This window comes from Pseudomonas sp. Ost2 (assembly GCF_018326065.1).
Lineage (GTDB): Bacteria > Pseudomonadota > Gammaproteobacteria > Pseudomonadales > Pseudomonadaceae > Aquipseudomonas > Aquipseudomonas gingeri.
Genome location: NZ_AP021904.1, coordinates 5,409,195 through 5,466,067 on the forward strand (window position 1 = coordinate 5,409,195; position 56,873 = coordinate 5,466,067).

General features: G+C 63.5%; 56 protein-coding genes (2 of these 56 cut by a window edge). 25 read left to right on the plus strand and 31 right to left on the minus strand.

Going from position 1 to position 56,873, the window contains the following annotated elements; translation table 11 throughout:
* The 14 genes from KI243_RS23695 to KI243_RS23760 all read right to left on the minus strand — a co-directional run.
* On the minus strand, positions 1-960 hold the 5' portion of the coding sequence (locus KI243_RS23695; protein ID WP_177130343.1) for a class I SAM-dependent methyltransferase. 111 nt of this gene lie to the left of the window's left edge; the window shows 960 of its 1,071 coding nt (coding positions 1-960); the start codon lies at positions 958-960; its stop codon lies beyond the left edge, outside the window.
* Positions 950-1,816 (minus strand): NAD(P)-dependent oxidoreductase, encoded by an 867-nt coding sequence (locus KI243_RS23700; RefSeq protein ID WP_244861769.1) that lies wholly within the window; start codon positions 1,814-1,816, stop codon positions 950-952. The genes KI243_RS23695 and KI243_RS23700 overlap by 11 nt, the downstream gene beginning before the upstream one ends.
* Positions 1,813-3,039 (minus strand): methyltransferase domain-containing protein, encoded by a 1,227-nt coding sequence (locus KI243_RS23705; protein ID WP_017124450.1) that lies wholly within the window; start codon positions 3,037-3,039, stop codon positions 1,813-1,815. The genes KI243_RS23700 and KI243_RS23705 overlap by 4 nt, the downstream gene beginning before the upstream one ends.
* Complete coding sequence (gene rfbC, locus KI243_RS23710; protein ID WP_017124451.1) at positions 3,036-3,596, minus strand: dTDP-4-dehydrorhamnose 3,5-epimerase; 561 nt, start codon at positions 3,594-3,596, stop codon at positions 3,036-3,038. Before rfbC ends, KI243_RS23705 begins: the two co-directional genes overlap by 4 nt.
* Positions 3,593-4,675, minus strand: a complete 1,083-nt coding sequence (rfbG, locus tag KI243_RS23715) for a CDP-glucose 4,6-dehydratase (protein WP_212809973.1) — start codon at positions 4,673-4,675, stop codon at positions 3,593-3,595. Before rfbG ends, rfbC begins: the two co-directional genes overlap by 4 nt.
* Positions 4,657-5,430, minus strand: a complete 774-nt coding sequence (gene rfbF, locus KI243_RS23720; protein ID WP_017124453.1) for a glucose-1-phosphate cytidylyltransferase — start codon at positions 5,428-5,430, stop codon at positions 4,657-4,659. The genes rfbG and rfbF overlap by 19 nt, the downstream gene beginning before the upstream one ends.
* A 199-nt stretch (positions 5,431-5,629) precedes the next feature.
* The gene (locus KI243_RS23725) at positions 5,630-9,226 is read right to left on the minus strand and encodes a glycosyltransferase (protein ID WP_017124454.1); all 3,597 of its coding nucleotides are present in this window, start codon (positions 9,224-9,226) and stop codon (positions 5,630-5,632) included.
* A gap of 120 nt (positions 9,227-9,346) precedes the next feature.
* Complete coding sequence (locus KI243_RS23730) at positions 9,347-10,924, minus strand: flagellar hook-associated protein 3 (protein ID WP_177130350.1); 1,578 nt, start codon at positions 10,922-10,924, stop codon at positions 9,347-9,349.
* A 13-nt stretch (positions 10,925-10,937) separates the two neighbouring features.
* The gene (gene flgK / locus KI243_RS23735) at positions 10,938-12,998 is read right to left on the minus strand and encodes a flagellar hook-associated protein FlgK (protein ID WP_017124456.1); all 2,061 of its coding nucleotides are present in this window, start codon (positions 12,996-12,998) and stop codon (positions 10,938-10,940) included.
* A gap of 10 nt (positions 12,999-13,008) precedes the next feature.
* Positions 13,009-14,277 (minus strand): flagellar assembly peptidoglycan hydrolase FlgJ, encoded by a 1,269-nt coding sequence (gene flgJ / locus KI243_RS23740; RefSeq protein ID WP_177088657.1) that lies wholly within the window; start codon positions 14,275-14,277, stop codon positions 13,009-13,011.
* Between the two features lie 13 nt (positions 14,278-14,290).
* Complete coding sequence (locus tag KI243_RS23745; RefSeq protein ID WP_042934662.1) at positions 14,291-15,400, minus strand: flagellar basal body P-ring protein FlgI; 1,110 nt, start codon at positions 15,398-15,400, stop codon at positions 14,291-14,293.
* Positions 15,401-15,412: 12 nt separating this feature from the next.
* The gene (flgH, locus tag KI243_RS23750; protein WP_042934630.1) at positions 15,413-16,108 is read right to left on the minus strand and encodes a flagellar basal body L-ring protein FlgH; all 696 of its coding nucleotides are present in this window, start codon (positions 16,106-16,108) and stop codon (positions 15,413-15,415) included.
* Between the two features lie 53 nt (positions 16,109-16,161).
* On the minus strand, positions 16,162-16,947 hold the full coding sequence (gene flgG / locus KI243_RS23755; RefSeq protein WP_042934631.1) for a flagellar basal-body rod protein FlgG: 786 nt from the start codon (positions 16,945-16,947) through the stop codon (positions 16,162-16,164).
* Between the two features lie 46 nt (positions 16,948-16,993).
* On the minus strand, positions 16,994-17,734 hold the full coding sequence (locus tag KI243_RS23760) for a flagellar basal body rod protein FlgF (RefSeq protein WP_042934632.1): 741 nt from the start codon (positions 17,732-17,734) through the stop codon (positions 16,994-16,996).
* Positions 17,735-18,061: 327 nt separating this feature from the next.
* Between KI243_RS23760 and KI243_RS23765 the strand changes: the two genes are divergently transcribed.
* Together KI243_RS23765 and KI243_RS23770 are read left to right on the plus strand one after the other, a co-directional pair.
* Positions 18,062-18,928, plus strand: a complete 867-nt coding sequence (locus KI243_RS23765; protein ID WP_177088525.1) for a hypothetical protein — start codon at positions 18,062-18,064, stop codon at positions 18,926-18,928.
* On the plus strand, positions 18,925-19,647 hold the full coding sequence (locus tag KI243_RS23770; protein ID WP_017124463.1) for a TylF/MycF/NovP-related O-methyltransferase: 723 nt from the start codon (positions 18,925-18,927) through the stop codon (positions 19,645-19,647). Before KI243_RS23765 ends, KI243_RS23770 begins: the two co-directional genes overlap by 4 nt.
* 87 nt (positions 19,648-19,734) lie before the next feature.
* Here the strand turns inward: KI243_RS23770 and KI243_RS23775 are convergent, their stop codons facing one another.
* Complete coding sequence (locus tag KI243_RS23775; protein ID WP_177119697.1) at positions 19,735-21,291, minus strand: sigma-54-dependent transcriptional regulator; 1,557 nt, start codon at positions 21,289-21,291, stop codon at positions 19,735-19,737.
* 300 nt (positions 21,292-21,591) lie between these two features.
* Between KI243_RS23775 and phhA the strand changes: the two genes are divergently transcribed.
* From phhA to KI243_RS23790, 3 genes are all read left to right on the plus strand, one after another.
* A complete protein-coding gene (gene phhA, locus KI243_RS23780) occupies positions 21,592-22,383 on the plus strand; it encodes a phenylalanine 4-monooxygenase (protein ID WP_017124465.1) in 792 nt (263 codons plus the stop codon).
* A 102-nt stretch (positions 22,384-22,485) separates the two neighbouring features.
* Entirely contained in the window at positions 22,486-22,842 is a 357-nt protein-coding gene (locus KI243_RS23785; protein ID WP_177060318.1) for a 4a-hydroxytetrahydrobiopterin dehydratase, read from the plus strand.
* Positions 22,839-24,038 carry an amino acid aminotransferase gene (locus KI243_RS23790; RefSeq protein WP_178991947.1) on the plus strand — a complete coding sequence of 400 codons (1,200 nt, stop codon included), beginning with the start codon at positions 22,839-22,841 and terminating at the stop codon, positions 24,036-24,038. Before KI243_RS23785 ends, KI243_RS23790 begins: the two co-directional genes overlap by 4 nt.
* 167 nt (positions 24,039-24,205) lie before the next feature.
* On the opposite strand, the gene KI243_RS23795 is transcribed toward KI243_RS23790, so the two are convergent.
* Together KI243_RS23795 and KI243_RS23800 are read right to left on the minus strand one after the other, a co-directional pair.
* Entirely contained in the window at positions 24,206-24,973 is a 768-nt protein-coding gene (locus KI243_RS23795; protein WP_212809974.1) for an anti-sigma factor, read from the minus strand.
* Positions 24,966-25,478, minus strand: coding sequence for a sigma-70 family RNA polymerase sigma factor (locus tag KI243_RS23800; RefSeq protein WP_017124469.1), 513 nt, complete (start codon positions 25,476-25,478; stop codon positions 24,966-24,968). The genes KI243_RS23795 and KI243_RS23800 overlap by 8 nt, the downstream gene beginning before the upstream one ends.
* Positions 25,479-25,626: 148 nt before the next feature.
* Between KI243_RS23800 and KI243_RS23805 the strand changes: the two genes are divergently transcribed.
* From KI243_RS23805 to KI243_RS23820, 5 genes are all read left to right on the plus strand, one after another.
* Positions 25,627-26,598: a metallophosphoesterase gene (locus KI243_RS23805; protein WP_177119695.1), complete on the plus strand. Its 972-nt coding sequence runs from the start codon at positions 25,627-25,629 to the stop codon at positions 26,596-26,598.
* Between the two features lie 13 nt (positions 26,599-26,611).
* Positions 26,612-26,926, plus strand: a complete 315-nt coding sequence (locus KI243_RS23810) for a cupredoxin family copper-binding protein (protein WP_042934633.1) — start codon at positions 26,612-26,614, stop codon at positions 26,924-26,926.
* 170 nt (positions 26,927-27,096) lie between these two features.
* On the plus strand, positions 27,097-27,228 hold the full coding sequence (locus tag KI243_RS33105; RefSeq protein WP_017124472.1) for a hypothetical protein: 132 nt from the start codon (positions 27,097-27,099) through the stop codon (positions 27,226-27,228).
* Positions 27,229-27,313: 85 nt separating this feature from the next.
* Entirely contained in the window at positions 27,314-27,496 is a 183-nt protein-coding gene (locus KI243_RS23815) for a hypothetical protein (RefSeq protein ID WP_017124473.1), read from the plus strand.
* Positions 27,497-27,599: 103 nt separating this feature from the next.
* A complete protein-coding gene (locus tag KI243_RS23820) occupies positions 27,600-28,805 on the plus strand; it encodes an MFS transporter (RefSeq protein ID WP_177119694.1) in 1,206 nt (401 codons plus the stop codon).
* A 130-nt stretch (positions 28,806-28,935) separates the two neighbouring features.
* Here KI243_RS23820 and arfB read toward each other — a convergent pair whose 3' ends face one another.
* From arfB to KI243_RS23855, 7 genes are all read right to left on the minus strand, one after another.
* Positions 28,936-29,349, minus strand: a complete 414-nt coding sequence (arfB, locus tag KI243_RS23825; RefSeq protein ID WP_017124475.1) for an alternative ribosome rescue aminoacyl-tRNA hydrolase ArfB — start codon at positions 29,347-29,349, stop codon at positions 28,936-28,938.
* 86 nt (positions 29,350-29,435) lie between these two features.
* Positions 29,436-30,857 (minus strand): amino acid permease, encoded by a 1,422-nt coding sequence (locus KI243_RS23830; protein ID WP_017124476.1) that lies wholly within the window; start codon positions 30,855-30,857, stop codon positions 29,436-29,438.
* A 690-nt stretch (positions 30,858-31,547) separates the two neighbouring features.
* A complete protein-coding gene (gene rluB / locus KI243_RS23835; RefSeq protein ID WP_103032648.1) occupies positions 31,548-32,756 on the minus strand; it encodes a 23S rRNA pseudouridine(2605) synthase RluB in 1,209 nt (402 codons plus the stop codon).
* Between the two features lie 155 nt (positions 32,757-32,911).
* Entirely contained in the window at positions 32,912-33,934 is a 1,023-nt protein-coding gene (scpB, locus tag KI243_RS23840; protein WP_017124478.1) for an SMC-Scp complex subunit ScpB, read from the minus strand.
* An 11-nt stretch (positions 33,935-33,945) separates the two neighbouring features.
* Positions 33,946-34,644, minus strand: a complete 699-nt coding sequence (locus KI243_RS23845; RefSeq protein ID WP_177060501.1) for a ScpA family protein — start codon at positions 34,642-34,644, stop codon at positions 33,946-33,948.
* A gap of 120 nt (positions 34,645-34,764) precedes the next feature.
* Entirely contained in the window at positions 34,765-35,394 is a 630-nt protein-coding gene (locus KI243_RS23850; protein WP_017124480.1) for an L-threonylcarbamoyladenylate synthase, read from the minus strand.
* Between the two features lie 13 nt (positions 35,395-35,407).
* Positions 35,408-36,274: a PHP domain-containing protein gene (locus tag KI243_RS23855; RefSeq protein WP_017124481.1), complete on the minus strand. Its 867-nt coding sequence runs from the start codon at positions 36,272-36,274 to the stop codon at positions 35,408-35,410.
* A gap of 84 nt (positions 36,275-36,358) precedes the next feature.
* Between KI243_RS23855 and KI243_RS23860 the strand changes: the two genes are divergently transcribed.
* The 6 genes from KI243_RS23860 (at position 36,359) to KI243_RS23885 (ending at position 40,497) form a co-directional block, all read left to right on the plus strand.
* Positions 36,359-36,955, plus strand: coding sequence for a septation protein A (locus KI243_RS23860; protein ID WP_177088537.1), 597 nt, complete (start codon positions 36,359-36,361; stop codon positions 36,953-36,955).
* Between the two features lies 1 nt (position 36,956).
* Positions 36,957-37,256 carry a YciI family protein gene (locus KI243_RS23865; protein WP_017124483.1) on the plus strand — a complete coding sequence of 100 codons (300 nt, stop codon included), beginning with the start codon at positions 36,957-36,959 and terminating at the stop codon, positions 37,254-37,256.
* Positions 37,257-37,366: 110 nt separating this feature from the next.
* Positions 37,367-37,774, plus strand: coding sequence for a translation initiation factor 2 (locus KI243_RS23870; RefSeq protein ID WP_017124484.1), 408 nt, complete (start codon positions 37,367-37,369; stop codon positions 37,772-37,774).
* Positions 37,775-37,808: 34 nt separating this feature from the next.
* Positions 37,809-38,486 (plus strand): response regulator transcription factor, encoded by a 678-nt coding sequence (locus KI243_RS23875; RefSeq protein ID WP_017124485.1) that lies wholly within the window; start codon positions 37,809-37,811, stop codon positions 38,484-38,486.
* Between the two features lie 177 nt (positions 38,487-38,663).
* Positions 38,664-39,092, plus strand: a complete 429-nt coding sequence (locus KI243_RS23880; protein ID WP_103032647.1) for an LTXXQ domain protein — start codon at positions 38,664-38,666, stop codon at positions 39,090-39,092.
* A gap of 70 nt (positions 39,093-39,162) precedes the next feature.
* Positions 39,163-40,497, plus strand: a complete 1,335-nt coding sequence (locus KI243_RS23885; RefSeq protein WP_212809975.1) for a HAMP domain-containing sensor histidine kinase — start codon at positions 39,163-39,165, stop codon at positions 40,495-40,497.
* 64 nt (positions 40,498-40,561) lie between these two features.
* Here the strand turns inward: KI243_RS23885 and KI243_RS23890 are convergent, their stop codons facing one another.
* Entirely contained in the window at positions 40,562-41,122 is a 561-nt protein-coding gene (locus KI243_RS23890) for an NAD(P)H nitroreductase (RefSeq protein WP_212809976.1), read from the minus strand.
* A 118-nt stretch (positions 41,123-41,240) separates the two neighbouring features.
* On the opposite strand from KI243_RS23890, the gene KI243_RS23895 reads away from it, so the two are divergent.
* The gene (locus KI243_RS23895) at positions 41,241-42,695 is read left to right on the plus strand and encodes a TrkH family potassium uptake protein (protein ID WP_177088544.1); all 1,455 of its coding nucleotides are present in this window, start codon (positions 41,241-41,243) and stop codon (positions 42,693-42,695) included.
* On the opposite strand, the gene KI243_RS23900 is transcribed toward KI243_RS23895, so the two are convergent.
* Positions 42,652-43,713, minus strand: coding sequence for an AraC family transcriptional regulator (locus KI243_RS23900; RefSeq protein ID WP_083875275.1), 1,062 nt, complete (start codon positions 43,711-43,713; stop codon positions 42,652-42,654). The genes KI243_RS23895 and KI243_RS23900 overlap by 44 nt on opposite strands.
* 159 nt (positions 43,714-43,872) lie before the next feature.
* Between KI243_RS23900 and KI243_RS23905 the strand changes: the two genes are divergently transcribed.
* Positions 43,873-44,184, plus strand: a complete 312-nt coding sequence (locus KI243_RS23905) for a DUF962 domain-containing protein (protein WP_017124489.1) — start codon at positions 43,873-43,875, stop codon at positions 44,182-44,184.
* A gap of 110 nt (positions 44,185-44,294) precedes the next feature.
* Positions 44,295-44,882 (plus strand): phosphohydrolase, encoded by a 588-nt coding sequence (locus tag KI243_RS23910; RefSeq protein WP_017124490.1) that lies wholly within the window; start codon positions 44,295-44,297, stop codon positions 44,880-44,882.
* Between the two features lie 7 nt (positions 44,883-44,889).
* Here KI243_RS23910 and KI243_RS23915 read toward each other — a convergent pair whose 3' ends face one another.
* Positions 44,890-45,711: a UDP-2,3-diacylglucosamine diphosphatase gene (locus KI243_RS23915; protein WP_017124491.1), complete on the minus strand. Its 822-nt coding sequence runs from the start codon at positions 45,709-45,711 to the stop codon at positions 44,890-44,892.
* Between the two features lie 146 nt (positions 45,712-45,857).
* Between KI243_RS23915 and KI243_RS23920 the strand changes: the two genes are divergently transcribed.
* The 3 genes from KI243_RS23920 to KI243_RS23930 all read left to right on the plus strand — a co-directional run bounded on the left by KI243_RS23920 (position 45,858) and on the right by KI243_RS23930 (position 48,025).
* Positions 45,858-46,616 (plus strand): AraC family transcriptional regulator, encoded by a 759-nt coding sequence (locus KI243_RS23920; protein WP_017124492.1) that lies wholly within the window; start codon positions 45,858-45,860, stop codon positions 46,614-46,616.
* 78 nt (positions 46,617-46,694) lie between these two features.
* Positions 46,695-47,585, plus strand: coding sequence for a DMT family transporter (locus KI243_RS23925; RefSeq protein WP_017124493.1), 891 nt, complete (start codon positions 46,695-46,697; stop codon positions 47,583-47,585).
* Between the two features lie 146 nt (positions 47,586-47,731).
* On the plus strand, positions 47,732-48,025 hold the full coding sequence (locus KI243_RS23930) for a hypothetical protein (RefSeq protein ID WP_017124494.1): 294 nt from the start codon (positions 47,732-47,734) through the stop codon (positions 48,023-48,025).
* 68 nt (positions 48,026-48,093) lie between these two features.
* Here the strand turns inward: KI243_RS23930 and KI243_RS23935 are convergent, their stop codons facing one another.
* The gene (locus tag KI243_RS23935) at positions 48,094-48,378 is read right to left on the minus strand and encodes a SelT/SelW/SelH family protein (protein ID WP_017124495.1); all 285 of its coding nucleotides are present in this window, start codon (positions 48,376-48,378) and stop codon (positions 48,094-48,096) included.
* A 72-nt stretch (positions 48,379-48,450) separates the two neighbouring features.
* Here KI243_RS23935 and KI243_RS23940 point away from each other — a divergent pair, with 72 nt between their 5' ends.
* Positions 48,451-50,640, plus strand: a complete 2,190-nt coding sequence (locus KI243_RS23940; RefSeq protein ID WP_177109448.1) for a patatin-like phospholipase family protein — start codon at positions 48,451-48,453, stop codon at positions 50,638-50,640.
* Between the two features lie 66 nt (positions 50,641-50,706).
* Here KI243_RS23940 and KI243_RS23945 read toward each other — a convergent pair whose 3' ends face one another.
* The 3 genes from KI243_RS23945 to recQ form a co-directional block, all read right to left on the minus strand.
* Positions 50,707-52,911 carry a FimV/HubP family polar landmark protein gene (locus tag KI243_RS23945; RefSeq protein WP_212809977.1) on the minus strand — a complete coding sequence of 735 codons (2,205 nt, stop codon included), beginning with the start codon at positions 52,909-52,911 and terminating at the stop codon, positions 50,707-50,709.
* Between the two features lie 130 nt (positions 52,912-53,041).
* A complete protein-coding gene (locus KI243_RS23950) occupies positions 53,042-53,476 on the minus strand; it encodes a MarR family transcriptional regulator (RefSeq protein ID WP_017124498.1) in 435 nt (144 codons plus the stop codon).
* Positions 53,477-53,628: 152 nt separating this feature from the next.
* Complete coding sequence (gene recQ / locus KI243_RS23955) at positions 53,629-55,758, minus strand: DNA helicase RecQ (protein WP_017124499.1); 2,130 nt, start codon at positions 55,756-55,758, stop codon at positions 53,629-53,631.
* A 284-nt stretch (positions 55,759-56,042) separates the two neighbouring features.
* Between recQ and KI243_RS23960 the strand changes: the two genes are divergently transcribed.
* The gene (locus tag KI243_RS23960; protein WP_017124500.1) at positions 56,043-56,630 is read left to right on the plus strand and encodes a YecA family protein; all 588 of its coding nucleotides are present in this window, start codon (positions 56,043-56,045) and stop codon (positions 56,628-56,630) included.
* Positions 56,631-56,640: 10 nt separating this feature from the next.
* A protein-coding gene (locus KI243_RS23965) for a YbaN family protein (protein ID WP_212809978.1) crosses the window boundary here: on the plus strand, positions 56,641-56,873 show its 5' portion. 169 nt of this gene lie beyond the right edge of the window; the window shows 233 of its 402 coding nt (coding positions 1-233); its start codon is at positions 56,641-56,643; the stop codon falls past the right edge of the window.

The window sequence follows — 56,873 nt, forward strand, 5'->3', positions numbered from 1 at the left end:
CAAGGTTTCCAGGGCTTCCTGCGGTGACGACACACGGACACCGCTGAGTGGCAGGTAACGCCCCTGCTTGGCCGGGTTGATATCCACCACCTGGTCGACAGCCACGCCCGCCCGTTGCAGGAACAACGAATAGATCACGCCCTTGGACGACGCCCCCCAGATGCAGGAGCCCTGCTCGGGTGCCTCGCGGATAATGCGGATGGCCTTGTCCAGGCTGGCGGTGAAGTGCTCCGGCAAGTGCTGGCGCACCACCGGTTCGCTCGGTGTCAGGCGCAGGCTGCCGAGGTCGGCGACGATATACAGGTACTGCCCGCCAAACAGATGACCGGCCTCGTGCACGGTGCCGAACAGGCGACGCAGGTCGTCGAGGCGGAAGTAATTGACATGCTCATAGAAGAGATCGAACCAGGCACTGTGCTCGACGATCCAGTCGAAGCATGGCACCTCGATATAGATCTGCCCGCCCTGGTTGGCCTCGGCCATGGCGGCCAGGAAGGCCACCGGGTCGGCGATATGTTCCAGCACATGGCGCAGCACCAGGGCATCGGCCGCCAGCCCCAGGCCACGGGTGAACGGTGCCTTGATCACCTCGGGGTTACTGCCTTCGTACGCCGGGTCGATACCCGTGATTGCATAGCCCAGGCCGCGCAACAGTTCGAGGAAATAGCCCTTGCCACAACCCACCTCGATCAGGCTCTGCCCCTTGAAATGGCGGGCAATGATGCCCTCCACATCGTTCAGGTGCTGCTGGAACTGGCCGGAATGTGCCTGTTCGTTCTGGTAATCGCTGTCGTAGCTCAGTTTGTCGGCATCGAAGGCCTGGTTGAAGATCAACCCGCTGACCTCGTCCTGCACCAGCACGATATCGGCGCTGGCCGAGGCCCTGGCCGAAGCCGCATCGGCAAAGGTACGGTTCTGCAGGACCGGCAGATCGCTCGCCCGGTACAACTCATGCGCCATGTTCGCCTCCCAGTAACTGTTGCAACCGCTCGGCCACGCCCCAGAACGCCATCGGTTCGTGGCTGGCGTAACCGTAGTGACCCAGGTTCAGCGTGATCGATGCCCCGCGCTCGCGCAGACGCTGCTCAACCAGGGTCCTGACCGCTATCGGCCGGCCGCTGGCGCAGTTGACCACACCGGAAAAGTCCCGTTGTTCCAGAAGCCGCGCGAGATGACCGGCAGCCACTTCGATCGGCAGGTAATCGCGTAGCTGCTCGCCCGCCGACATGTTGAAGTGGCTGTCGCCGGCCTCGATGGCACGGTCCAGGCTGGCCAGCAAGCTGTTGGGGTTCTGCCCCTCGCCGTACAGGTAGAACAACCGCGCCCATTGCAGGTTGAACGGCACCTGCTGGCGCAGCGCCTCCAGAAACAGGCGCAGGCTGTTCTTGGCCAGACCATAGGGATTGCTCGGCTGTGCCGCCACCGCCTCACTCAGCGGCCCGCTCTGCAGGCCATACTCGAAACAGGTGCCAGTCACCAGCACCTGGGGGATACCGGCCTCGACCGCCTGCTTGATAAAGCGGTAATCGGCGAACAGGTTGTGTTCGAAGTGAAACAGCGCCTGGTAGTTCGGCAGCCCGGGCCAGGCCAGATGAGCCAGGACATCGATGCCGTCGGTCAGCGCAGCCACGTCCAGGTCCTCGGCGTGCACGTCGGCGGCAACCAGTTCCACCGCATCGGCCCATGGCAGGCTCCGGGCGGCTTCGGGATGACGGGCCACGGCGCGAACGGAATGGCCACGCGCCAGCAAGGCCGTGACCAGATGCTGACCGACAAAACCGGTCGCTCCCGTCACCAGCACCCTGAGGCCGCTCACAGGACCGTCAACTCGGGCACGGCAACCACGAAACGCCCGCCCCATTCACGTACGACCGCCTGTTGCTGGCTGACTTCCTGCAGCAGGTTCCACGGCAACACCAGCACGTAGTCCGGCTTCTCGGCCTCGATGCGCTCGGGCGAGACCACCGGAATGCGGCTGCCCGGGAGGAATTTACCCTGCTTGTGCGGGTTGGCATCGGCCACCCAGGCCAGCAGGTCAGCCCTGACCCCGGCGTAGTTGAGCAGGGTATTGCCCTTGGCCGCCGCGCCATAACCCACCACGCGCTTGCCTTCGGCCTTGGCCTGCAGGAGAAACCGCAGCAGGCCATGCTTGATGTGTTCGGCGGCCGGTGCCAGGGTGGCGTAGAACGCCGCGGTCTTCACGCCGGTGGCCAGTTCGGCCGCCAGAACCTGCCCGACCACCGGCTGCACCGCACGCTGCGAACCATCGGCGCGCTGCACGAAGACCCGCAGCGAACCGCCATGGGTCGGCAGGCCGCTGACGTCGAAGACTTCCAGGCCGTTGCGTGCGCACAGGGCCTGCACCGCGGTCAGTGACAGATAGGAGTAGTGCTCGTGATACAGGGTATCGAACTGATGCCCGGCCATCAGGGCGAGCAGGTGCGGAAACTCGAAGGTCGCCACGCCCGCAGGCTTGAGCAGGGTGGCGAAACCCTGGAGGAAATCGTTGATGTCCGGCACATGGGCCAGCACATTGTTGGCCGTCATCAGGTCGGCCGACCAACCCTCTTCGCACAACTGCAACGCGGTGTCGCGGCCGAAGAACAGTTCACGGATCTCCAGGCCCTTGTCCCGCGCCGCCTGGGCGGTGCTGCGGGTCGGCTCGACACCCAGACAGGGGATGCCGCGCCCGGCCACATATTGCAGCAGGTAGCCATCGTTGGCGGCCACCTCCACCACGCGGCTGTCGGCGCTCAACCCGAAGCGCTCGACCATCTCGGCCACATAACGCTCGGCGTGGGCCAGCCAGGTGCTGGAAAACGAACTGAAGTAGGCGTACTCGGCATCGAACAGCGTATCGGCGCGGGTGTAGTCCTCGGTCTGCACCAGCCAGCAGCTCTGGCACACCGCGACTTTCAACGGGACCCAGGGCTCCGCCTGCTCCAACTGGTCAGCCCGCAGGTAAGCATTGGACGGCGGCGAAGTGCCGAGATCGATCAACGGCAAGACCAACGGGGTGCCGCAACCTCGGCAGTTCATAGACGTACTCCAGGGAAAGACGTGTCGAGCAGCGGATGACCCGCATCCCTGGCCGACAGATTTTTGACAGCCTCGGGCCAGGCAATCGCCAGGCGCGGGTCGAGCACCGACAGGCCACCCTCGGCGTCCGGCGCATAGTCGGCGCTGTGCAGATACAGCAGCTCGGCGTCGTCGCTCAGGGTCTGGAAACCGTGGGCGAAACCGGCGGGCAACAGCAGGCTGCGACCGTCGCCGGCGCGCAGGTGCTCGGCGTGCCACTGCAGGAAGGTCGGCGAATCCGGACGCAGGTCCACCGCGACATCCCAGACCTCGCCCCGCAGGCAGGTGATCAGCTTGGCTTCCGGAGCCTGGGCATTCTGATAATGCAGGCCGCGCACGCTACCGCGCTCACGGGTGCAGGAATGGTTGATCTGGCGGACATGAAAAACCTGGCCAAAGGCACTCAGGCTGCCTTCGCAAAACAACCGGGAAAACTGCCCGCGCTGATCGGCGTGCCGTTTGTGCTGCACACTGAACAGACCCTCGAGGGGCAAGGGGTGAATCAGCAATTCGCTCACAACGCCCCCCGATAGAGATCCAACTGCGCCAGGGTGAAGGCCCGCATGTCCGCGCCGTTCTTCCACGCCAGGTGCCAGTCCAGGGTATGTTCCAGGCATTGCTGCAACGACCAGCGCGGTTGCCAGCCAAGCAGTTGCCGCGCGCGGCTGCTGTCCAGGCGCAACAGCCCTGCTTCGTGCAGCTCGCTCGGCTCGACCAGCAGGCCCGGGGCCTGCGGCCAGCGCCCGGCAAGCCGCCCGACCACGTCGCCGACACTGCACATATCGTCTTCACCTGGCCCGAAGTTCCAGGCCCCGGCCGATTCCGGCCCGCGCTCATAAAGCGCGGCCGCCAGTAACAGGTAGCCGGCCAGCGGCTCCAGCGCATGCTGCCAGGGGCGCACGGCCTGTGGATAACGCAAGGTCACCGGCTCATCCGCCGACCAGGCGCGGAGCACATCCGGAATCAATCGCTCCGGTGAAAAATCGCCGCCGCCCAGGACATTGCCCGCCCGCGCTGTCGCCAGCGCCAGGCCATGCACGTCGTAGCGCCCGGCGGGAAAGAAGGAAGCCACGTAGGACTGTGCCAGCAACTCGCAACAGGCTTTGCTGCTGCTATAGGGATCGTGGCCACCAAGGGCTTCGTTTTCCCGATAGGGCCATGCCCATTCCTGATTGGCGTAGACCTTGTCGGTGGTCACCAGCACGCAGGCACGCACGCCACCCACCTGGCGGATCGCCTCGAGCAGGTTGAGGGTGCCCATGACGTTGCTCGAATAGGTACCGAGGGGATCGCGATACGCCTCACGCACCAGTGGCTGCGCGGCCAGGTGCAGGACGATTTCCGGCTCGGTCTCGGCGATCAGTTCCAGCAACTCACCGAGGTCACGCAGGTCGCCGCGCCGGTCCTTGATGCCTTCGCCGACCCGCGCCAGTTCGAACAGGTTCGGCTCGGTGGCCGGGGCCAGGGCAAAGCCACTGACCTCGGCGCCCAGGCTTTGTAGCCAGAGCGCCAGCCAACTGCCCTTGAAGCCGGTATGGCCGGTCAGCAGGACCCGCTTGCCACGCCAGAAAGCCGGGCTCAGTCCCACTGCTTCCATGGGGCCTCCCCGCTCTGCCACAACTGCTCCAGGTGATTCTTGTCGCGCAGGGTGTCCATCGGATGCCAGAAGCCATCATGCTGGAAGGCATTCAACTGCCCCTGGGCAGCCAGCCCCATCAGCGGCTCGGCTTCCCAGACCGTGGTATCGTCGCTGATCAATGACAAGACCTTGGGCGACAGGACAAAAAACCCGCCGTTGATCCAGCCACCGTCGCCACGAGGTTTTTCGATGAAGCCGCGGACCATGTCGCCATCGCGCTCCAGCGCGCCGTAACGCCCCGGCGGTTGCACGGCGGTGACCGTGGCCAGCTTGCCGCTGCCACGGTGGAAGTCCACCAACGCACCGATATTCAGGTCCGAAACGCCGTCGCCGTAGGTGAAGCAGAAGGCCTCTTCGTTTTCCAAGTAACGGCCGGCGCGACGCAGGCGGCCACCGGTCATGGTTTCCTCACCCGTGTCGATCAGGGTGACGCGCCACGGTTCGCTGTAATTCTGGTGAACGTCCATGCGGTTGTTGGACATGTCGAAGGTGACGTCGGAGGTGTGCAGGAAGTAGTTGGCGAAGAAGTCCTTGATGGCGTAGCCCTTGTAGCCCAGGCAGATCACGAAGTCGTGGATACCGTGGGCCGAGTACTGCTTCATGATGTGCCAGAGAATTGGCTTGCCGCCGATCTCGATCATCGGCTTGGGCTTGAGGTGCGATTCCTCGCTGATCCGCGTGCCCAGGCCACCCGCCAGAATTACTGCCTTCATCAACGTCCCCTTCTTCTTCATCACAGGAGCTGCTCGGGCCCTGTGGGACTTCCCAGACTGCCGGGTCAAATCATTCGCAATGGCTCAGGGCCGATTGGCCGCGCCGCCAAATGCACGATTTATGGCGATATGAAGGGGGACTTGCAGGAAACGCGCCAGCTCCGCGGACGGAGCCGGCGCAATACATCGGGGACGCGAATCAGTCGGCCAGCCAGCCGTTTTCCCAGTAACGCAGGTTGTCGCCACGCAGCATGTAGTCCCGCAGCACGATCTCACGCAACTCATCGCCCATACGGTAGCTGGCATCGGGATCGGCCAGGTGCATGCGAATCGCCTGCAGCCACTCATCCGTGGTGTTGGTCTTGATCTTCGTGCACGGCAGATACCCGGTATAGGCCTTGGTATCGGTGCAGATCACCGGATAACCACAGGCGCCATACTCCAGCAGACGCAGGTTGCTCTTGCAGTCGTTGAAGATGTGGAACTCGAGGGGTGCCAGCGCCAGGTCGAGGTTCAGGCTGGCCAGCTTCGCCGGGTAGATCGCCAGGTCGATCACCCCGTGGAACTCATGCATATAGGGGCGCAGATCATCGGGGCACATGCCGAAGAAGACCCAATCCACCTCATTGGCCAGTTCCTTCACGACGTCGGCGATGATCGCCAGGTCGCCGGCGTGACTGGTCCCTCCGCCCCAACCCACCCGCGGTTTTTTTGAGGTCCGGCGCTGGCTGCGCAAGCCGTTCCACAGGTGCGTGGCCAGCATGTTCGGCACCACCCGGATATCGCTGTGCATGGAAGACAAGGCGTCCGCCAGGGGTGCGGTGGAGACCACCACCCGATCGCACATGCCGATGCCGCGACGCACCAGGCGCTCCATTTCGTCCTGGTCGGGCAGGTTGCGAATATGTCCGTTCTTGCGCGGCACGCTGATGACATAGTCATCCAGCTCATAGATACGGCGGGCCTGGCTGTAGGTCTTCAGACCGGTGATTTCATCAATCGGTTGCGCGGCGTAGCGACCCTGCAGAACGATAACGTCAGGAGACTGACGCTCGACCTCGATAATCGAAGGCAAGTTGTAATACGTCTTCCCCACTGCCCGCCCCGCCGCTTCCAGCTCGATCAGCGGCTGGGTGACGCGGTAATGGCCGATGGCCGAGGCATTCACCGGCAATGCCATGATCCGTGGCAGATAACGCCCGGAGAAGGCACTCCAGCCCGTGCGCAGGCCCGGCTCCAGGCTGAAGCTGGAGCCGCCCAGGCTGTCCAGCGTCAGGCTGGGATTGTAGGCCGGATCGCGGGCGACAACGGGCAGCCAGCGCTTGTAGAACGTCTCTTCTTCCAGGGCGCGCTGTTGCTGCTGCTCGGCCTCCAGCTGTACCGCCGGTTGCGCGCCCAGGGCCAACTGCGCATGGGGCGTCCAGACCACCAGGTGACCGCTCTGGCCGACCCGCAGACACAGGTCGACTTCGTTGAGGGACTGGCCGAACTGCTGTTCATTCAATCCGCCCAGCTCATCGAACAGCGACTTGCGGACCATCAGGCAATCGGCGCCCACCGCACTCAGGTCATGCACGACTTGCAGCCGGTACATGTAACCAGCCGCATGCATCGCCTCGCCGTAGAACGGTATGCCTGCCGGGCCACGCAGCCCGAGGATCAAGCCCGCGTGCAGCACGCGTCCGTCGGGACTGAACAGCTTGGCCCCGACCACGCCGACTTCCGGGCGCTGGCCGTGGTTGAGCAACTCGTCCAGCCACTCACCCTGGGTGATCACGGTGTAGGGATTGAGCGTCACCAGGTATTCGCCACGCGCCTGACTGGCAGCGAAGTTGCGCACCGCCGCCGCATTGCCCTGTGGCAGGTACTCCAGTACGCGCAGACGGTCACTGCCCAATTGCGCCATGCCGGCCAACCAGGCCTGCGCTTCGGCACCTTCGCTGCCATTGTCCACCAGCAACAGTTCGTATTCGGTGTAGAGAGTCTTTTCCAGCAGGCTTTCGACACAGCGCTGCAAGGCTGCGCACTGGTCCTTGCTGACAATGATGATCGACACCAGCGGCCGCGACGGGTAGTGGTAGTCGATACGATTGAGCAGTCGCCCCTCACCGGGGCGGACCTCATGCTCGACCCCCAGTCGCTCCAGGTGCGCCTGCACGACATACGGGTTGAGCTCGACCAGTTCGGGCAAGGACAACCATCGGGACAGGGAAAACGCCGACTCCAGCTGAATCTCGGCAATATGCTCCACCGCCCGCGTGCCGTCGCTTTCGACCATCCGCCACAGCACGTCGTGGGGAGCCAGCTCGGCGCAGCGCACGTCGAAACCGCCATGGGCCAGAAAAGCTTCGCGCTGGAACGCCAGGGCACGCCCGACATAGGGGTAGCTGCGCATGAGATCGAGGTTGAAATCCGGCTTGAACACCGGCTCCGTCGATTCACCGGCCAGCAAGCCGCCCTCGTCGCTGTAGATACAGCGGGCATTCGGCGAAATCACGATACGCTCGGCCAGCACCAGCAAGGCCGGCTCGGGCAGGCGGTCACCGGCACGCAACAGATAGAACCAGTGGGCTTCATCGAGCTGCGCCAACAACCCGTTCACCTGCTGGCGCCAGTCCTCCTCCAGAGGCAGGCGAAACACCCGACCGTCCAGCGTGGCCTCGGTACAGGCACTGGACAGGACCAACGTCAGCTGGGGTGCGTAGAGCTGCTGTGCGAGGCTGTGCAGGGTCATTTCCAGATCGGCGCTACCGCCCGGCTCGTCAATCACCACGGGCACGATCTTCGGCTGCCAGGGCCAGGTGCTCAGCGTATCCGGCAACAACTTGCGCTGAGGCTCGGTCAGGGTGCGGCACGCCAGCCATTCGGCGTAGAGCTGGGCGAAGCTTTCGCTGGCGATACCGACCCGCCAGTGCTGGGTGGTCTGCCGGGTGCCGAGGGTCCGGCTCAGGGGCAGCTCTTCCCAGACCCGCGGCAGGACCCCGGCCGTTGCCAGGGGCACGTAGCGTACCCAGCCCGGGGCCGGAGCCTTCTCGCCGCTACGGGCCTTGAGCATTTGCAGCAGCCACTGCATTTCCGTGGCGGCGGCATCCTTCATCGCCTGCTGGCGATTGATCCGCTCGGGGTACAGGCGCTCGATGCTCAGTACATTGTTCAATACAGCCAGGCTGCCGCGCCGGAACAGGCAGATATACAGCGCCAGGTCGAGGGACGCGACAAAACAATGCCCGGGCTGGGTCAGGGCCGGCAGCAACTCGAGCAGATCATCCCGACGAAACAGCGCGCAAGTCAGACCGCCGAAAAAGTTGACCGGGAAGTTCTCGCAGATGGCCAGCAGGTCTTCGGCCTTGAACAGCCCGGAAACCGGCGACAGGGTGCTGTTCTCCAGGCGCGAAGGCAATTGGAGATCGTCGGCATCCCAGTAGAAGCGCTGTGCCAATACCAGGTTGGCCTCTGCATGATCGATAAAGACCTGGGCCTGCTGCTCGATAATCCCGGGCAGCAGTTGATCGTCGTCCAGCAGGAACTTGATGTACTCACCCGTGGCCAGGTCCAGGCACGCCTGCAGATTGCCGATATAACCCAGCGGCTGCGGATTGCGCACATAACGCACGGCCTTGCCGGTCCGTTCGCTCAGCGCCTCTACCGCCTTCTCGATCTCATCGCCCGGACTGTCATCGCACACGATGATTTCCAGGTTGGCATAACTCTGCGTCAAGGCGCCGCCCAGGGCCCGGGGAAAGAACCGTGGGTTGGAAGCGGGGATGACGAGACTGACAAGGGGGGTGGTGTTCACGGCGGGACTCTCAAGCGACGGGAGCGCGCCTGCGACGGCAGCGTCCCTGGAGCCGCTGGCCACAGCGGCGGGTATTCGAGGGAGACAGCAATCGGGCGCTTGCGCGCCCGATTATGATTCCTAGATCTTGTTGAACAGGCCCAGCTGGCTGATTTTGCTGAAGGCCAGTTGAGCGGCCTGCAGCATGGTCTGCTGCAAGGTGAGGCGGGTCATCACCTCGGCCGGATCGGAGTCCCTGATCGCCTGCTGGCTGCTGGTGTTGGCCAGGGTGAGGCTTTCGTTGGTCGCTGCCTGTACATCCATCGCCGACCCACGCGTACCGACAGTGGTCGTCGCACTGCCCACCTGGTTCATTGCGCTGTCGATGTTACTGATCCCCGCATTCATCGTTGCCAACTGCTTCTGCTGGGCCGTCGGAATGCCATCGCTCGGGGTATTGAGGGCATTGATCATCGAGCCCAGGGTGTCGAGGATATTCTGGGTCTGGTGATCGTTGGGCTGGACGATGAACTGATCGCCCGTATTGGCCGCCCCACTGAAGGTGAAGGTGACACCGGCTGCCGTTATCGTCTGCGCGGCAGGCAGCGCGGGCATGGTGCCCGAGGAGACCGGTTTGCTGTCCGCCGAGATCGGCGCAGCATACAGGTCATAGGCCCCACCAGCACCAAACTTGATTATTGCCCCACCATTCGGGAAAGTACTGGCGTAGGCCGCCTGGTTGGTGGTGGTCGCACCGGTGATCACCGAAGTCGAGGTGTTGCCCGGGCTACGCGAGGTATTGAAGGTGTCCGGTTGTACCGACAACGTGAAGGTGTGGCCGGCAATCACGGTGTCCGGGACATCACCGGACTTCAGGTTGATGTTCAGGCCCAGGTCGATGCCACGGAAGTTCACCGACTGGTTGGCGCCGTTGCTGTTGCTGATGACGCCGTTCTGGCTGGCCTCCGAGGTCACGTCGTTGCCGCCGGCGTCGGTGATCTTCAACTGCGTGCTGCTGAGGAAAGTCACGGTGTAGGGCTGGCCCGCGGCGAACTTGGAATCATAGGTCGCACTGTTGCTGACCTGGCCGTTGGACAAGCTCACGCGGCCATCGTCCACCGCCGGGGCGGTCATGGTGACATTGGTTCGTGCGGTGTTGATGGACTGCTGGAAAGCCTCCCAACCGGTGATATTGCTGCCCAGCGACAAGTTGTCGCCGACCTGCAGGCTCAAGGTGGACTGGTCACCATTGTAGCTGTAGGTGCCGTCAGCGTTCGCGGTGTACGGCGGGGTGTTGGTCTTCGAACCGCCAAACAGGTAGTTGCCGTTGGAGTCCTGACTGTTCATCAGCCCGAGAATCGTCTGCTGCAACTGCCCCAGCTCCTGGGCCGCGGCCTTGCGGTCGGCATCGGTCTTGCTGCCGGTGTTGGCGGCCACCGCCAGCTCACGGGCGCGCTGCATCGCCGTCTGGATCGAATCCAGCGCCGTTTCGGTCTGACTGTATTGGGTCTTGAGTGCGGAAGCGTTGGTCCCGTACTGCGTCAGCGCCGCGCTTTGCTGGCCCAGTTGCAGCAGCCGTGCCGCGCCAACCGGATCATCGGCGGCGGTGTTGACCTTGGTCAGACTGCTGGCCTCGGCGGCGCTCTTGAGGGTGTCGTTGTAGCCACGCTGATAGTTGGCAGCGGTCGTTTCGTAATACTGGGCGGTGGAAATGCGCATGAATTACGACTCCTTAAAGACTGTTGATCAGCGTGCTGAAAGTTTCCTGCGCCGCCTTGATGATCTGCGACGAGGCGGTGTAGTACTGCTGGTACTTGACCAGGTTGCCGGTTTCTTCGTCGAGGTTGACCCCGGACAGGGAATCGCGCGCGCCCTTGGCGTTGGTCAGTACCGTGGTGGTCGCATCGCTGTCCGACTTGGCCGTGGCCGCCTTGGTGCCGACATTGGAAACCAGCTTGCCATAGGCGTCCGACAGGCTGATGCCGCCGCTCGCGGTGCTGGTGTCGACGGTTTTCTTGGTCTGCAGACCGACCAGGGCGGTGCTGTTGCGGTTGTCCGAGGAACCCGCGCCGGTCATGGACATGGTGAAGCTTTCGCCGGCTTTCGGATTGCCGCCCACCGTGGTCTGGACCGTGAAGGTCTTCTGCACGTTGGGCGTGACGGTGGTGTCCATCACCGGGTTGCCCGAGGCGTCCACCATGTTGACCTTCAGGTTCAGGGTGTTGTTCTGGCCCGGTACGATGGTACCGGTGCCCATGACATTGCCCTTGGCGTCGGTCAGCGTATAGCTCTGGGTGCCCGCAGCGGCCCCGGTACCCGGAGCACCGAAGACGATCTTGGCCGGCAGCCCGTATTTGATGGCGTCCTGCAACTGCGCGTTGTTGGTTGCATTGCTGGTGCCCAACTGGTCGACCAGGGTCGGCTGGGTATAAGTCCCGCCGTTGTTGGCACTGGTCACGCCGGTCAGGGGCGCGGCAGCGGCGATGGTCTTCGAATCGGTCATCACCGTCTGGATATCGCTGGCGCCGCTGCGGGTCGGGGTGATCTTGAAGCTGTCACCCGCGGTCATCGCCGTGGCGCTGTTGGGATTGAGGGTGAAGCCATCGATGACCGGCGGCGGCGTGGTCGCCGTGCTGAAACTGCCCATGTCGGTGCCGTCGGAACGCTTGACCGAGTAGTTCGTACCGCTGGTGAAGGTCACCTGGTAGTCGTAGGTGGTCAGCGCGCCAGTGTCGCTGATATTCACGTTCAGGTTGCCGGACGCCGGATTGTTGGTCGACTTGGCGATGCTGCGCTGGCTGACCAGGGCCGCACTGTTGATGTCGTTGAAGATCGCCGAACCGAAGTTGCCGTTCTTGTCGATACCCTGGGCGTTCTGCTTGTTCATCTGGTCGGCGACGACCAGCGCCACGCGCCCCAGTTCGTTCAGCGCCGGGTTCAGCACTTCGTTGCGATAACGGATCAGGCCGCCCATTTCGCCACCGGTCACCGAGTCGGTGATATCGATGGTGCTCGAGGCACGGTTCAGTTGCAGCGAGGAACGGCTCGGGTCGTCCTTGCTCGGCACGGCCGAAATGGTATTGGTGCTGTTGCCCATGACCAGCGGCTGGCCGTTGGCGAGGTAGACGTCGTAGTTGGAGCCACGCTCGGTCACCGAGGTGCCGACCAGCTCGGACAACTGGCGGACGGCCTCGTTGCGCTTGTCCATCAGGTCGTTGGGCGCGCCGGCGGACGGGGAAATCCTGGAAATCTGGTCGTTGTAGCTGGCGATGCTCGACGCCAGCTTGTTCACCTGGTCGGCCATGTCCGCCAGGTTGGTGTTGATCCCGGTGTTCTGGTCGTTGAGCTGCTTGGCGATGGTGTTGAACTTGTCACTCAGGGCCTTGGCACTGCTCAGCGCGGTCTGACGGGACGGATCGTCGGTCGGCGAAGCCGAGACCGCCTGCAGGGAAGTGAAGAACTTCTGCAGGGACGCGGTCATGCCGGTGTTGGTGTCGGACAGCATCGAGTCGGTCGGCGTGACCTGGGCCAGGTACGACGAGGTATCGCTGTTGAGCGAGGTCGCGGTATGCAGCTGCGATTCCAGGTACGAACTGTAGACCCGGCGCACATCAGCCAGGGTGGTCCCGGTGCCGATGAAGACGCTGCCGTACTTCTGCGAGGCCGCGGAGCTCTGCACGGTTTGCTGACGCGAATAACCGGCGGTATCAACGTTGGCAATGTTGTTGCCGGTGGTCGATAGAGCCGAGCTGGCCGCGTTCAACCCCGTCATCCCGATATTGAGCAGACTCATGATTCAGACCTTATAAATTCGTGGAAGCGCCCGCCGCAGCGTAGTTCTGGTAGCTCTTCATCGTTTTTGCTATTTGCGAAATCTTGCTGGCGTAGTCCGGGTCGGTTGCATACCCGGCCTTTTGCAGCTCACGTACAAACTGTTCTGGGTTATCGGCCGACTTCAGCACATCTTGATAGCGATTGTTGCTTTGCAGCATCGTCACCAGATCGTGGAAGCTGTCCTGGTAGGACGCGTAGGAACGGAAGTCCGCCGTCTCCTTGACCATCTGCCCATTCCTGAATTCGCTGGTGATCGCCCGGGCCTGTGGCCCCTGCCAGCTGCTGCCGGTCTTGATGCCGAACAGGTTATGACTGCTGCTGCCGTCCTGCTGGCGCATGACCGACTTGCCCCAGCCGGTTTCCAGGGCCGCCTGGGCCACCAGGTAACGCGGATCGACACCGATGCGCTGGGCCGCCTGCTGCGCCATGGGCAGCATGGTGGCGACAAATTCATCCTGGGAACTGAACGCCCGCTTGGCCGGTGCCAGCGGTGGCTGGGCCACGGCACGCCCGTAGACCTGCATGGTCCCGGTCGGCATGGCCAGCCAGTCACCATTGACCACGCCATCGCCAGCGGCAGGCGTGCGTTGCGGCAGGACATTCCTGGCCTGCGCGGCCTGGGCGCCATCCACCGACGGGACGAGCCCGGCCAGCAGGCGATCCGCCAACTTGCTCGGCAATGCCAGGCGTCGCGCGTTGAGCTTGGCCACATCGTTGCGCATCGTGCCGTCGGCAGTGTTCTGCGTGCCGACCCGTGACGCCCACAACACATGCTGGCCGTTGGAACGCACGAACGGCGAACCTGGCGTCGCCGTCGCGGTGCCCGCGGCAATCGGTGTCTCGACCGGTTTCTCGATCGCGTCCGCAGGCGGTCCGGCCTTGAGCCCGCTGTCGGATGGCCGCGAGGATTTTTCCTTGGACATCTGGCGCATCAAGACATCGGCCAGACCGATACCACCACCCTGGCGGGACATGGTCACCGCCAGTTGCTGGTCATACATTTCCTGGTACTGCTTGGCCGCCGGGGTATTGAGCGGATTGTCCTGGCCCAGCACTTCGGTGGCCGAACGCATGGACTTGAGCATCTGGCTGAGAAACAGCGACTCGAATTCCTGCGCGACCTTGCGCAGGTTGCCGTCGCTGTTGCGATCGCCGACCTTCAGGTTGTTCAGGCGATTGAGGTCGGTATAGGCCCCCGAGTCGCTGGTACTGACGATCCCGCTCTTGCGAATATCCACCATGGAAACGGCCTCAGATCACAATCAGGTCGGCTTGCAGCGCGCCGGCCTGTTTCAAGGCTTCGAGGATCGCCATCAGGTCGCCCGGCGCCGCTCCCACCTGGTTCACCGCCCGGACGATTTCGTCCAGGGTCGTGCCAGGGCCGAACTTGAACATCGGCTTGGCTTCCTGCTGGGCATTGACCCGCGAGCGTGGGACCACGGCCGTGGTGCCATTGGACAGCGGGCCCGGCTGGCTGACGATCGGGTCCTCGGTGATGGTCACCGTCAGGCTGCCGTGGGTCACCGCCGCCGGCGAGACCTTGACGTTCTGGCCGATCACGATGGTGCCGGTGCGCGAGTTGATGATGACCTTCGCCACCGCCTGCCCCGGATCGACCTCGAGGTTTTCCAGGATCGACAGGTAGTCGACACGCTGGCTCGGATCCAGTGGCGCGGTGACACGAATCGAGCCGCCATCGATGGCTTGTGCCACGCCAGGGCCGAGCATGTCGTTGATCTTGTCGACAATGCGCTTGGCCGTGGTGAAGTCGGAGCGGTTGAGGTTCAGGGTCAGGCTGTTGCCCTGGTTGAAACCACTCGGTACCGCACGTTCGACGGAGGCACCGCCAGGAATACGACCGGCCGACGGAACGTTGACGGTGATCTTCGAGCCGTCACGGCCCTCGGCGTCGAAACCACCCACCACCAGGTTGCCCTGGGCGATGGCGTAGACGTTGCCGTCGATCCCCTTCAGCGGCGTCAGCAGCAAGGTACCGCCTCGCAGGCTCTTGGAGTTGCCGATGGAAGAAACGGTGATGTCCACCACCTGGCCCGGCTTGGCGAAAGCCGGCAGGTCGGCACTGACCGAGACCGCCGCGACGTTCTTCAACTGCACGTTGCCGGAACCCGGCGGCACCTTGATGCCGAACTGCGACAGCATGTTGTTGAAGGTCTGCAGGGTGAACGGGGTCTGGGTGGTCTGGTCACCCGTACCGTTGAGGCCGACCACCAGGCCATAACCGATCAACTGGTTGGAACGCACGCCGGAAATGCTGGCGATGTCCTTCAACCGCTCGGCCTGGACACCGAAGGCGGTGGACATCAGCAGCACAGCCGCCATCAGATGCTTGAAGTTGAACATGGTCATCGGCACCTAGAAAGGCCAGAGCGGGCTGAGGAAGAAACGGTCGAACCAACCCGGCTGGCTCGTATCGGCGAAGGAGCCGGTCCCCGAATAGGTGATGCGCGCATCGGCCACCCGGGTGGACGGTACGGTGTTATCGGTGGCGATGTCGTCGGCCCGGACCAGGCCGGCAATCCGCACCAGCTCGTCGCCGGTGTTGAGGGTCATCCACTTCTCGCCGCGTACCGCGATGATGCCGTTGGGCAACACATCGGCCACGGTGACGGTGATCGAACCGGTCAGGCTGTTGCTCTGGCCGGCCTTGGAAGTACCGTCGGTGGCACGGGTGCCGCTGTAGCCGGCGTTCAGGCTCAGGTCACCGCTGCCCAACGGGTTGTTGGTATTGGGGGTGCTGCCAAACAGCGAGGTCAGGCCGATGTTGGTGGCGCTTTTCTTCGACAGGTTGGAGTTGGCGTTCTTGCTCGCCTGGGTCGCCTCGTTCAGGGTGATGGTGATGATGTCACCGACCCGGAATGCCTTGCGGTCGCCATACAGGTTCTGCTCGAAACCGGCCTGGTAGATCGAACCGTTGTTCGCTGCCGCCGGCAACGGGGTGCGCGGCAACACCGGCGCATAGTAGGGGTCGTTGGGCTTGGGCGGCGGACTCACGCACCCTGCCAGCGCAGCAATCCCACTCAGCGCGAGAACAGAAAACAACCGATTCATGACCCTTACCTCACGGTGTTGCAGGCGACCCTCAGGCCGCCTCATAGACTTGATTACAGATTCTGCGCGACGAACGAGAGCATCTGGTCGGCGGTGGAAATCACCTTGGAGTTCATTTCGTAGGCACGCTGGGTGGTGATCATGTTGACCATCTCTTCCACGGTGCTGACGTTCGAGGTTTCCAGGGTGCTCTGCTCGGTGGTACCGAAACCGTTGAGCCCCGGCGTACCGACCTGTGGTGCGCCGCTGGCGGCGGTTTCCAGGAACAGGTTGCCGCCCACGGCCTGCAGGCCGGCGGGGTTGATGAAGTCGGCGGTCTGCAGGTTGCCGATCACTTGCGAAGCCGGGTTGCCGGCGACGGTGATCGACACGGTGCCGTCCTTGCCCACGGTGAAGGTCTGGGCGTTGTTCGGGATCACGATCGCCGGCTCCAGGGCAAAGCCGCTGGCGGTGACGATCTGGCCGTTGTTGTCCAGGTGGAAGGTACCGTCACGGGTGTAGGCCGTGGTGCCGTCCGGCTGCAGGATCTGGAAGAAACCGCGTCCGTTGACCGCCATGTCCAGCGGCTGGTCGGTGGTCTGCAGGCTGCCGGCAGCGAAGTTCTTCTGCGTGCCGACGATGCGCACACCGGTACCCAGTTGCAGGCCGGACGGCAGTTCGCTGTCCTGGGTCGACTGGGCGCCAGGCTGACGCTTGATCTGGTACAGCAGGTCCTGGAATTCGGCGCGATCACGCTTGAAGCCAGTGGTCGAGACGTTGGCCAGGTTGTTGGAAATGGTGGTCAGGTTGGTGTCTTGCGCCGCCAAACCTGTTTTTGCAACCCATAGTGCCGGAAGCATTCTGTTCTCCTTCGCGCGCCTGTTTTACGGCGCTACGTTGTGGTGATTAGCTGATCTGCAAGACCCGAGCCATTGCCTGGTCATCGTCTTTGGCGGTGTTCATCATTTTGATATGCAGCTCGAATTGCTTGGACAAAGCCAGCACCGAGGTCATTTCCTCGACGGCATTGACGTTGCTCGCCTCGAGGAAACCGGAGACCAGCTTGACGTTGGCATCGACCACCGCCGGCTGGCCGTCCTTGGTATGGATCATCCCGTCCAGGCCCTTGGTCATGTTCTTCAGGTCAGGGTTGACCAGCTTGATGCGGTCGACCACCGCCACCACACGCGGGCCTTCACCCATGGCGCGGATACTGATGGTGCCGTCCTCGCCCACTTCGATCTTCGACTCGGGCGGCACGGCGATCGGCCCGGCATTGCCCATCACCGGCATGCCGTTGCCGGCGCGCAATACGCCCAGCGCGTCAATATTCATGCTCGCGGTACGCACGTAGCCTTCGCTGCCGTCGGGAGCCTGCACCGCCACCCAGCCGTCGCCGCCCACGGCCACGTCCAGGTCACGACCGGTTTCCTGCATCGCGCCCGGAGAGAAGTCGGTTGCCGGCCGCTCGGACATGGCAAACGCACGCGCCGGAAAGACGTCACCGAACACCGGCATCGAGCGGGCCTGTTCCAGGTCACGCTGAAAGCCGCTGGTAGAGATGTTCGCCAGATTGTTGGCATGAGCCTTTTGCGCCAGAGCATTCTGGCTGGCGCCGGTCATTGCCACGTAAAGGTACTTGTCCACAGTCTTTCCTCTTTCTGATGGACGTTTGCCGCCCACCGCTGTACTGCGAGAGCCCTAGCAATTTCTGCACCAACTTGTTTTTTGAACAACACAACCCAACAGGGCCGGGGCCCGAGCAACAAACATGGGTTTTGCGCATGCCGGCTAGAGACGAAAAAACGGCGGAGTTATGCCGCTGGCGGCAAGTATCAGTCGGGTTACACATCGATCAAGCATTAAAGCGCCAATCGGGAACGGACCTTGCAAGCCCCAGCAGCAAGTGACTGATTTCAGTTTGCCAAGGTGCTGCCGACACCTAGATCAGCCAGAGTATTCAGGAGGGCTACCGTGAACCTGTACATCAACCAGCTACAGAAAAAGGCCGACTTCAAAGAAGCCATCTATTCAGGATCGGTATTCCTGGACACCCAACTGGCGGCGACCAGGGAACTCTGTGGCTTCGCCAAGGAAAGCATCACGGCAGCGTTCGACGGTGAAACCGATCACCAGTCGCTGCACAAGATGATGGCCGTCGAAGAGTTCGTCAGCCGGGTGACCCGCCTCAAGGGCCAGTTCACCAACAGCCAGCGCGTCAAGGACCTGATCCTCGGTTTCATCCATGAGATCGGCCTCGACCCGCGCGAATACATTTTTGACGTTCCGCGCCTGCGGGTCGTCCCCAATTACAATTACCTGCACGCCGGTGTCAGCTACGCCTACAAGCCGCACCGCGATACCTGGTATGGCAGCGTCGACTGCCAGATCAACACCTGGATGCCGGTCTACACCATCGCGCCGGAACAGACGATGATGATCAACGCCGCCTACTTCGACAAGCCGGTGCTGAACACCTCGAAGGACTGGAGCCTGAACGACTGGATCAACAACCAGCGTCACAAGGCCAAGGACAACCTGACCGAAGAGGTCCGCGTGCACCCCGTGCCACTGGGCGATATCGACGGTTCGTCGGAAGTCCGGATTGCCGGCAACACCGGCGAGATGCTGACCTTCTCCGGCTCCCACCTGCACGGCACCGTGCCCAACTACACCGAGCAGACCCGCTTCAGCGTGGACTTCCGCCTGATGCACCTCGACGACCTGCTGCACAAGCGCGGCGCGCCGAACGTCGACAGCGCCTGCCCGGACGTCGGGGCCGGCTTCAAAGATTACTTCCACGCCCACGACTTCTCGAATTTCCAAGGAATCTACCAATGACCAAGCGCCGCCTCACGCCTGCCGAAGCCGAATACAACGAAACCCGTGCCGGTGTACTCAAGCGGGTCGATGCCGAGTATGTGGCCGATGCACCGTTCGTCTTCGCCAACCGCATCAACGTGACCGCCGCCCTATCGCGCATGGAACTGTTCAAGAAAGTCATGGATATCCCTGGCGCGATCGTCGAGTGCGGCGTGTACAAGGGCAACTCGCTGATGCTCTACATGCACCTGTCGATGATCCTCGAACCCTACGCGATCAACCGCTCGATCGTCGGTTTCGACACTTTCGAAGGCTTCACCAGCATCAACAAGGACGAAGACCCGGCCGATATCAACGAGACCATGTTCTCCGATACCGACCAGTCGCTGATCCAGGACATGATCAATGCCAACGACCTGCTGCGCCCGGTCAATCGCATCCCACGCTGCGAACTGGTGAAAGGCGACATCTGCAAGACCGTGCCGGAGTTCGTCAAGACCCGTCCGGACCTGGTAGTGGCCATGCTGATCCTCGACACCGACCTGTACGAGCCGACCAAGGTCGCGCTGGAAACCTTCCTGCCGTACATGCCAAAGGGCGCCATCGTGGTTCTCGACGAAGTCGCCTACCGCAACTTCCCGGGCGAAACCAAGGCGCTGCGCGAAGTGTTCGACATGAACAAGATCGAACTCAAGCGCCTGCCGTTTGACTCATGCGTGGGTTACTTCCACATCTGATCGACATGTGGATCTGATTGGTGTGGGGCGGAGCGGCTTCGCGAGAGAGCCCCCCGAGGCTGCTGAAAGCTCCGTTCCCACGCCGGCCTACTCCTGCTTGCCAACGTCATGGGCCTTCAGCTTGTTGGCAATGGTGGTATGGGAAACCCCCAGCCGCTTGCCCAGCAAACGACTGCTCGGATGCTCCGAATACAGGCGCTCCAGCACCGCCTTCTCGAACCGCCCGACAATCTCGTCCAGCCCGCCCTCCAGGGAAAAGTCCCCCAGGGGCTGGCGTACGCCGTAGTCCGGCAGGCGGATATGCTCGACCTTGACCAAACCGCCGTCACACAGCGAAACCGCCTGGAACAGCACGTTCTCCAATTGCCGGACGTTTCCCGGCCAGTGGTAATGACTCAGGCGCTCCATGGCCGCCGGTGCCAGTTTCGGCAACGGGCAACCGATCTGCCGGCTGGCCTGGTCGAGGAAATGCTCCACCAGGGGCGTCAGTCCGTCCAGGCATTCGCGCAGGGGCGGGATGTGCAGCGACAACACATTGAGACGGTGATACAGGTCCTGGCGAAACTCGCCCCGGGCGCACAGTTCCGACAGGTCGACCTGGGTGGCGCAGATCACCCGTACATCGAGATAAACCTCTTCGTCGCTGCCGACCCGGCGGAAACCGCCATCCTGCAGAAAGCGCAGCAGCTTGACCTGCAGGCGCGGGCTCATCTCGCCGACGCCATCAAGAAACAGCGTGCCGCCGGCCGTCAGTTCCAACAGCCCGAGCTTGCCTTCCGCGCGTGCGCCCTCGAAGGCGCCAGGCCCATAGCCGAACAGCTCGGTCTCGGCCATCGACTCCGGCAACCCCGCGCAATTGAGCGCCATCAACGGTGCCTGGCCACGCGGACTGGCCAAGTGACAGGCGCGCGCCAGCAGTTCCTTGCCGGTACCGGTCTCGCCCTCGATCAACAGCGGCGCATCCAGCGGCGCCATGCGCCGGGCTTCGCGCACCACCGCCGCCATTACCCGCGAGCTCTGGAAGATACTGTCGAATCCACGCAACTCCTGCTTGCGCACGTTGTAGATCCGCTCCCCCAACTGATCGGCCCGGTGCAGCGTCAACACCGCGCCGGCCATCGCCTCGCTGTCGTCATGTTCCGATTGCAGGGGGGCGATATCCGCCAGAAAGATGTCACCCTTGACCTTGACCCGCAGGCCATTGATCCGCGACTTGTTGGCCCGCACCAGTTCCGGCAGGTCGAAGTCCGGCGCATAGCGGGACAAGGCAATCCCCGGCACCTCGTCGACCCGCACACCGAGCAACTGGGCGGCCGCCCGGTTCGCCGCGACGATCGAGCCACCCATGTCGATGGACAGCACCGGGAACTCCAGCGCCCCCAGCAGCGCGTTGAGTTCCATATGCCGGCGCTCGCTGGGCATCAAGCCGACCCGCTTCACACCAAACACACCGGCGATGGTCTCGAACTTCGGTCGCAGGGCCTGGAACTGCAGATTGATCAGGTTCGGGCAATGCAGGTAGATGGCATTGCCCTGGTCACCGCCGACCTCGCCCCGGGCCACGTTGATGCCGTAGTCCACCAGCAGGTTGAGAATGTCGCGAAGGATGCCGATGCGGTTCTGGCAATGCACTTTGATACGCATGGAAAGACCCAGGAAGGTGGTCGGGACTGCATCGCGGGGGTTCTTCCGCCCGATTCCAGGCAATTTTTTTCGTTGCCTTGCAGTTTTTCGTAAAGATTACGTGACGGATATCCACTTCGTCATCCCGCGCAAGCCCCGTCATCTCGACAAAAGCCGATATTCGTAACGAATACTTTACGATTTAACCACCCGAGGCTCGCTAGCTTGGCCCCCACCCCCGATGCATTTCCTGCCGGCGCGGATCAACACTAGGGACAACGCTGGACATAACAAGAACGATCCCTCTAGCAGGAGAGCTGTATGAAGCAGACGCAATACGTGGCTCGAGAGCCCGATGCGCAAGGGTTTATCGACTACCCGGCCGCCGAACACGCGGTCTGGAACACCCTGATCACCCGTCAGTTGAAAGTGATCGAGGGCCGCGCGTGCCAGGAATACCTGGACGGCATCGAAAAGCTCGGCCTGCCCCATGACCGGATTCCGCAGTTGAGCGAAATCAACGCCGTCCTGGCGGCCACCACCGGCTGGCAGGTGGCCCGGGTACCGGCCCTGATCCCCTTCCAGACCTTCTTCGAGTTGCTGGCCAACAAGCAGTTTCCGGTGGCCACCTTCATTCGTACCGAAGAAGAACTGGACTACCTGCAGGAACCGGACATCTTCCACGAGATCTTCGGCCACTGCCCGCTGCTGACCAACCCCTGGTTCGCCGAATTCACCCACACCTACGGCAAGCTCGGGTTGCAGGCCAGCAAGGAACAACGGGTCTACCTGGCGCGCCTGTACTGGATGACCATCGAGTTCGGCCTGGTGGACACCCCGCAGGGCCGGCGCATCTATGGCGGCGGCATCCTCTCTTCGCCCAAGGAGACGGTGTACAGCCTGTCCGACACGCCCGAACATCAACCGTTCGATCCGCTCGAAGCCATGCGCACCCCGTATCGCATCGACATCCTGCAGCCGATCTACTTCACGCTGCCGAACCTCAAGCGGTTGTTCGACCTGGCCCACGAGGACATCATGGGCATGGTCGAGCAAGGGATGAAGCTGGGCCTGCACGCCCCGAAATTCCCACCCAAACCCAAGGCTGCCTGATCCGCGGCTTTTGCCATTATCTGAGCCTTTCTCGCCCGTGCACTTTCACCGAGCATGGGCGGGTGGCGTCCACCGAACAAAAACGAGCCACAGGAATACACCATGAACGCCTTGAACCAAGCCCACTGCGAAGCCTGCCGCGCCGATGCTCCACAGGTCAGCGACGAAGAACTGCCGGTGCTGATCAAACAGATTCCGGACTGGAATATCGAAGTTCGCGACGGCATCATGCAGTTGGAGAAGGTCTACCTGTTCAAGAACTTCAAGTTCGCCCTGGCCTTCACCAATGCCGTCGGCGAAATCTCCGAAGCCGAAGGCCATCATCCGGGCCTGTTGACCGAATGGGGCAAAGTCACCGTCACCTGGTGGAGCCACTCGATCAAGGGCCTGCACCGTAACGATTTCATCATGGCGGCACGCACTGACGAGGTCAGCAAATCCGCCGAGGGCCGTAAATAATGCATTTCACCGCCATCGCGCGCGTCCCTGGCGATCCGATTCTCGGGTTGCTGGAGGCCTATGCCCAGGACCCCAACCCGGCCAAGTTCGACCTCGGCGTGGGGGTCTACAAGGACGCCCAGGGCCTGACGCCGATCCTGCAGTCGGTCAAGCTGGCCGAGCAGAAGCTGGTGGACGGGCAGATGACCAAGTCCTATATCGGCGGCCATGGCGACCTGCGTTTCGGCAGCCTGTTGACCGAACTGGTCATGGGCGCCGACTCGCCGCTGATCGCCGGCCAGCGTGTCGGTGCCACCCAGACACCGGGCGGCACCGGTGCCCTGCGCCTGAGCGCGGACTTCATCGCCCACTGCCTGCCCGGGCGCGGCATCTGGCTCAGCGATCCGACCTGGCCGATCCATGAAACCATCTTCGCCGCCGCCGGCCTGAAGATCAGCCACTACCCCTACGTCGACGCCAACAACCGCCTGGACATCGAGGGCATGCTGGCCGCCCTGGAGCAGGCTCCCCGAGGCGACGTGGTGCTGTTGCACGCCTGCTGCCACAACCCGACCGGTTTCGACCTGTCCCACGACGACTGGTACAAGGTGCTGGATATCGTCCGCCGCCGCGAACTGCTGCCGCTGATCGACTTCGCCTACCAGGGCTTTGGCGATGGCGTGGAGCAGGATGCCTGGGCCGTGCGCCTGTTCGCCCGGGAACTGCCGGAAGTGCTGATCACCAGTTCCTGCTCGAAGAACTTCGGCCTGTACCGCGAGCGCACCGGCGCCCTGATCGTCTGCACCGCCGACGCCGACAAGCTGCTGGATGTCCGTAGCCAACTGGCCGCCGTGGCGCGCAACCTGTGGTCCAACCCGCCGGATCATGGCGCGGCGGTGGTCATGACCATCCTTGCCGATCCCCAGCTGAGAAGCCTGTGGGCCGACGAAGTGGAAGCCATGCGCCTGCGGATCGCGCAGTTGCGCAGCGGCCTGGTCGAAGCCCTCCAGCCCCATGGCCTAGCGGAACGCTTCGCGCATATCGGCGTGCAGCGCGGAATGTTCTCCTACACCGGTCTGTCGCCTGCCCAGGTCAAGCGCCTGCGCGACGAGTACAGCATCTACATGGTCAGCTCCGGCCGCGCCAACGTCGCCGGTATCGACGCGACGCGTCTGGATGCATTGGCCCAGGCGATTGCGGCGGTGTGCAAGGACTGACACAACGACAGGCTCTGGCCGGACCCGGTCCTGCGGGAGCCGGCTTGCTGGCGATGAACGATAACGCGATCTGTCTGAAAGGCCGCAGTGTCTGCATCGCCAGCAAGCCGGCTCCTACCGGTTCAATCGTGCCCTCGCGATCAGACCAGGCTTGATGCCCAACGGAGTCACGACCCCTTTTCGATCAGCTTCCCGAAGGCCTCCAGCTCGCCCTTCTCCAGGTCCGAGACGAGGATGAAGCGCAGATGATCGCGTCGCCACGCCACCACGTTGTATCCCCGCAAAGACAGACTCTCCAGCGCCCGATCAGACTCGGTTGTCGGCAGGACAAACAGGTTGATGGTGTGCCTGGCATGCCGATACGCCAACGCAGCGGCGGTCTGGTGTTGCAGGTAATCCAGTCGTCCGCCCAGCAGCGGATACCCCTGGGCCGCATAGTCGAAGACCGGTGGCGCGAAATCGAGCTTGCCAGTGAACCAGGGTTTCACCGTATGCCGGTCGGAAGACACCACATCGTTCAAATGCTCGGCCATCAGCGAACGCACATGACTGGACACCGCTTCATCCAGCCAGGGTTGCTCGGCGGACGGCGTCACCACGTAGAGCATGACCGCGAGACTCAACGCCAGGGTCGAAAACGCCGGCGCCCACCAGCGCCCCGATAACGCCCGCAGTCCCTGCATGAAACCCGCTGCCGCCGAAGGGCGCGTCGGGGCAGCGCCCAGCAGGCTCAGGTTCAAGGCCTCGGGAGCACGGTAATAAGGCGCCCGCTTCCTGACATCGTCGATCAATTGACGAGCCTGCTCATGCCGTCGCGCGCACTGCTCGCAGCCCGCCAGATGCCCGGCCACCCGCGTCGTGGTCGCCGCATCCAGTTCATGGTCGAGGTAGCCATGGATCAACACCTCACAGGTCTTGCAGTCGAGGTCATTCATAAGGGTGCAACTTCAGCAGTTCGCGCTTGAGCATCGCGCGGGCCCGGGCCAGCCGTGACATGACGGTGCCCAAGGGGATATCGACGATTCTCGCTATGTCCTTGTAGGGCATGTCTTCCAACTCCTTGAGGACGATCACTTCGCGAAACACCGGTGCCAGCGCCAGCAGCGCCTGGCGGACCTGCTCGGTCGCCTGGGCCTGGACGATCCTGGATTCGGGGCCGTGCACATCGGCCAGCGCTGGATCGTCCTGCAGCCACTCCTCGTCGATGGCCACCCAGCGCGCGCCCATCGAAGTCCTCAGCCAGTTGTAGCTTTCATTGCGCACGATGGTCAGGAACCAGGCCCTGGCATTGCCGTCGACAAAGCGGTGCTGGAACTTGAAGGCTCTGAAGGCACTTTCCTGGACCACATCCTGCGCAGCGCTGTCACTGTCGGTGAGCCAGCGCGCGAGGTTATAGGCCGCATCCAGATGCGGCGCGAACAGCGCCTCGAATCGCGTCATAGTGGCTCCGATACCTTTGTTCCTGTAACGGTGAAAGGTTGTGTTTTATTCCCGAAAGAATTTTCTTTTTTTCTGGAATAAAGCCCCGCGCCGCCCGGTTTTACAGATGTGAGCTCAATCACTGTAGACCGCCAGCGAGGGCGTTCCCATGGACCTGCACCCGATACCCCACGACAAACGTACCGACGGCCCGCTCGACCCCGCCCGCCGGAGCCTGCTCAAATGCTCGGCCTGGGCCGGCGCCGGCGTTCTCTGGGCGCTGAGCGGCGGGATTCCGCGCGCCTTTGCCCTGGACCAGAACGGCCAACCCACGGACCCGGCCGCGCTGGCCGCGAGTTTTCACTTCGTGCAAATCAGCGATTCGCATATCGGTTTCAACAAGGAAGCCAATCCCGAGCCGGTGAAAACCCTGCAGGTGGCCATAGACAAGGTCATCGCATTGCCCAGGCGGCCATCACTGATCCTCCACACCGGGGATATCACCCACCTCAGCAAGCCCGAGGAGTTCGACACCGCCGCGCAACTGCTCAAGGCGCTGCCCGCGACCGTGCACTATGTACCGGGCGAACACGATACCCTCGACGAGGGTGGCGGCCAGCTCTACCTGCAGCGCTACGGCAAGGGCACCAGGGGCAATGGCTGGTACAGCTTCGATGACCATGGCGTGCACTTCATCGCGCTGGTCAACGTGTTCAACTTCCAGGCCGGCCACGAGGCCAACCTCGGCGCCGACCAGCTCGCCTGGCTGGCCGATGACCTGCGCGCGGTGGCGACCAGCACGCCGATCGTGGTGTTCACCCATATTCCGTTGTGGACCATCTACCAGCCCTGGGGCTGGGGGACCGAGGACGGCGACCAGGCCATTGCCCTGCTGCGCAAATATGGCTCGGTGACCGTGCTCAACGGCCATATCCACCAGGTGATCCAGAAGGTCGAAGGCAATATCACCTTTCACACCGCGCGCGGTACCGCCTACCCGCAACCGGCGCCGGGAGCCGCGCCGTCACCGGGACCGATGACAGTCGCCGCCGACCAGTTGCGCAATTATCTTGGGATCACCGATATCCGCGCGACACAAGGCGCCCACCCGTTGGCGCTGATTGACTCGACACTGATCTGAGGAGAAAAGGCGAATGAAAAGACTTTTGCAGGGGCTGGTCCTGGCGTGCCTGGCGCTCTCGATCCCGGTGTGGGCACAGGAAGTGAAAATCGATATCAAGGAATTCATGTTCGGGCCCAAGGACCTGACCGTCGCGCCCGGCACCAGGGTGACCTGGGTCAACGACGACCAGGTCCCCCATACGGTGGCCGAAACCCACAAGCTGTTCCGCTCGGGCGCTCTGGACACCAACGACAGTTTTTCCTATGAGTTCAAGACGGCGGGCACCTATGAGTACTTCTGTGCCCTGCATCCGCAGATGATTGGCAGGATAATCGTCAGCCCCTGAGGGGGGGAGCCGACGTACTGGCCTGCGCCGTTCGGGGGCTGACGAATGGGCGTCAAACGGGGGCGAAAAAAATCTTTCTGTCATTTGTACTGCTGTATCCTGCCCAGGCTTTTTAAAAGCGCGGATCTACCCAGCGATTTAAAAAACAGACCTTGCGAGGAGCGACGACGATGCACGAGATACCCAACTTCCCCTTCCCAAGCCTGCACGAGACTGAGCAGAAAACCCCGCAACAAGCCAGTGCCCAACAGCCTGAAAAGACCGAGGCCGCAGAAAGCCTCAAGGCCGACAGCAAAGACTGAAACGCCTGGAACGCTGGCCGTGTGAAAAACCGCCCTCGGTGTTTTTCACACAGCCAGACACAGCCATCGCTCCCCGGACCACGACGTGACCGACACTTTCGACGAAACCCAAGCCAGCGTACTGATCGGCACCGCCGAAAAAATGATCGAGCTGTGGAACAACCTCAGCCCGGAAAAACAGGCCGTCCTGCTCGCCCGTTTCGGCAACCAGGAGAATGCCCTGGCCGCCCTGGTCACCACCCGGCTGTTGGCACCCGCCCAATCCTGAGCGCTCACCGCCCGGTATTTTTTTCGATTAGACGCCCTGCAAGCCGCCTCCCGCCGCTATCATAAGCAACCTATCTTTCTTCTTCGCTGTCAGGGTGCCCGTTTTGCCTTCGCCAGAAACCCAGCGTCCCCTCGCGGTCACGCTGCAAGTTGTCTCCATCGTCCTGTTTACCTTTATCGGCTACCTGAACATCGGCATCCCGCTGGCCGTGCTGCCGGGCTATGTCCACAGCGAACTGGGCTTCGGCGCGGTCATCGCCGGGCTGGTGATCAGCGTGCAGTACCTCGCCACCCTGCTCAGTCGCCCTTATGCCAGTCGGGTCATCGATAACCTGGGCAGCAAGCCCGCGGTGATGTACGGCCTGGCCGGTTGCGGCCTGAGCGGAATCTTCATGCTGCTGCCGAGCTTTCTCCACGACTGGCCGACCCTGAGCCTGATCAGCCTGCTTATCGGCCGGCTGATCCTGGGCAGCGCCGAAAGCCTGGTGGGCTCCGGCGCGATTGGTTGGGGCATCGGCCGGGTCGGGGCGCAGAACACCGCCAAGGTGATCTCCTGGAACGGTATCGCCAGCTATGGCGCCCTGGCCGTCGGCGCGCCACTGGGGGTACTGATGGTCAACCAGCTGGGATTGTGGAGCATGGGGGTCAGCATCCTGCTGCTGGCCAGCCTCGGATTGCTGCTGGCATGGCCAAAACAGGCCGCGCCGATCGTTGCCGGCGAACGCTTGCCGTTCCTGCATGTGCTTGGCCGCGTCCTGCCCCACGGCACCGGGCTGGCGCTGGGCTCCATCGGCTTCGGCACCATCGCAACCTTTATCACCCTGTATTACGCCACCCAGCACTGGAGCAACGCCGTCCTCTGCCTGAGCCTGTTCGGCGCCAGCTTTATCGGCGCGCGGCTGCTGTTCGGCAACCTGATCAACCGTCTCGGCGGCTTTCGGGTGGCGATTGCCTGCCTGTCGGTGGAAACCCTCGGCCTGTTGCTGCTATGGCTGGCTCCGGATGCCCATTGGGCCCTGGCCGGTGCGGCGCTGAGCGGCTTTGGCTTCTCGCTGGTCTTCCCGGCGCTGGGGGTCGAGGCGGTCAACCTGGTGCCGGCTTCCAGCCGGGGCGCGGCGGTGGGGGCCTATTCGCTGTTTATCGACCTGTCCCTGGGCATCACCGGGCCGCTGGTGGGCGCGATCGCGTCCGGCTTCGGCTTCGCCTCGATCTTCCTGTTCGCCGCGCTGGCCGCGCTTTGCGGGTTGCTGCTGAGCGTTTATCTCTACCACCAGACACCCAAACAGCGCGCGTTGCGGGACAAGACCTGAATCTGGCCGCCGCTCTCAAGAGCCCCCTGAACCCTGTGGGAGCCGGCTTGCCGGCGATGGCGGTCGGATGATCACTACCTGCCTCAGGGGCCTCTTCGCTGGCAAGCCAGCTCCCACAGGCTGGCCGAATCTAGAAATCGACCTTGCCGCGCCCGGCCTTGATCGCGCCGCGCTGGTTCTTGGTCTCCAGCCGGCGCTTCTTCGAACCCAGTGTCGGCTTGGTCGGACGACGCTTCTTCTCGACCCTGGTCGCCGCCAGGATCAACTCCACCAGGCGCTCCAGGGCGTCCGCGCGGTTCTGCTCCTGGGTCCGGTACTGCTGGGCCTTGATCACGATCACCCCGTCACCGGTGATGCGACTGTCACGCAAGGCCAGCAGGCGCTCCTTGTAGAACGGCGGCAGGGACGAGGCCGGAATATCGAAGCGCAGGTGCACTGCGCTGGACACCTTGTTGACGTTCTGCCCGCCGGCGCCCTGGGCACGGATGGCCGTCAGCTCGATCTCGGCATCCGGCAGGTGCACGTTGTTGGAAATCACCAGCATGGGAAAATGCGTCCGACGTCAGGGCGTTCAGGATACCGAAATAACAAACCCGGCACAGGGCCGGGTTCGCTGGATACGACAATGACCTACTTCAGCGACGGTTCTGCCGCCAGCAAGGCCTGCCGGGCGCTACGCTTGTTCTTGATGCCGTAGCAGACCCACATGAACGCCACCCACACCGGAATCGCGTACACCGAGATCTGGATACCCGGGATCATCAGCATGATGCCGAGGATGAACACCACGAACGCCAGGCAGACATAGTTGCCGTAGGGATACCAGAGCGCCTTGAACAACGGCGTCTGCCGCGTGCGGTTCATGTGCTGGCGGAACTTGAAGTGCGAGTAGCTGATCATCGCCCAGTTGATCACCAGGGTCGCGACCACCAGCGACATCAGCAACTCCAGGGCATGCTGCGGGATCAGGTAGTTCATCACCACAGCCACGAAGGTCACCAGCGCCGAAGCGAGGATCGAACGCACCGGCACGCCGCGCTTGTCGATCCGTGCCAGCATCTTCGGCGCATCGCCCTGCTCGGCCATGCCCAGCAGCATGCGGCTGTTGCAGTAGGTGCCGCTGTTGTACACCGAGAGCGCCGCGGTCAGGACCACGAAGTTGAGGATATGCGCGGCGGTGTTGCTGCCCAGCATCGAGAACACCTGGACGAACGGGCTGCCGCTGTAGGCATCGCCGGAAGCGTTCAGGGTGGTCAGCAGGCTGTCCCACGGCGTCAGCGACAACAGCACGACCAGTGCGCCGATATAGAAAATCAGGATCCGGTAGATCACCTGGTTGATGGCCTTGGGAATCACGGTTTTCGGCTTGTCGGCCTCTGCCGCGGTAAAGCCGAGCATCTCCAGGCCGCCAAAGGAAAACATGATGATCGCCATGGCCATGACCAGGCCACTGACGCCATTGGGGAAGAACCCGCCGTGCTCCCACAGGTTGCTCACCGAGGCTTGCGGGCCGCCGTGGCCACTGACCAGCAGATAGCTGCCGAGGGCGATCATGCCGACGATGGCCACCACCTTGATGATTGCGAACCAGAACTCCGCTTCACCGAAGACCTTGACGTTGGCCAGGTTGATCAGGTTGATCAACACGAAGAAAGCCGCCGCCGAGACCCAGGTCGGGACGTCCGGCCACCAGTAGTGGATGTACTTGCCGACCGCGGTCAGCTCCGACATGCCCACCAGGATGTACAGGATCCAGCAGTTCCAGCCCGACAGGAAGCCGGCGAAGCCGCCCCAGTACTTGTGGGCGAAGTGGCTGAAGGAACCGGCCACCGGCTCCTCGACGATCATCTCGCCCAGTTGGCGCATGATCATGAAGGCAATGAAGCCACAGATGGCGTAGCCGAGGATCATCGACGGGCCGGCGGATTTCAGCACCCCGGCGGAACCGAGGAACAGGCCCGTGCCGATGGCACCGCCGAGGGCGATCAATTGGATATGGCGATTTTTCAGGCCGCGTTTCAGCTCGCCCGAAGGGGGGATGGATCCACTCATTACAAAGGGTCTCACGCAAGGTTTGATGAGGTTCGTGGGGCGTCGAGGTATCAGCGATAGGTGATAGACGAAACCGGAGAGACACACACCAGGCCACGGCATGGACGCCAGGCATTCGGAGGGCAGCAGTTGCGGGAAATAGTACGGGTCATGCGTCACCTGTTTGTTTTTATCTGTGACGAAATCGAACCCATCACGCTTGTGGCGCGATGGAGTGAACAAGGCGGATAGCCTTGAGTGTATTGGCCTTCGGGGCATCGCAAGGCAGCCACCGGACAGCACAAAATGCGTGGATACGCAGTTGGGTCACAGTTAAAACGCCGCGCATTGTACACCGCCAGGCCAGCACCGGCAGGCATGGGCGCATCACACCGCGACCGGTGTCGGGGAACAAGGGGGCAGACCGGAGGAAAAAGCCCGGTCGCCCGGACGCTCGGCAACTATTCCTTACGGGGCGCCGGAACGGCTGATTCCAGGGGGTTCGACTGACAAATGCGTCAGTATTGCCTGACACGCCGTAACGAAATTTTTCCACCCAGGCCCGCCAGGAAAGTTGCCGGCAAATTGACGAATGGTGGCTCCCGCCGTCGCTGATTCCTCGTTTGCCCCCTCCAGAGGCGCAAGCGTCCAGGCAAAAAAAAACGCCAATCCGATGATTGGCGTTTTTTATTCCAGCGAGGCGCCGGGCGCTTATTCAGGCTTGCGCCGCCCGAACCCTGGACGCTGACCGGAACCGGCCGGGGCGCCACGGCGCTTGCCCGACGGGGCGTCCTTGTCCACCAGGCTGATGCCAGGACGCTTGGACTTCGGTGCCGGCTTGGCCGGACGCTTGCTGTCCACCGGACGATCCGCCACCGGTGTCCCGCGCGACTCGCCACGGCCTGCCGAACGCGGAGCACGGGGTGCACGCTCACCATCCTGGCGAGGGGCCGGCTTGCGGGCCGGACGTTCGCCTTCGATCTGCGGCTCGCGCGAAGTGCGCTCGGCGCCAGCCGCCGCACCGTTGGCCGGACGCAAGGTGCGCACACGCTCGGTCTTGCCCATCGGACGCGAGGATTTGCGCTGCATCCGCTCCAGCTTGTCCTTGCTCTTGGCGTTCAGTTGCGGCATCGCCACCGGTGTCAGGCCGACCTCGGCACTGAGGATATCGACCTCGTACTGGGTCATTTCACGCCAGCGGCCCATCGGCAGGTCGGAATTCAGGAACACCGGGCCGAAACGCACACGCTTGAGGCGGCTGACCACCAGGCCCTGGGATTCCCACAGACGACGGACTTCGCGGTTGCGACCTTCCATCACCACGCAGTGGTACCAGTGGTTGAAGCCTTCGCCACCCGGCGCCTGCTGGATGTCGGTGAACTTCGCCGGGCCATCCTCGAGGACCACACCGGCCTTGAGCCGCTCGATCATCTCGTCATCGACTTCGCCACGCACACGCACCGCGTATTCACGGTCCATCTCGTAGGACGGGTGCATCAGGCGGTTGGCCAGTTCACCGTCGGTGGTGAACATCAGCAGGCCGGTGGTATTGATGTCCAGGCGACCGATATTGATCCAGCGGCCTTCTTTCGGACGCGGCAGCTTGTCGAACACGGTCGGGCGCCCTTCCGGGTCGTCACGGGTGCAGATTTCACCGTCGGGCTTGTTGTACATGATCACGCGGCGAACCGATTCGGCCGCTTCTTCGCGCTTGATGACCTTGCCATCAATGGTGATGGCGTCGTGCAGGTCGACACGCTGGCCAAGGGTGGCATCTTTGCCATTGACCTTGATCCGGCCTTTGCTGATCCAGCCTTCCACGTCGCGGCGCGAGCCGACGCCGATACGGGCGAGGACCTTCTGCAGTTTTTCGCCTGCTGGGCCGATTTCCTGGCTGTCTTTCTGATCGTTGTCACTCATCTGGGCACCTCCCGGTGTGTCGATTCAGGCCTGGCCTGAAGAGATAAAAAACCTGTTCTGGACGATGGGATCGTCGAAGGGTCGCGAATCATACGCGGATCCGCGGCTTCGCGCATCACAGAGTAGCAGTTTGTCGGCGCACCCCGTCGCGGCAATCAGTCTTCCCACTGGCGCCGTTCGTTCTCGATGGCTTCGGCCAGGGCCTGGGCTTCCGCCTCCTCGTCACTCAACCCGGGCCGGGCGGCGGCGTCCAGTGCGGCGACGGCGGCCAGCAGGCGCTCGCGGGCTTCGGCGGCACCGACCAGATCCTCCTCCGGCTCATCGGGCAGTTCGTCGGAATCCTGCTCGGGCTGCGGTTCATCGAGCGTCTCGACGGCCTGCGCTTCCTCGCCCTCGCCAGGCAGCTCCAGGCCGGGTTCTTCCTGGAACTCCCCGCTCGGCAGCGGGCTATCGCCATCCCTGAGCAAGTCGTCGAAGTCGGTCTTGATGCCTTCCTCCATCGAGTCCAGTTCCAGCAGCAGGGTATGGAAGCTGGTTTCTTCCTTCGGCTCCTCCACCGCCTCCGGATCGGCGCTGGCGTCGGCCAGGGCCTGCAGGCTTTCGGGCACCGGCGCATCCTCGAAGTCGAGCACCGGGTCCGGCTCCAGTTCGCGCAGTTCCGCCAGTGGCGGCAGGTCGTCGAGATTCTTCAGGTTGAAGTGGTCGAGAAAGGCCTTGGTGGTCGCGAACATCGCCGGTTTGCCCGGCACCTCGCGATAACCGACCACCCGGATCCATTCGCGCTCCAGCAGGGTCTTGACGATCTGGCTGTTGACCGCCACCCCGCGCACGTCCTCGATCTCGCCCCGGGTAATCGGCTGGCGATAGGCGATCAGCGCCAGGGTTTCCAGCATCGCCCGGGAATAACGCTGCGGGCGTTCTTCCCACAGCCGGCCGACCCAGGGCGAGAACTTCTCGCGAATCTGCAGGCGATAGCCGGAAGCCACCTCCTTGAGTTCGAAGGCGCGGCCATCGCAGGACTTGGCGAGCAGCGTCAGGGCTTTCTTGAAGACCGGCGGCTCGGGACGCTCGGCTTCCTCGAACAGCTCGTACAGACGCTCCAGGGATTGCGGCTTTCCCGAGGCCAGCAGAAAGGCTTCGAGCAGCGGAGCCAGCTCGCGGGGTTCAGTCAGGTTCATTGATTCGCTCGTTATTCGGCTCGGGCCCGCACATGGATCGCCCCGAAGGGCTCATTCTGCACCAGTTCGACCAGGGATTCCTTGACCAGCTCGAGGATCGCCATGAAGGTCACCACCACGCCGAGCTTGCCTTCCTCGGCGGTGAACAGCTCGACAAACGGCACAAAACCGCCGCCCTTGAGCCGGTCGAGCACATCGCTCATGCGCTCGCGGGTCGACAGTTGCTCACGGCTGACCTGATGGCTTTCGAACATGTCGCCACGACGCAGCACCTCGGCCATGGACAGCAGGACCTCTTCCAGACTGACGTCCGGCAGCAATTTTCGCGCCCGCGCTTCCGGGGCGTCCAGCTTGGGCACGACGACGTCGCGGCCCACCCGGCTCAATTCATCGATGCCTTCGGCCGCCGCCTTGAACCGCTCATATTCCTGCAGGCGACGGATCAGTTCGGCACGCGGGTCGTCCTCTTCCTCCTCGACCTCGGCCGAACGCGGCAGCAGCATGCGCGACTTGATCTCGGCGAGCATGGCCGCCATCACCAGGTATTCGGCCGCCAGTTCCAGGCGCACCGACTGCATCAGCTCGACATAGCCCATGTACTGGCGGGTGATTTCCGCCACCGGGATGTCGAGGATATTGATGTTCTGCTTGCGGATCAGGTACAGCAGCAAGTCCAGCGGGCCTTCGAAGGCCTCGAGGAAGACCTCCAGGGCATCCGGCGGAATATACAGGTCCAGCGGCATTTCCATGACCGCCTGGCCATAGACCATGGCAAAGGGCAGTTCCTGCTGCGCTCCGGCCTGGCTGTCGACCGTTTCAACAGCGGACATTCAGGCCTCGACCATGAAGGGAGCCGGATCGCCGCAACCGACCCGCACCACTTCCGGCTCGCCATCGGCCAGATTGATCACGGTGGACGCCTTGATCCCGCCGAAGCCGCCATCGATGATCAGGTCGACCTGATGTTCGAGCAACTGGCGGATCTCGTAGGGATCGATCATCGGATCGCTGTCGCCGGGCATGATCAGACTCACGCTCATCAGCGGCTCGCCCAGTTCGGCCAACAGCGCCAGGGCAATCGGATGACTGGGGATACGCAGGCCGATGGTGCGTTTTTTCGCGTGCAGCAGCAGCCGCGGCACTTCCCGGGTCGCATTCAGGATAAAGGTGTAGGGCCCTGGCGTATGAGCCTTGAGCAGGCGGAACAGGCCGGTGTCGACCTTGGCGAACAGGCCCAGTTGCGACAGGTCGGCACAGATCAGCGCAAAGTTGTGCTTGTCATCCAGTTGCCGCAACCGCCGCACACGCTCGACCGCATTCTTGTCGCCGATCTGGCAGCCGATGGCATAGGACGAATCGGTCGGATAGATCACGACCCCACCCTTGCGAATGATTTCCACCGCCTGCTTGATCAGGCGCGCCTGCGGGTTTTCCGGATGAATCTGGAAAAATTGACTCACATTTTCTACCTGTTCAGACGCATGCGGTTGTTGGCTGGTCATATTTGAACCGACACCAGAGCGGCGGCAGATCTTCGGGAAGCGGGCGGTACTCACCGATCTCGGACCAGCCTCCAGGGCCATGAAAATCGCTGCCGGCACTGACCAGCAGCCCGAACTCACGGGCCAGGATCGCCAGGCTGCCGACCTGCTCGGCCGGCTGGTGCCCGTTGACCACTTCAAGTGCCTGGCCTCCCGCTTGAATATAGTCGGCAATCAGCTTGCGGCGCTTGCTGCGGGTGAAATCGTAGTGCCAGGGGTGCGCCAGGCTGACCCAGGCGCCGGCCGCGCGCAAGGTGCCGACGGTGTCCTCCAGGGTCGGCCAGTGCAGCTTGACATCCCCCAGCTTGCCGGCCCCCAGCCACTTGCGAAAAGCCTCGGCCCGGTCCTTGACGAAGCCCTCGCGGACCAGGAAGTCGGCGAAATGCGGGCGCGCCGGCGCATTGCCGCTGTCGCCCAGCTCCTGCTGGATCGCCCGCGCGCCGTCCAGCGCACCGGGCATGCCCTTGAGGGCGAGCTTGCGGCTGATTTCCTCGGAGCGCAGCCAGCGTCCCTCGTGCAGCCTGGCGATGGCCTCGACCAGCGCCGGCGCATTGACATCAAAGCCGTACCCCAGCACGTGGATGGTCGCGCCGCCCCAGGTGCAGGACAACTCGACGCCATTGACCAGCCGCATGCCCAGCGCATCCGCCGCGGCCCGGGCCTCGGCAAGGCCCTCCAGGGTGTCATGGTCGGTCAGGGCCAGGACTCGCACGCCTTTCTCGTGCGCACGGGCAACCAGGACCGCGGGCGCGAGGGCGCCGTCGGAAGCCGTGCTATGGCAGTGCAGGTCGATTTCCACGGGAACTGAATAACCTCTAGGTGGCGCTTTCGCTGGCAAGTATGTTTGTTATTATGCCGCTACATCCTGCTTCTGGCTGCCACTGTGAAACAATTCATCGATTTCATCCCGCTGTTCCTGTTTTTCATCGTCTATAAAATCGAACCCCGCATCATCGACATCGCCGGCAACAATGTGACGGTCGGTGGCATCTACAGCGCCACGGCGGTGCTGATCATCAGTTCCCTGGTGGTCTACGGCGCCCTGTTCGTCAAGCAACGCAAGCTGGAGAAAAGCCAGTGGCTGACGCTGGTCGCCTGCCTGGTGTTCGGCAGCCTGACCCTGGCCTTCCACAGTGAAACCTTCCTCAAGTGGAAGGCACCGGTGGTCAACTGGCTGTTCGCCCTGGCCTTTGCCGGCAGCCATTTCATCGGCGACCGCCTGCTGATCAAGCGCATCATGGGGCATGCCCTGAACCTGCCGGACCCGGTCTGGACGCGCCTGAACGTCGCCTGGATCGTGTTCTTCCTGTTCTGTGGCGCGGCCAACCTGTTCGTCGCGTTCACCTTCCAGCAGTACTGGGTGGACTTCAAGGTATTCGGCAGCCTGGGCATGACCCTGCTGTTCCTGATCGGCCAGGGTATCTACCTGTCCCGCCATCTGCACGACGCCGATCCCACCACGCCAAAAACCGAGGACTGACATGCTCTACGCAATCATTGCCACCGACGTCGAGAACTCCCTGGAAAAACGCCTGGCGGCACGTCCGGCGCATATCGAGCGGCTGCAACAGCTCAATGCCGAGGGCCGGGTGATCCTCGCCGGACCGCATCCGGCCATCGACAGCAACGACCCTGGCGCCGCCGGCTTCACCGGCAGCCTGATCGTCGCCGAGTTCGAGTCCCTGGCAGCCGCACAGGCCTGGGCCGAGGCCGATCCGTTCGTCGCCGCCGGCGTCTACGGCCACGTCCTGGTCAAGCCATTCCGCCAATCAATGCCCTGAGCCGGCGCCGGCGCGATGCCCCGCCAGGGATCATCGCGCAGGCAATCGCTCATTATTCTCGTTCGACAGCCGACAACGTTCTGAATACCGATTGGAATCAGGAGTTTCCGATGCGTAAAGGTCCGTTGTGTCTGCTGTGCGTCATGTTATCGATCGGGGCAATCGCCCAGGCTGAAGAAAGCGGCACGGGCAATTCCACGCCCCTGTCCCTGAGCGCCGGAAGCCAGATCACCGATTTGCAGCAACGCCTGAAAGAAAGCGAGCGACAGCGCGAAGAACTGAGCAAGCAGCTGGCCAGCGCCGACGCCGAGCGTGAAAGCGCCCAGCTCAGCCGGTTGCGTCAGGAGAACCAACGCCTCAAGCTGCAACTCAAAGAGGCACAGGCCAACCCTGTTCCCCGCCTGCTGACCGACCAGCAGCAATGGTTTGTCACCGGAGGGGGAGTTGCACTCCTGGCCCTGCTCTGCGGTATCTTCGCCAGTGGCGGGCGCAGACAGCGCCGGCAATGGTTGAATTGAGAGCGCCATCGGGCGATCTGTTATCGAGAACTTCATGAGCGACCTGTTACTGATAGACGATGACCAGGAGCTGTGCGAGCTCCTGACCAGTTGGCTGAGCCAGGAAGGCTTTCAGGTACGTGCCTGCCACGATGGCCTCAGCGCCCGCAAGGCCCTGGCCGACAGCGCCCCGGCGGCGGTGGTGCTGGACGTGATGCTGCCCGACGGCAGCGGCCTCGAGCTGCTCAAGCAGTTGCGCAGCGATCACCCGGAACTGCCGGTGGTGATGCTCTCGGCCCGCGGCGAACCCCTGGACCGTATCCTCGGCCTCGAACTGGGCGCCGACGACTACCTGGCCAAGCCCTGCGACCCTCGGGAACTGACCGCCCGCCTGCGCGCGGTGCTGCGCCGCAGCCACCCGACCGCGACGTCGAGCCAGCTGGAACTGGGCGACCTGTGTTTCAGTCCGGTGCGGGGCGTGGTCACCATCGATCAGCAGGACTTCACCCTCACCGTCTCCGAAAGCCGCCTGCTCGAAGCCCTCCTGCAGCAACCCGGCGAACCGCTGGACAAGCAGGAACTGGCGCAGATCGCCCTGGGTCGCAAGCTGACCCTCTACGATCGCAGCCTGGACATGCACGTCAGCAACCTGCGCAAGAAGATCGGCCCGCATCCCGACGGGCGCCCGCGGATCGTCGCGTTGCGCAGCCGCGGTTATTACTACGCACCGTGAGCCAGCGATGATCCTTGATCGCTCCCACGCTCCAGCGTGGGAACGATCAAAACGCTTTGTAAGTTCTGCCCGAGCCCCTCTTTACCCAAGCTTTACCCTCCGCTGACCGCCGCTGACCTTGATCTCCTTAATCTGTACTCACCCGGACTGACCGGAACCGAGACAAGGAGAAACACCATGCGCAAGACCCTTATCGCCCTGATGTTCGCTGCAGCCCTGCCAACCGTCGCCATGGCCATGCCTGGCAGCGGTGGCCCGATGGACGGCCCACACCATGGCGGCGGCAATCACTGGCGGGCGCCCTACAGCCAACTGGACCTGACCCCTGACCAGCGCCACGCCATCGGCAAGCTGATGGGTGAACAGATGCGCGATCGCAAGATGCTCGCCGAGAAGTACCTGGCCAAGCTCTCGCCGGCCGACCAGACGGCGTTCAAGAACGAACGGGACGCCGCTCGCCAGAAAACCCAGGGCGAAATCCGCGCGCTGCTCAAGCCTGACCAGCAGAAGACCTTCGACGAGATCCAGAAGAAACACGCCGAACGTCGTGCCGAATGGGCCGAATTCAAGGCCTGGAAAGCACAGCAGCCACAAAAAGCGCAATAATCCGCTTCTACCCCGAGCCCGACGGCCAATGCCGCCGGGCTTTCCCTGTTTGATTGGTTGAGGAATTGCCGTGCGATCACTGTTCTGGCGCATCCTGGCCAGCTTCTGGCTGGCCATTGCCCTTGTCGCGGGATTGTCGATTCTGCTCGGACACATGCTCAACCAGGACGCCTGGATCCTCAGCCGGCATCCGGGCCTGGCGACCCTGGCCGAAGACTGGACCCAGACCTATGAAAACCAGGGCGAAGACGCCGCCCAGGACATCCTGGAACAGCGCAAGAAGCAGTATCACATCGATGTCCAGGTCCTCAACGAAAGCGGCGACCCGGTGGTACGGGGCACCTTCCCTCGTCGCGCCGCGGCCTTCGAGGCCCGCCAGAACAACGATGATCGCCGGTTGCCGTGGCGGCGCCTGACGGTCGAATACACCAGCCCGAAAAGCGGCGATACCTACCTGCTGATCTACCGTATTCCCCACCCGGAGCTGGATGCCTGGCACCGTGAAAGCCTGCTCTGGCCCCTCAGTGCCCTGGGCATCGCCCTGGTGGTGCTAACGCTGTTCAGCCTGCTGGTGACCCTGTCGATCACCCGGCCGCTGAGTCGCCTGCGCGGTGCCGTGCATGACCTCGGCCAGGCCACCTATCAACAGAACAGCCTGGCGAAACTGGCTGCGCGGCGCGATGAGTTCGGCGTGCTGGCCAAGGATTTCAACCTGATGGGCGCCCGCCTGCAAAGCCTGATCGGCAGCCAGCGGCAATTGTTGCGTGATGTCTCCCACGAGCTGCGCTCGCCACTAGCGCGCCTGCGGATCGCCCTGGCCCTGGCCGAACGTTCGAACCCCGAGGAACGTGAACGACTCTGGCCGCGACTGACCCGCGAATGCGATCGCCTGGAAGCGCTGATCAGCGAAATTCTCGCCCTGGCCCGGGTCGATGCCGACCAGGCCAGCGCCGAAGAGGTCGATCTCAATCAGTTGCTGACGGTCCTGCAAAGAGAGGCCGTGCTCGGCTCAACGGAGCAACCGGTGCAACTGGAGGCCGAACAGGCGCTGAGCCTGAGGGGCTGGCCGACCATGATCGAACGGGCACTGGATAACCTGCTGCGCAATGCCCAGCGCTTCAACCCCGAAGGCCAGGCCATCGAAGTCTCGGCGCGGCGCCAGGGCGAACGGATCGAAATCAGCGTCCGCGACCATGGCCCCGGCGTCGAAGCCGAACACCTGGCACAGTTGGGCGAACCGTTCTTCCGCGCTCCCGGCCAGACCGCGGCGGGCCATGGCCTGGGCCTGGCGATTGCGCGCCGGGCAGCGGAACGGCATGGCGGCAGCCTGATGCTGGCGAATCATCCGCAAGGCGGCTTTATCGCCACCCTGGACTTGCCGCTGGAGCCGGGAACAACCAGTTGAACCTTGTCCCTGCGCAAGCGGAATCGAGCGGGAGCCGGCCGGCTCCCACACAAGCCCCGGGATTTCAGGCCGACCAGGCGCTGACAAACTCCGTCAGGTCGACCTTGGGCGCCGGGCGCAATTCGTTCTGCGGCGTGCCCAGGTAGAGAAACGCGATCACTTCCTCGTCGTCGCTCAGGCCCAGGCCCTTGGCCACATGGCGCGAGTAGGACAGTTCGCCGGTGCGCCAGACCGCACCGATGCCCTGGGCGTGCGCCGCCAGCAGGATCGCGTGGGCCGCACAGCCGGCGGCCAGCAGTTGCTCGGACTTCGGCACCTTGAAATGCTCCTGCAAACGCGCGACCACGACCACCACCAGCGGTGCCCGCAACGGCATGCCATGGGCCTTGTCGAGTGCCGCCTGGGTCACTTCGCCACCTTGCTGCTGCACCGCCTCGGCAAGCAATTGCCCCAACTGTTCGCGAGCCGCGCCTTCTACCGTCAGGAACCGCCAGGGCCGCATCTGCCCATGGTCCGGCGCGCGCATGGCGGCCGCGAACAGGACTTCGCGCTGGGCCGCCGTCGGTGCCGGATCCAGCAGGCGCGGTGCGGAAACACGGTTGAGCAAATTGTCGAGAGCCTCCATCGGCCACCTCCTCGGGAAAATGTGCGGCTATTCTAGCCACATCCGTAGCGGCCCTGGCGGTTTACATGGACAGGCCCGCAGGTAGAATGACGCCCTTCCCCTGCCCCGAGCTTATTTCATGGCGTTGCCGACCCTGCGCATCATCGGTTTCATCATCGGCATCTTCCTGATTACCCTGGCTATCAGCATGGTCGTGCCCATGCTGACCCTGGTGATTTTCGAACGCACCAGCGACCTGCCGTCGTTTCTCTGGGCCAGCACCATCACCTTTATCGCCGGCCTGGCCCTGGTGATCCCGGGTCGCCCGGAACAGGTGCACTTGCGCCCCCGGGATATGTACCTGCTGACCGTCTCCAGCTGGGTGGTGGTGTGCATTTTCGCCGCCCTGCCCTTTCTGCTGACCCTGCACACCAGCTACGCCGACGCCTTCTTCGAAAGCATGTCGGGCATCACCGCCACCGGCTCGACAGTGCTCAGCGGCCTGGACAACATGTCCCCCGGCATCCTGATCTGGCGCTCGCTGCTGCACTGGCTGGGGGGCATCGGCTTTATCGGCATGGCGGTGGCGATCCTGCCGCTGCTGCGAATCGGCGGCATGCGCCTGTTCCAGACCGAGTCCTCGGACCGTTCGGAGAAAGTCATGCCGCGCTCGCACATGGTGGCGCGCCTGATCGTGACCGCCTATGTCGGCATCACCATCCTCGGCAGCCTGGCCTTCTGGTGGGCCGGCATGAACCTGTTCGATGCGATCAACCATTCGATGTCGGCGATTTCCACCGGTGGCTTCTCGACCTCCGACCAGTCCCTGGCCAAGTGGCATCAGCCGGCGGTGCACTGGGTGGCGGTGGTGGTGATGATTCTGGGCAGCCTGCCGTTCACCCTCTACGTCGCGACCCTGCGCGGGCACCGCAAGGCACTGATCAAGGACCAGCAGGTCCAGGGGTTGCTGGGGCTTCTATTGGTGACGTGGCTGGTACTGGGCACCTGGTACTGGTGGACCACCGACCTGCACTGGCTCGATGCCCTGCGCCACGTGGCGCTGAACGTGACCTCGGTGGTCACCACCACCGGCTTTGCCCTGGGCGACTACAGCCTGTGGGGCAATTTCTCGCTGATGCTGTTTTTCTACCTGGGTTTTATCGGCGGGTGTTCAGGTTCGACGGCGGGCGGGATCAAGATCTTCCGTTTCCAGGTCGCCTATATCCTGCTCAAGGCCAACCTCAACCAGTTGATCCATCCGCGGGCGGTGATCAAGCAGAAGTACAACGGTCACCGGCTCGACGAGGAAATCGTCCGCTCGATCCTGACCTTTTCGTTCTTCTTCGCCATCACCATCTGCGCGATTGCCCTGGCCCTGTCGTTGCTCGGCCTGGACTGGATGACCGCCCTGACCGGCGCCGCCAGCACCGTGTCCGGCGTAGGCCCCGGCCTGGGCGAAGTGATCGGCCCCTCGGGCAACTTCGCCAGCCTGCCGGACGGGGCCAAGTGGATCCTGTCCCTGGGCATGCTGCTGGGCCGGCTGGAGATCATCACAGTGTTCGTGCTGTGTATTCCGGCATTCTGGCGTCACTGACCGTCGCCACCGTCCCCAGCAGGCGCGCCCGGTACTCGCCGGGCGTCACTTCGAACCAGCGGCGGAACGCGCGGAAAAAGTTGCTCGGATCGGCAAAGCCCAGCAGATAGGCGATTTCCAGCAGGGTCATGCGCGGCTGCGCCAGGTACTGCTCGGCCAGTTCGCGACGGGTGTCGTCGAGCAGGGTCTGGAAGCTCGTGCCCTCCTCCTGCAAGCGCCGCTGCAGGGTCCGCTGCGACAGGTGCAAAGTCTGCGCGACCATCTCGCGCTTGGGCTCGCCCTGGGGCAGCAACCGACACAAGACCTGGCGCGCCTTGTGGGTCACCCGGCTCTCGGAAAAGCGCGCCAGGTATTCGCCAGCGAAGCGATCATGCAACAGGGCCATCGCCTCATTGGCGGTGGGTAACGGTGCTTCCATATCGGCTTTCTCGAAAATCAGCGCGTCGTAGGGCGCGTTGAACACCAGCGGCGCATGAAACACTTCTTTGTAGGGTCCGATGTCTTCCGGCTGGGAGCCCTGGACCAGGACCTTGCGCGGCTGCAACGTACGCCCGGTCAGCCAGCCGCACAAGGCCAGGGCGCAAGCCAGCGATGCCTCGGCGCTCTGCCGGGTCGGCGGCAGGTGATCGCCATGCACGGTGAGGATCAGCGCATAGCCCTCGGGCAGCAGGCGAAAGCTCAGGTCCGCGCTTTCGGCAATGATCCGCTGGTAGCGCACCAGGCGCATGAAACCTTCGGCCAGGGTCTGGCTGGACATCAACGCATAACCGGCCACATGAAAAGACGCCGGACGCACCACCTTGCCCATGTTCAAGCCGATCGCCGGGTTGCCGGACAGTTCCACCGCACGCTGCCAGAGCCGCGTCATGGAGTCCTGGGGGAAGCGCGCGTCAGGGTCATCCAGCGCGGCATAATCGAGCCCGAGCTGCTTGAAAAGGGCACGGCAATCCAGACCGTCCATCTCCAGCGCTTTGACAATCCCCATCGCCCAGCTTGCAGAAGTCGTTCTTTCGCTCATGGCCTTTTCTTACATGGTAAGCCGCATATTACGACTGATGGCCTAAGGATACTAAAGTGGCGCCTATTGTCACTGGTCGTTACAGCTAATGACTCTAGACTCAAATAAGCTCCCCGGGGAACCGCCCGCGCCCCATCGCTGAAGCACGGAGAGTACGCTTTGGAAAACGCCAGGAAATTCAACAGTTTTGCCGAGTTCTACCCCTACTACCTGAGCGAGCACGGCGACAGCACCTGCCGTCGCCTGCATTTCGTCGGAACCAGCCTGGTCATCTTCATTCTCGCCATGGCGATCGGTCGCTCGGCCTGGTGGTTGCTGTGGGCGCTGCCGGTGGCCGGCTACAGTTTCGCCTGGGTCGGCCATTTCTTCTTCGAGAAGAATCGCCCGGCAACCTTTCAGCATCCTTTCTACAGCCTGCTGGGCGATTTCGTCATGTACCGCGACATGTTGCTGGGCAAGGTGCCGTTCTAGGCCACCCATCGAGGCCCCGCAAGCCAGCGATCCGTCTCGCGCAGCCACTGTCAGACGCGGGGCGCGGCCTAGACTGAAGGCAGGATCCACAGCACAAGAAAGGACCGCCGATGAATGTCCAGGCCCGCTTTACCCATATGCAGGACGGTACCGAGGAAGACTGGGCGATCATCGCCGCCGACTTCAGTGCCTACGCCCGGCAGTTGCCGGCGCGGATCGTGGCCCACCTGAGGCTGCTGGAAGGGGACTTCGGCGGCTTCCCGGTGGATCGCCTGACCCACTCGCTGCAAACCGCCAGCCGCGCCTGGCGCGATGGACGGGACGAGGAATACGTGGTCTGCGCCCTGCTCCACGATATCGGCGACACCCTCGGCTCCTATAATCACCCGGATATCGCCACGGCGATCCTCAAGCCGTTTGTCAGCCCGGAAAACCTGTGGATGGTGGAGAAGCACGGGATCTTCCAGGGCTACTATTTCTTCCATCACCTGGGTATGGATCGACACCTGCGCGAACAGTTCAGCGAGCATCCGCAGTATCAACCGACTATCGAGTTCTGTGCCCGCTATGACGCCGCGGCCTTCGACCCGGCCTACGACACCCTGCCCCTGAGCTTTTTCGAGCCGATGCTGCAACGCCTGTTCGCCCAGCCGAAAAACTCGATCTACAAGGCGGCGATGGAACAGCAGTCGGCCTGAACGATCATCAACCGACCTGCGCGACCTTCTCCAGCTCCAGCTTGAGCTGGGCCTCGCGAGCCTGGGCATCCGCCAGTCGATACAGCTCGATGGTGCCATCCCAGTGCTCGATCAGCGCCGTGCAGGACTCGACCCAGTCACCGCAGTTGAGGTACTCCACTTCACCGACCTGGCGAATCTCGGCGTGGTGGATATGCCCGCAGACCACGCCATCCAGGCCACGCTTCACGCATTCGTGGGCGATGGCCTCCTCGAAGTCGCTGATGAAGCTGACCGCGGTCTTGACCTTGTGCTTGAGGTACGCCGACAGCGACCAGTAGCCATAACCGTAACGCGCCCGCCAGTGGTTCAGCCAGCGGTTGAGGGTCAGGGTGAACTCGTAGGCCGAGTCGCCGAGAAAAGCCAGCCAGCGGTGGTAGCGGGTGATGACGTCGAACTGGTCGCCGTGGATCACCAGCAGCTTGCGACCATCGGCGGTGACATGCACCGCTTCGTCCACCAGCTGGATATTGCCCAGGATCAGCTTCGAATAGCGACGCAGGAACTCATCATGGTTGCCGGTGACATAGATCACCTCGGTGCCGCGCTTGCTCATGGTCAGCAGGCGCCGAATCACGTTGGTGTGGGCCTGGGGCCAATACATGCCGCTGCGCAGCTTCCAGCCGTCGATGATATCCCCGACCAGGTAGACCCGGTCGGCGTGATAGCCCTTGAGGAACTGCGACAGGTGCTCCGCCTGGCAATCGCGGGTGCCGAGGTGCACATCGGAAATCCACAGGGTTCGCACACGTTGCTTACGGCTGGGTTTGGCGAGCTCCGCACGGGTCATGGGCATTCTCCGGATTTTTCCTGAGCTTGCACCGGGGCAGTTAATGCACCATGACACTCCCGCGACAGTCTGATGACAGCCGCCGACCTGACATAACCGCTTCAAGTTCAACCGGTATAGACTGCGGACTTGCCGAGGAGACCGCCATGGGACCGTTCCTGACCCTGCGCCAGTACAGCGACGAGTTGATCGTCCACAGCCACGCCCACGCCCAACTGGTGTTCGGGCTCTCGGGTCGGCTCGACTTCGAAATCGAAGGGCGCGGCAGCCGGGTCGTGCAGCAGAGCGTCGCGGTGATTCCCTATGACGCCCACCACACCTGCGGCAGCCCGGACGGCAGCCGTTGCCTGGTGCTGGACGTGCCCGACGAACACTGGCTGGTGCAATCCCTGGGCGACCACGCCGATGCCAGCCGGCGCCTGCTCGACAACCCCGGCCCGCGGCCGCTGAATGCCAGCCAGGGCCAGTTGGTGAACTGGTTGGCCAACAGCCCGGTGCATGACCCGCTGATCGCCCGGCAAGGCGCCGTGCTGTTGCTCGCCAGCCTGAACAACGACGCCGCCGGTAGCGGCGACGGCAAGCGCCTGCCCCTGGCCGCGCTGGATGCGCATATCGATCGCCATGCCGCACGCCCGTTGCAGGTCGCCGACCTGGGGCGGATCGCCGAACTGTCCAACGCCCGCCTGCATGCGCGGTTCATGGCCGAATGCGGGCAGACGCCCATGGACTACATCCGCGGTCGCCGGCTGCGGCTGGCCCTGGGGATGCTGCGGGAAACCGCGTTGCCGATCGGCGAGATCGCCCTGCGCGTCGGCTACAGTTCGCAGAGCGCCTTTTGCGCCGCGATGTCACGCGAATTCGGCGCCTCGCCCGGTGCCCTGCGCCGCGAGTCTGGCGACAACTAGCGCGAGTCCCGCGACAGACAGCGGTGCGCCCGCCCCTCTAGACTGCAGCCTTGTGAACCCGCGCTTCCAAGGACTGCAATGACTCCCCGTTCCGCCCTCGGCGCCCTGCATATCGGCGCACTGATGTTCGGCCTGACCGGCGTGTTCGGCAAGCTCGCCGCCGCCTCCCCCGCCATCATCGTCTTTGGCCGTGCCGCCTTTGCCGTGCTCGCCCTCGCGCTGTTCGCCGGCCTGGCCCGCAATGGCGGCTGGCAACGCCTGCACGCCCGCGACTGGCAGGGCCTGCTGCTCAGCGGCCTGCTGCTGGCGGGCCACTGGGTGAGTTTCTTCATTTCGGTGAAAGTCGCCGGTGTCGCCATCGCCACCCTGGGTTTTGCCAGTTTCCCGGCCTTTACCGTGATCCTCGAAGGGCTGATCTTCCGCGAGCGCATCCGCCTGAACGAAATCGTCCTGGTATTGCTGGTCAGTATCGGCCTGGTACTGGTCACGCCTGATTTCGACCTCGCCAGCCAGGCCACCAGCGGCCTGCTCTGGGCGGTCCTGTCCGGATTGCTGTTCGCCCTGCTGTCCCTGACCAATCGTGCCGGTTCCGGGCGGATCCCGCCGGTGCAGGCGGCGCTGTGCCAGAACCTGGTGGTCGCCGCCTGCCTGCTGCCCTGGGCCGCCCCCGGACTGGGAGACGTGCGCGCACTGGACTGGCTGTGGATCGGCCTGCTCGGGATCTTCTGCACTGGCGTCGCCCACAGCCTGTTCGTCGCCAGCCTGGCGGTGATCAAGGCCCGTACCGCCGCCGTGGTCTTCGCCATGGAGCCGGTCTACGGCATCACCGCCGCCTGGTTGCTGTTCGGCGAAAACCCGAGCCTGCGCATGCTGCTGGGCGGCGCGCTGATCATTGTCGCCATCGTGCTGTCGAGCGTGCTGGGCCAGGCAGCCGCCCCGAAAACCGCGAAAATCGCCCCGAACCATTGATTTTCGGGGACTGTCCTATACTTCGAGCATCCGCAACAGCCAGCCGTCGTTATCCGGATACAAGGGCTGCTCGGCGCCAGCGGCAGTGTTCCAGGTAGTAGCTCGATGCCAGTTGCCCTCCTACTCAAACTGTGGAGGGTTTATCCATGGATTTCATCAGTCTCCTGATTCAACTGGTCAGTGGCGCGGTGGGTGGCAATCTCGCGGGCGCCGCCAGCGACAAGTACAGCCTGGGCCCCTGGTTCAATTCACTGGCCGGCGGTATCGGCGGGGTGCTGCTGACGCAGGTGCTCTCGGCCATCACCAACGGCAGCCTGGGTGGCAGCGTCGGCGACATGGACCTGACCGCCATTGTCAGCAGTATCGCCGGCGGCGGTGTCGGCGGTGCGGTCTTGAGCCTGATCGCCGGTTTCATCAAGGCCAAGCTGAGTGCCCAGTAAACCGGCGGGGGGAGAACCGGCGTGACAACGTCATTGCCGCCATTGCGCGGCAATGACGTTGCCGTCGATCAGCGCGACTCGTTGTGGCCCAGGTCACGCTCGGGGTCGATCCGGTCGCGCACGCGCTGCTTGAGCACCTTGGCCTCGGGAAAGCCGCCATCGGCCTTGCGCTCCCAGATCTGCACCGCGTCGCAGGTGATGCGGAACACCCCGCCGGTCCCCGGCTCCAGGGAAACCTTGCCGAGATCGTCGGCGAAGGTGCTCAACAGTTCCTGGGCCAGCCAGGCGGCACGCAGCAGCCATTGGCACTGGGTGCAGTAGGTGATGACGATTTCCGGTTTACCTGCGGACATGATTGGCTCGGGCTCCTGGCTGATCGGGCGCCGCTATAATAGCGCTCTTTCATGCTCCCCCCGAGATCCGTGATGCGCCGCTTGTTGTCTTGCCTGTTGCTCTGCCTGCTCCCCCTTCTGTCGCATGCCGCCGAACCTCCCCGGCCCAAGGTCGGCCTGGTGCTCTCCGGCGGCGCGGCTCGTGGCCTGGCGCATATCGGCGTGCTCAAGGCCCTCGAGGAACAGGGTATCGCTATCGATGCCATCGCCGGCACCAGCATGGGGGCGGTAATCGGCGGCCTGTATGCTTCCGGCTACAAGATCGATGAACTGGAAAAACTGGCCCTGGATATCGACTGGAAACGCGCCCTGTCCGACGACCCTCCACGCGAGGACATGCCTTTCCGCCGCAAGCAGGATGATCGCGACTTCCTGGTGAAACAGAAACTCAGCTTCCGCGACGATGGCAGCCTCGGCCTGCCGCTGGGAGTGATCCAGGGGCAGAACCTCGCCCTGCTGCTCGAAAGCATGCTGGCCCACGCCAGCGATACCCGCGATTTCGACAAGCTGCCGATTCCGTTTCGTGCCGTCGCCACCGATATCGCCAGCGGTGAAAAAGTGGTGTTCCGCAAGGGCCACCTGCCCAAGGTGGTCCGCGCCAGCATGTCGATCCCGGCGGTGTTCGCTCCGGTCGAACTGGATGGCCGGTTGCTTGTGGATGGCGGCATGACCGACAACATCCCCGTGGATGTGGTGCGGGAAATGGGCGTCGATATCGCCATCGTGGTCGACATCGGCACCCCGCTGCGCTCGCGCAAGCAACTGGCGACGGTGGTCGATGTACTGAACCAGTCGATCACCCTGATGACCCGGCGCAACTCGGAAGAACAGCTGGCGACCCTGCGCCGCGACGACATCCTGATCCAGCCGGCCCTGGCGAGTTACTCCGGAACCGACTTCGGCCGGGCCCGGGATATCATCGAGGCCGGTTACCGGGCGACGCGCATTCTCGACGCCCGCCTGGCCTCGCTGCGCCCGCTGCAGAAACCCGATCCCGAACTGAATGCCGCCCGCGCACCGGAACAACGCACGCCGATCATCACCGCCATCAAGATCGAGAACGACTCGAAAGTCGGCGACTCGGTGATCCGCTACTACATCCGCCAGAACCTCGGCGAACCGCTGGACCTGGGTCGCCTGCAGACGGACATGGGCACGCTCTACGGCCTGGACTACTTCGAGCAGGTGCAGTACCGGGTGGTACACAAGGGCCAGGACAATACCCTGGTGATCAGCGCCCGGGGCAAACGCAGCGGCACCGATTACCTGCGCCTGGGCCTGAACCTCTCCGACGACCTGCGTGGCGACAGCGCCTTCAACATCGGCGCCAGCTATCGGGTCAATGGCATCAACCGCCTTGGTGGCGAGTGGCTGACACGCGTGCAGATCGGCGACACCCAAGACCTCTACAGCGAGTTCTACCAGCCGCTGGACGAGGGCTCGCGGTACTTTGTCGCGCCTTACCTCAACGCCCAGTCACAGAACGTCGAGGCCACGCTCGACAGCGACCCGATCGCCGAATACCGGCTGGAACGCTACGGTTTCGGCCTCAACCTGGGTCGACAGATCGCCAATAACGGCGAGATCCGCTTCGGCATCGGCGAGGCCTGGGGCAAGGCCGACGTCAAGATCGGCGATCGCGACCTGCCGCGGGTGAGCTTCAGCGAGGGCTTCTACCAGTTGAAGTACTCCTTCGACTCCCTCGACAACGTCTACTTCCCCCATAACGGCGAGGACATCGGCCTGACCCTGCGCCAGTTCGATCCCAGCCTCGGTTCCGACCAGCGCTACCGGCAGTGGGAGTTCAAGCTGGACAAGGCCCTCAGCCAGGGGCCGAACACCTGGATCCTCGGCGGCCGCTACGGACGCACCCTGGACAAGGCCGAAGTCGTGACCTCGAGCTTTCTGCTCGGCGGTGCCCGGCAACTGTCGGGTTTCCGCCAGGACTCGGTCACCGGACAGAACGTCAGCCTGATGCGCGCCGTGTACTACCGGCGGCTGACCCCACGCTCCTACCTGCCACTGGACTTCCCGTTGTACATGGGCGCCTCGCTGGAGCGTGGCCGCGCCTGGAACAACGACAACCAGTTCGACAGCGGCTACATCAATGCCGCCAGCATCTTCCTCGGCTTCGACACACCGCTGGGGCCGTTGAACTTCAGCTATGGGGTCAACGACGACAACCAGCAGGCCCTCTATCTCAACCTCGGGCAGACCTTCTGAAGCCGCAGACGACAACGCCGCACGGGTCAGGTGCGGCGTTGTCGGTGGAGCGCTAGGCAAGTGGCCCTAGCGGATGCTGGCGAGCAGCGTGCGCGCCGTCTGCTTGAGTGGTTCGTCGCCTTCGCGCAGCAGTTCATGGAGCAACTGGCTGGCGTTATCCAGGTCACCGATGTTGATACAGGTCTGCGCCTGCTCCAGCTTGCTCGCGGTGGCCTGCTCACGCTCCAGGCTGTCGAAGTCCACTTCCAGCGGTTCGATATCCAGGGGCTGTTCATCGTCCATGAAGCTGTCGAGAAACTCGTCGTCCAGCGTATCGCCCACCAGCGGCAGGCTCAGTTCGGTTTCGACCGGTGACTCAGGCTCCGGCTCGGCAAAATCGCTGAGGAACTGCTCGTCAGGCATCTCGAGCACTTCAGGGAGTTCATTGAGGTTGCTGGCGAATACCGGTTCGGCAGCGGACACTACCGGCGATTCGGCAGCCGTCTTGCTGCGTTGCTGCGGTGCGTTGTCGAACGGGCTGACCAGATCCCAGTCGGCATCCATCGACAAGTCATCGAGATTGAGCTGGAACTCGTCCTCCAGCGGCTTGGTCTCGGCCTTGGGCACCGTTTCCATCCATTCGGCGGCCAGCACCGGCGCGGCTACCGCGGCGGCCGCCGCGACCGGCACCACCGGGGCGCTGGCAGGCACCGGCGTGGGAGTGGGCGCAGGAGGTACAACAGGCGCGGGTGCGGAAACCGGCGCCGCGGCGGCCTGCAGCTTCGGGTGCTTGGAACGCAGGTCGCGCAAGGTCGACTCGCTGAAGCCGGACGCCAGCAGGCTCTGCTCTTCGACCGCATAGCCGGCACTGTCGCCCTGCTGGGCCAGCACATCCAGCAGGCGCAGGCGCAGGTCCGTACGCTGGGGCTCCTTGAGCATGGCTTCGCGCAGAATACCGGCGGCCTCGCTGAAGCGGCCGTAGGCGATATAGATGCTCACGCCCTCAAGGGCATCCGGGACTTCGTTGCTCTCGCGTCGAGCGGGCGCCAGCGGTTCGACCACCGGCTCGATCCGCCCAGCCGAGGCAGTGGCGGCCACCGGCGCGGCGGCGGGCACGACCCGGCTGACCATCGGCGAATCCTGGACCACTGGCGCGACAGGCACGGGCTCGCCCGCCACTTCGGCCAACTGCCGCCGCCGACGCACGACCAGCGCCGCGACCAGCAGCAGGACCAGCAAGACCAGCGCGGCCAGGAGCAGCAGGTTGAATCCGCCGGACTCTTCGGCCGCCACCGGAGCCGGCACCACCGGCGGGGTCACCGGCGCGGGAGCAACGACGGGGGCGGCAACGGCCTTGGCCTTGAGTTCCGCCAGTTGGGCTTGCAGGTCGCCCAATTGCTTCTGGTCGCTGGCGATCTGCTCATCCTGGGCCTTCAGTCGAGCCTGCAATTCGTCGGCGTTTTTCTGCAACTGCTGGTTTTCCAGGGTCGCCGCGGCCAGTTGTTCGGCATTCTGCGTCGCTTCAGGCAACGGCGCCGCCGGGGCCTGGGCAGCAGCCGGCGCAGGAGCACCCGGCACCACCGCCACATCCGGCAGCAACAGGCTCTGGCCCACTGTCAGCCGCTCGCTGCCGGGATTGAGCGCGCGGATGCCCTGGGACAACTCATTGACACTGGCTTGGCTGCCGGCGTCGCGCAGGCGCTTGGCAATGATCCAGGAACTGTCGCCCTTGACCACCGTATAACGCTTGCCCTGGGTTGCCGGCGGTGGCGCGATACTCACCGGCGGCGCCTGCGGCTCCAGCGCGGCACTGCGGGCCGGCAGGTCATAGGCGCTGGCAGCGCTGCCCGGTGGATCGAGCAAGACCGTGTATTCGCGCAGCAAACGGCCATTGGGCCGGTTGACCTGCACCAGGAAATTCAGGAAAGGCTCGCTGACCGGCTTGTTCGACTGCACCTGGATCACACTGCGGTTGCCCCGCAGGATCGGCGTGAAGCGCAGGTCGTTGAGGAAGAACACCCGCTCGACACCGGCGCGGCTGAACTCTTCGGGTGTCGCCAGGCTGACCGACAGCTCGCCTTCGGCCAGGTCACCCGGATCGACCAGGGCGATTTCCGCATTGAGCGGCTGATTGAGCGCCGAATGCAGGGTGATGTCCCCCAGCCCCATGGCCGAGGCCAATGCCGAATGCAGCAGTGATACCGCTGCCACCGCCATCCAGCGCAGGCGGATCTTGGTCACCGGGGACTTTTCAGTGGAGCACCGCGACGCGGACTGCAAACTCTCGAGCATGAGTTTCCCTTAAGAAGGCAATAACACCTCCGGCGCCAGCCGGACCGGAATGCCGACACAATACACAGAACCAGTAACTCTTATAGTCTGCCGGCCGGAGATTCTCCAAATCCGGCAGAGCGGGAATGCCTCAGGACTTTTCCAGATTGGCCAGGATGCGGCTGTGAACCCGCATGCAGATCCGCAACTCTTCGTCGTCGACGCCTACGAACAGCTCGTGGCGCAAGGCGGTGGCAATGGTTTCGATCTGCTCGATCAAGGGACGGGCCGAAGGGCAGAGCACGATCTTCTTTGCCCGCCGGTCTTCGAGTACCGCCTGGCGCTGCACCAGTCCCTGGGTTTCCAGGCTGTCGAGCAAACGGGCCAGGGTCGGCCCTTCGACGCCGACACTCTGCGCCAGCTCACGCTGGGTAGGCGCCTCGGAGAAGCGCGCCAGGTGCAGCAATACCAGCCAGCGGGCCTGCGACAGGCCCAGGCCGGCCAGGCGACGATCCAGCTCGGCGCGCCAGCCTCGGGACATGTGCGCCAACTGCATGCCAAAACGGTGTTCATCGGTTAACGACATAAAAGACTCATGGTTAGACTGAAAATAGACAAAACTAATTATTAGTCAGCTAAGCATGGAGCCCGGCTGGAGGCAAGGCCTGCACTGTGTGCAAACATGACTTGTCGCAATTAAAACAGCGATGGTGTCGGGAATATTCCATTTCCCTCTCCTTATAGTTCGAATTCGGATTGCAGGGCCGCCCGTACGCAGTACAGGACACCCTCCGGGACACGCCCGGCGAACTGCGCGGCGATCTCGGTCACGGCGGGCAATTCGCCTTCGCCGTCGAGGAACGCATCCTGCACCTCGCCGAGCAGGTCCTCGGGCAGGTCCAGGGCCTGCTCCAGCGACAGCTGCTGACGGCTGATGGCTTCGGCCAGCAGGGTATAGACATTCTTTTCCGAGCATTGCAGCTGACCGGCAATCTGCAGCGGCGTCATGCCGGCACGGGCCAGGCTGATCAGTTCGTGACGAATATCGGCGACCACCTTGGGCGCCTCGGCCTCGCCGCCCAGCACTTCGAGGAAGGCTTCGCCGTAACGCTCCAGCTTGCGCGCGCCGACGCCGCTGACCCGGGCCATTTCCGCCAGGGAGGTCGGCTGGCTGCGCAACATCTCCAGCAAGGTGGAGTCGGGGAAAATGACATACGGCGGTACGCCATGCTCCTCCGCCAGCTTGCGCCGCAGGGCCCGCAGGGCTTCCCACTGCTCGCGCTCTTCGCCGCGCACCAGCTGGCTGGCCGGGCTGGCGGAGACGCTCTTGGCGGTGGTCTGCGGCTTGAGCTCGCGACGCAACTCCAGGGTGACCTCGCCGCGCAGCAGCGGCCGGCAGGTATCGGTCAGGCGCAGGCCGCCGTAGCCTTCCAGGTCGATATCCGCCAGCCCGCGGGCCACCAGTTGCCGGAACAGCGAGCGCCACTCGCCCTCGCTGCGGGCCTTGCCCACGCCGAACACCGCCAGGTGCTGGTGGCCGAAGCTGCGGACCTTGTCGTTCTCCTTGCCCAGCAGCACATCCACCAGGTGGCCGACACCGTAACGCTGTCCCGTGCGGTAGATCGCCGACAATGCCTGCCGCGCCGGCTCGGTGGCGTCCCAGGTCTGCACGCCGTCGACGCAGTTATCGCAATGCCCGCAGGGTTGCGGCAGGTCTTCGTCGAAATAGGCCAGCAGGGTCTGGCGCCGGCAACGGGTTTCCTCGCACAGCGCCAGCATCGCATCGAGCTTGTGATGTTCCAGGCGCTTGTGGCGCTCGTCGCCCTCGGAGTTCTGCAGCATCTGCTTGAGCATCACCACATCCTGCAGGCCGTAGGCCATCCAGGCATCCGCCGGCAGGCCGTCACGGCCGGCACGACCGGTTTCCTGGTAATAGGCTTCCAGGGACTTGGGCAGGTCGAGGTGCGCGACAAAACGCACGTTGGACTTGTCGATGCCCATGCCGAAGGCGATGGTCGCGACCATGATCAGGCCTTCCTCGTTGAGGAAGCGCTTCTGGTTGGCCGCCCGGGTTTCGTTGGGCAGGCCGGCGTGATACGGCAAGGCCGGAAAGCCCTGCTCGCAAAGGAGCGCGGCCACTTCATCGACCTTCTTGCGCGACAGGCAGTAGACGATCCCGGCGTCGCTGCGACGTTGCGAGAGGAACGCCAGCAACTGCTTGCGCGGCTGCTCCTTGGGCACGATCCGGTAGAAGATGTTCGGCCGATCGAAGCTGGAGAGAAAACGCTCGGCATCCTGCAGGTGCAGGCGATTGACGATCTCCTCGCGGGTACGCTTGTCGGCGGTGGCGGTCAGGGCGATACGCGGCACATTGGGGAACATCTCGGCCAGTTGCCCGAGTTGCAGGTATTCCGGCCGGAAGTCGTGGCCCCATTGCGAAACGCAGTGGGCTTCGTCGATGGCGAACAGGGCGATATCGAGGTTCTGCAGGAACGCCAGCATGCGCGGCTGCACCAGGCGCTCGGGAGCGAGGTACAGCATCTTCACCTCGCCCCGGCGGATCCGCGCGGCCAGGTCGCGTTGCTGCTCGGCACTCAGGGTCGAATTCAGCGACGCGGCGGCCACGCCCAGCTCTTCCAGGGTCGCGACCTGGTCGTCCATCAGCGCGATCAGCGGCGAGACCACCACCGCGAGCCCGTCGCGCAACAAGGCCGGAACCTGGAAACACAGCGACTTGCCGCCGCCGGTGGGCATCAGGACCAGGGCGTCGCCACCATTGGCCACGCGCTCAATAATGGCACCCTGGCGACCACGAAAGCTGTCGTAACCGAAGATGTCCTTGAGGACGCGTTGAGCCTGTTCGAGCATAACCACTCCAAAAATCACCGAAACGCCCCTGCCTGAAGGCTGGTCGAAAAACCGCCGTTATCACGGAAAAAACCGTAAGCGGGGATTTCTCCAGCCATCGCCACCCTCGGCAGGGCATCACAAAACGCGGCAGTATACCCGAGCACTCGACGGCAAAGGGCAATGCCGGTCGGTCGACCCGAGGACTTATTCACCGCTAAAACCGCGCAAATCTACGTGCTTGCTGGCCTGCACGCTCAAGAACGCCTAGAATTCAGCATCGTTTATTCCCAAGGTAGCCCCCCATGTCCTTCGCTGAGCAACTCACCCGCCTGCAAGCCTTCCTCGACGCCGACGAGCTGCACGAAGAAGCGCTGGACTATGTGGCCGCCCATGGCTACCTGACCGCGCTGTCGATCTGCTCGGAAGTGGTGCCCGATCGCGAATGGATCGATGCCCTGTTCGCCGAGGAGCCACACTACAGCGATGCCGCCCAGCGTGAAGAAATCGAAGCCACGCTGCTTCAGCTCAAGGCCCACATTGCCCGCCAGCTGGCCTCCGATGAAGAGTTCGAGCTGCCGTGCGACCTCGACCTGGGCGACGACCCGGACGACTCCGACCTGCGCGGCTGGTGCATCGGCTTCATGGAAGGGGTGTTCCTGCGCGAAGCCGCCTGGTTCGAAACCGCCGAGGAAGAAGTCAGCGAAATGCTCCTGCCGATCATGGTCGGTTCGGGCCTGTTCGATGAGCAACCGGAGTTCTCCGACATCGCCGCCGACGCCAACCTGATGGACGACATGATCGTCCAGATCCCGGAAGCCCTGACCGCGTTGTACCTGCTGTGCAACGCTCCCGACGAGAAGCCGGCGATCCTCAAGCCTCGTCACCACTGAGTCGCAACCCGTGGCGGCAAGCCCCAGGGGCAATCGCCCGCCGCTTGTGCGCTACGCGCTGCTGGCCATCGGCTGGCTGAGCGTGGCGCTGGGGGTGATCGGGATTTTCCTGCCGGTCTTGCCGACGACGCCCTTCCTGCTCCTGGCGGCCGCCTGTTTCGCCCGCAGTTCACCCCGCTTCTACCGTTGGCTGGTGGAGCACCCGCGCCTGGGTCCATGGATCCGCGACTATCTGGATGGCAA

Excerpts from the sequence above, each read along its gene's own strand:
- KI243_RS23705 (WP_017124450.1), bottom strand. The coding sequence starts at position 3,039 with ATGAACTGCCGAGGTTGCGGCACCCCGTTGGTCTTGCCGTTGATCGAT.
- rfbG (WP_212809973.1), bottom strand. The coding sequence starts at position 4,675 with ATGGAAGCAGTGGGACTGAGCCCGGCTTTCTGGCGTGGCAAGCGGGTC.
- rfbF (WP_017124453.1), bottom strand. The coding sequence starts at position 5,430 with ATGAAGGCAGTAATTCTGGCGGGTGGCCTGGGCACGCGGATCAGCGAG.
- KI243_RS23730 (WP_177130350.1), bottom strand. The coding sequence starts at position 10,924 with ATGCGCATTTCCACCGCCCAGTATTACGAAACGACCGCTGCCAACTAT.
- flgK (WP_017124456.1), bottom strand. The coding sequence starts at position 12,998 with ATGAGTCTGCTCAATATCGGGATGACGGGGTTGAACGCGGCCAGCTCG.
- KI243_RS23745 (WP_042934662.1), bottom strand. The coding sequence starts at position 15,400 with ATGTTCAACTTCAAGCATCTGATGGCGGCTGTGCTGCTGATGTCCACC.
- flgH (WP_042934630.1), bottom strand. The coding sequence starts at position 16,108 with ATGAATCGGTTGTTTTCTGTTCTCGCGCTGAGTGGGATTGCTGCGCTG.
- flgG (WP_042934631.1), bottom strand. The coding sequence starts at position 16,947 with ATGCTTCCGGCACTATGGGTTGCAAAAACAGGTTTGGCGGCGCAAGAC.
- KI243_RS23770 (WP_017124463.1), top strand. The coding sequence starts at position 18,925 with ATGACCAAGCGCCGCCTCACGCCTGCCGAAGCCGAATACAACGAAACC.
- KI243_RS23775 (WP_177119697.1), bottom strand. The coding sequence starts at position 21,291 with ATGCGTATCAAAGTGCATTGCCAGAACCGCATCGGCATCCTTCGCGAC.
- phhA (WP_017124465.1), top strand. The coding sequence starts at position 21,592 with ATGAAGCAGACGCAATACGTGGCTCGAGAGCCCGATGCGCAAGGGTTT.
- KI243_RS23785 (WP_177060318.1), top strand. The coding sequence starts at position 22,486 with ATGAACGCCTTGAACCAAGCCCACTGCGAAGCCTGCCGCGCCGATGCT.
- KI243_RS23795 (WP_212809974.1), bottom strand. The coding sequence starts at position 24,973 with ATGAATGACCTCGACTGCAAGACCTGTGAGGTGTTGATCCATGGCTAC.
- KI243_RS23800 (WP_017124469.1), bottom strand. The coding sequence starts at position 25,478 with ATGACGCGATTCGAGGCGCTGTTCGCGCCGCATCTGGATGCGGCCTAT.
- KI243_RS23805 (WP_177119695.1), top strand. The coding sequence starts at position 25,627 with ATGGACCTGCACCCGATACCCCACGACAAACGTACCGACGGCCCGCTC.
- KI243_RS23810 (WP_042934633.1), top strand. The coding sequence starts at position 26,612 with ATGAAAAGACTTTTGCAGGGGCTGGTCCTGGCGTGCCTGGCGCTCTCG.
- KI243_RS33105 (WP_017124472.1), top strand. The coding sequence starts at position 27,097 with ATGCACGAGATACCCAACTTCCCCTTCCCAAGCCTGCACGAGACTGAG.
- arfB (WP_017124475.1), bottom strand. The coding sequence starts at position 29,349 with ATGCTGGTGATTTCCAACAACGTGCACCTGCCGGATGCCGAGATCGAG.
- KI243_RS23830 (WP_017124476.1), bottom strand. The coding sequence starts at position 30,857 with ATGAGTGGATCCATCCCCCCTTCGGGCGAGCTGAAACGCGGCCTGAAA.
- rluB (WP_103032648.1), bottom strand. The coding sequence starts at position 32,756 with ATGAGTGACAACGATCAGAAAGACAGCCAGGAAATCGGCCCAGCAGGC.
- scpB (WP_017124478.1), bottom strand. The coding sequence starts at position 33,934 with ATGAACCTGACTGAACCCCGCGAGCTGGCTCCGCTGCTCGAAGCCTTT.
- KI243_RS23865 (WP_017124483.1), top strand. The coding sequence starts at position 36,957 with ATGCTCTACGCAATCATTGCCACCGACGTCGAGAACTCCCTGGAAAAA.
- KI243_RS23870 (WP_017124484.1), top strand. The coding sequence starts at position 37,367 with ATGCGTAAAGGTCCGTTGTGTCTGCTGTGCGTCATGTTATCGATCGGG.
- KI243_RS23875 (WP_017124485.1), top strand. The coding sequence starts at position 37,809 with ATGAGCGACCTGTTACTGATAGACGATGACCAGGAGCTGTGCGAGCTC.
- KI243_RS23880 (WP_103032647.1), top strand. The coding sequence starts at position 38,664 with ATGCGCAAGACCCTTATCGCCCTGATGTTCGCTGCAGCCCTGCCAACC.
- KI243_RS23890 (WP_212809976.1), bottom strand. The coding sequence starts at position 41,122 with ATGGAGGCTCTCGACAATTTGCTCAACCGTGTTTCCGCACCGCGCCTG.
- KI243_RS23895 (WP_177088544.1), top strand. The coding sequence starts at position 41,241 with ATGGCGTTGCCGACCCTGCGCATCATCGGTTTCATCATCGGCATCTTC.
- KI243_RS23900 (WP_083875275.1), bottom strand. The coding sequence starts at position 43,713 with ATGAGCGAAAGAACGACTTCTGCAAGCTGGGCGATGGGGATTGTCAAA.
- KI243_RS23910 (WP_017124490.1), top strand. The coding sequence starts at position 44,295 with ATGAATGTCCAGGCCCGCTTTACCCATATGCAGGACGGTACCGAGGAA.
- KI243_RS23915 (WP_017124491.1), bottom strand. The coding sequence starts at position 45,711 with ATGACCCGTGCGGAGCTCGCCAAACCCAGCCGTAAGCAACGTGTGCGA.
- KI243_RS23920 (WP_017124492.1), top strand. The coding sequence starts at position 45,858 with ATGGGACCGTTCCTGACCCTGCGCCAGTACAGCGACGAGTTGATCGTC.
- KI243_RS23925 (WP_017124493.1), top strand. The coding sequence starts at position 46,695 with ATGACTCCCCGTTCCGCCCTCGGCGCCCTGCATATCGGCGCACTGATG.
- KI243_RS23930 (WP_017124494.1), top strand. The coding sequence starts at position 47,732 with ATGGATTTCATCAGTCTCCTGATTCAACTGGTCAGTGGCGCGGTGGGT.
- KI243_RS23935 (WP_017124495.1), bottom strand. The coding sequence starts at position 48,378 with ATGTCCGCAGGTAAACCGGAAATCGTCATCACCTACTGCACCCAGTGC.
- KI243_RS23940 (WP_177109448.1), top strand. The coding sequence starts at position 48,451 with ATGCGCCGCTTGTTGTCTTGCCTGTTGCTCTGCCTGCTCCCCCTTCTG.
- KI243_RS23945 (WP_212809977.1), bottom strand. The coding sequence starts at position 52,911 with ATGCTCGAGAGTTTGCAGTCCGCGTCGCGGTGCTCCACTGAAAAGTCC.
- KI243_RS23950 (WP_017124498.1), bottom strand. The coding sequence starts at position 53,476 with ATGTCGTTAACCGATGAACACCGTTTTGGCATGCAGTTGGCGCACATG.
- recQ (WP_017124499.1), bottom strand. The coding sequence starts at position 55,758 with ATGCTCGAACAGGCTCAACGCGTCCTCAAGGACATCTTCGGTTACGAC.
- KI243_RS23960 (WP_017124500.1), top strand. The coding sequence starts at position 56,043 with ATGTCCTTCGCTGAGCAACTCACCCGCCTGCAAGCCTTCCTCGACGCC.